This is a genomic window from Acetobacterium paludosum, assembly GCF_008086595.1.
Classification (GTDB): Bacteria; Bacillota; Clostridia; order Eubacteriales; family Eubacteriaceae; genus Acetobacterium; species Acetobacterium paludosum.
In genome coordinates, this window is sequence record NZ_RXYA01000011.1 from 1 (window position 1) to 57,671 (window position 57,671).

Here is a 57,671-nt window from a genome sequence, read left to right on the forward strand (position 1 = left end):
TTTTAATCAAAAACACACTGGATGTTTCAATTTCATCCTATAAATATTACACCATTTCTAATTCGTGATTTCCAATTTTTTCAACGATCTGTACAAACTAATATTTTCGACTTTTTCACTGGTCCCGGACGTTTCGCTTGTCGCACTTTCTTAAGTCAATGTGAGGTTTTCCTGGCACTTAACTTATTGAGTTAAGAGGGTATCGTGTAAAACAAAAAAAGAACAGAAGCTTTGCAGATGGAGTTAAATCAGGCTCCACTGCAGAGCTTTTTCTTTCAAATCTTTCTTAAAAATTCTGTATATTTAGCACAAAAACATTGTCAATATATAACAAATATGTCACTAGCCCCGGTGCCAGGTTCCTCGGAGCTAGATACACTTAATTTAAAATTTTAAACTAAAAACATATGGCGCTTTTTTAGTTCCGGCTTCATCTGCTCAGCCCTTTTTCGATAATTGCACCGCAGTATCACGAGAATAAATAGTTTTGTCACACGGATTGTCACAGGTTGTATTATGATTTTAGGTTTGATACAATAAAACGATATTGAAAAATGAGAGGAAACTTACGCATGGAAAGAATGACTTCAAAAAAAAGTACCATTGGACTGCTGTTTGTAATGATGCTTTTTTCATTAATTTTTTCGACCGGCGTTTTTGCTGCCGATGTGCAGGTCGGTGACGATACCACGATTGGAAATATTGTTGAAACGGATGCGGCAATAGCAACCCCAACAACGACAACAGCCGTCGGCGTTGAATACCGGGGTCATGTTCAGGATTATGGTGATTATCCCACCAATGGAACCTGGGTTCAGGGCGATGGTCAGCTCGGAACAACCGGCGAAAGCAAGCGAATTGAAGGTTTTAATATTGAACTGACCGGTGGCACGGCGATTCCCGCCGGCGCCAGCATTCGTTACAATGTGCATATCGAGAATGAAGGCTGGCAGAATGATCCGGACAATTTAACGGATACCGCCAACTGGAAAGCCAACGGCGAATTTGCCGGCTCAAGGGCAAAAAGTCAGCGTGTTGAAGCGATTGAAATCGTTTTGGTCGGCGCTGATGGCAAACCCCTGCCGGGTTATTCGGTACAATATCTGGTCCATGGCGAAAACTACGGCTGGACCCAGGGCTGGAAAGCTGACGGCGCCATTGCCGGAACAACTCACCTGTGCTTGCGGCTCGAAGCGATCCAGATTAAAATTGTCAAAGACGCCGCAACCGCTTATAATACCGCCGGAACCTACGGCCCCCAAACAGGTACCGAAGACGTCAAGAATGACGTAACGGTTGGCGCCGACGGTGTGACCCTTCAGAACTTTCACATCAAAGGCGATCTGATTATTGCTAAAGAAGTCGGAGCGGGAACGGTTAACTTGAACAATGTTACTGTGGATGGCAACACCTATGTTCGCGGCGGCGGCCCCAACAGTATCCACATCAACGGTGGTAGCTACAACAACATTGTCGTGGAAAAAACGGCTTCCGGTAATGTGCGGATTGTGGCAACCGATGCAACGGGCTTAGCCGTCGTCATTTCGGAAGATACCCAAGGACAGGACATTATTCTGGAGGGCGCCTTTAACAGTGTTGATATCAAAGCACCGGATGTCAATGTTTCGACGCAGGGTGACACTGCGATTAAAGAAATGAACGTGGCAGCCGGGGCAACGGGAAGTGAAATAACGCTGGATTCTAAAACAACAGTGGCTCACATGGTGTTTGATGAAGCAACGAATGTCAAAGGACAGGGAACCATTGAAAATGCGGATGTCAATGTTAACAATGTGACCTATGATAAAGCACCGGTACAACAGAAAATCGCACCGACGGTGACGGTTCCGCCGGCAACAAAAAACACGGCAACAATTACAGTCGTCCCGGTCACTGGTGTTACGGTCAACAGCGAGAATAACGCAACCACCGTCGCCGTTGACAATAGTCCATTGCAGATGAGTACGGTGATTACACCATCCGATGCAACAAATAAAAGAATTGTCTGGTCCGTTACAAATGAGACCGGGGAAGCAACGATTAGCGCCAACGGGTTGTTAACGGGAACAAAGGCTGGCAACGTGACTGTTACTGCTACCAATCCCTCTTCCGGGATTGCGGCATCAAAAGAAATAGCCGTCATTTCTCAGGAGTATGTGTCGGCAGATGACATTACGATCCCAGATCCGGCAAAGACCGAAATTTCGGGGGTAACCATAACAAAAGCGGATGGAAAAGTGAATTTTATTAATCAGCTTACGGTGGATTCAAATGGAAACGTAACCGGTGCTGCGAAAACGCAATTAGACAGCCAGACGGCTGGAATCGGTGGAGATGCCACTAAAGGTTATGTGGGATATACTGTTAACGCACCGGCTAAGGGTGAGTTAACTAAAATCGTTGCTTACACGCGAAATGATGGAGAAGCGGTTTACAGCGTCACAGATGTTCAAAACAATCATGGCTCTTCCGACGCGAAAGGCGATGCCATTCTTTATCAGTCGATCGCTGAAAAGAATGGCTCGGACTGGAAACCTTGCCTCTTAACGGGAAAGACTCAAAAAATATTATGGTATTATGCGGATGGCACAATTAGAGCGACATATTGGAATGTATCCTCGGTAGTGTCTGGAAATATTGCACGGGATAGCGCCAATACCGGTGGAGAGCTAATATCAACGGTTGCAGATAATACGGTGAACTTTACTGCGGGCGAAATCAAATGGTATTCCGCCAATTCAGGATTGGGAACCGTTGCTGGAAACCGCGTAGGGGTGAAAATTACAGCACCGGAAGGATTCAATCCTGAATTCTCGGATGTGGCGATTGATAATCACGGATATCATTGGTCTGATTTGGCAGGAGACCAGAATTATTTCTACTGGTATCCATTGGTAACGGCTGAAAACAAAACATTTTCAGCAACTGTCGATTGGAGTGCAAGTGCAATTCAGGTATTCACAGTCAATACAACGGGGACAACCCTGGAAACAGTGCCAACGGTGCCAATCCTGTCCACGGCAACGGTTGGAGAAACTACTCTGCCGGATAACGATACCCATAAATGGGCGGAAAAATATGACCATTCGATTTGGCAGGCTACAGCAAATAACTCAAACAGCTTGGATTTAACCGGGACCTTGGATACTGTGTCTGATGATACAAAGGCAGTTGGCACCGAGGAATCGCACTTGCTGATATTTTCCATCAGACCTCCGGCTGGAGTGACCCCGGATGGGAAGACAACCCTTAAAATCACAGGAATGATAAACGATGCGGCAGTTGAAGAAACCAGCTGCACGGGGAGTGATTTTTCAATGGGTTTAGGTAAATTAGTGGTCTGGGGTATTAAAGCAGGTGAAACCAAACTTATTATTAATGTGGACTGGGATGGTACAGGAACAAAATACAGCGAAGGAACATATACCGTAAATCTTGCTGGTTTGACTCTGAATACCGGCTCTTATAGCGGACCTTATTTGGATCAGGCTAGTAATTCTTTCTATGCCAACGGCATGCCGGTTAGGATTTCAGCGGTGCAGGAAGATAAATACGCCACCGTCATCACCTGGAAGGGTGGTTCTGTGACGCTTCCAGATGTCTATCGTTTAGCTGTAACTGATGGAGCAGCTAATACTGATGGGAAAAAGTACAGCATTTTTGGCGGCGCAAAGGATGGTGCTGTCGATACCAGTTCGATCAGCATGAACGGCGGGACGGTGGATACAATCTATGGAGGCGGCTACGGAACATCACTTGATAAGTCGGCAGATGTTACTTCTTTTGCGGCCATGGATATTAATGGTGGGACAGTTACGAATTGCGTTTATGGTGGGGCAAAATTATATGGGGTGACCAATGCAGCCACGGTAATAATCGGTAATGGCGTGGTTAATTCAATCTGCGGTGGGGGTGAAGCATCTTTGTCAAATACGGATCCGACACAGTCCACCGGAACACTTTCAGGTGTTTTAGATTACTATAAAGGAACGACTACGTCTGCGGCTGATGTCACCGGAAACTACACCAAATCAGCGGGAATTATAGTAACCGGGGGAACCCTTGAGACGGCGATTTATGGCGGCGGTCAGGGCTACGGCATTGTCGATCAGACATCTATCGAAATCGATGGCGGGTCGGTCAACAATGTGTGTGCCGGGGGCATTCACGGCTTGACCAAAATGGCGACTGTTCTGTTCAACGGCGGTACTGTCGAGGGACAGGTTTACGGGGTCAACAGCGGCTACGTCGGAGAACTTTCCTTCAATTTTAATAACGCCGCGATTCAAAATTTTAGGGTCGGAAATCTTTACGCAACCGGAAGCGAGGTTGATGCCGCAGAGGTTTTAGGGACAACGACCATTGGTGGTCAGCTGCCAGCTAATTCCTATGTTGGGGGAAATATCCTGGGAGACTTGAATCTCAGCGATGCAACAGGCACGCTTGTTGGAACCAATCCACAAGACACTAACGGTACGTTGACTATTCCGCTGGTGAAGATCTGGACCATTGGCAGCGGAGCCACCCTGTCGATACCGGCGGGGAGCACGTTAATAAATAATGGAACCTTAAAAAACGATGGAACACTGACAAACAATGGAACACTGACTGGCGAAGTGATATGATTATCTGGAGCTAGGTACCCATAACTTATTGTGAGGCACTCAAACAAAAAAAGACGATTCGAGTTTTACGGAACTTGGATCGTCTTTTCTCTTTAGTAAGCGGAAGGGGCCTATTATATTGAGCTTGAGTATCACGAGAATAAATAGTTTTGTCACACGGACTGCCACAGGTTGTTTAATGATTTTAGGTTTGATACAATAAAACAATATTGAAAAATGAGAGGAAACTTAGGCATGAAAAGAATTACTGGAAAGAGAGTATCCCCCGTCGGACTGTTGTTTGCGATCCTTTTGGTTTCAATGTTTTTTTCAGCAGGTGTTTTTGCCGCTGACGTACAGGTTAATGGCGATGCAACGGTTGGAAATGTAATTGAAACGGATGCCGCAACATCGGGCACAACAACAACGACCAGTGTTATGGGAGTTGATTACCGGGGCCATATCCAGGACATCGGCAATTATCCCGATAATGACGTAGTCTGGGTTCAGGGACCGGATCAGCTGGGAACAACCGGCGAATGCAAACGACTCGAAGGATTCTGGATCAAGCTGACCGGCGGCACGGCGATTCCCGCCGGCGCCAGCATTCGTTACAATGTTCATATTGAGAATGAAGGCTGGCTGAATGATCCGGATAATCTGACGGATACCTCCAAATGGACAGCTAACGGCGAATTTGCCGGATCAACGGCTAAAAGCCAGCGTGTTGAAGCGATTGAAATCGTTTTGGTCGGCGCTGATGGCAAAACCCTGCCCGGCTATTCCGTCCAATATCTGGTTCATGGCGAAGACTATGGCTGGTCCCAGGGCTGGAAAGCTGACGGCGCCATTGCCGGAACGACCGGACACAGCCTGCGTCTGGAAGCCATCCAGATCAAAATCGTTCAGGTGGCCGCAACGGCTTATGACAAAGCCGGCACCTACGGACCGGAAACCGGAACGGAAGTGGTCAACAATAACGTCACCGTTGATGCCGATGGCGTGACCCTTCAGAATCTCCATATTAAAGGCGATCTGACGATCAGCGAAAAGGTTGGCGATGGAACCGTAAATCTGAACAACGTGACGGTCGACGGTCAAACCCATGTCCGCGGTGGTGGTGAACATAGTATTCACATCAATGGCGGCAGCTATAATAATATAACCGTGGAAAAAACTGCTTCTGGAAATGTTCGGATTGTGGCAACCGATGCGGCCGGTGCGGATGTTGTCATCTCCGATAATGCCGAAGGTCAGGACATCATTCTGGAAGGCAGCTTCGACAGTGTGACAATTCAAGCACCGGATGTCAGTGTGAAGACCCAGGGGGATACCACTGTCAAGGATATGTCAGTTGGAACGGAAGCAACTGGTTGCGAGATTAATCTGGACACCAAAACAAAGGTTGGAAACATGGTCCTTGACAGCGGGGCGGATATTAAAGGAAAAGGCACGATTGCCAATGCCAATGTCAATGCCGACGGGGTAAAATTTGAACAGGCGCCGGACAAACAAACTGTGGATCCGAAGGTAGTGACACAACCGGTAGTGACGCCAGTCAACCCACCAAGTAGTGGCGGAAGCAGTGACAGCGGATATTATTCGATACCATTGACTTCAATCGGTGCGATATCAGGGACACCCTGTGCCGGAAATCTATTAACCGCAGGTACCCTATTGCCAGCCGGTGCGACAGTCACGTATCAGTGGAAACAATCGGCAGACGGGGTCACTTATATGGATATCCCTGGCGCAACGTCCAGTACCTATGCAGTGGATTACGCATATGCGGATAAATACATAAAAGTTGCGGCAACCGGAACTGGCTATTATTATGGGACGGTGACAAGTGATGCCACGGAGAAAGTTGTCAGAATCGAGGCGGGGTTAATCAATTACGATGATAGTTCGGCCCTAGGCAGCGTTTCGCAGACAGTCACGCTGACGGGTTCGACGTTTGCGGATGCAGCCGCGAGTGAGAATTTAAAAAACTGGTCGATTAATACCGGCACCACTAATCTTCAGGTGTCAAAAATCACACGAACAGGCGACCAGATGGTTACAATCGATTATACGATGAAGGTACCGGGTCAAGGAACTGGTGCTGGGACGCTCTCGGTTCAGGCAAAGGCAGCTGCTGTTATGAGTGGTGTTGAAAGTAATACATCAGGTTTTAGTATAGCCCAACCATTACCACTGATCGGGATCGGTGCGATCACCGGGACGCCTCAGGTTGGTGAAGTCTTAAGTGCGGGTCCACCAGATCCACTGAGTGCAAGATTTTCTTTACAATGGCAAATTTGCAATACGACAGATGGCACGTATACCAATATTAATCAGGCGCAGGGCGGTCAATATACGCCGGTTGCAGCGGATGTGGGCAAATTTATCAGAGTGACAGCGGCCGATGCGAATGACACCGTTGCAAGTCAACCCGTCGGACCGATCATCGCCAGGGAAGAGCCCAAAGCCATAAAGAGTGTGGCAGACAAAAACATAACCGTCCTGAATCAAACCGATCTAAATGGGGCCAAAGCGGCTCTTGGCACGGGAATAACGGTCATCCTTGCAGATGACAGCACGGCCGTTGTGCCGATCAGCTGGAACGAACCAACAACGACTGCTTATGACGGGACAAAACCAGGGACTTATGAATTTACAAGCACCTTTGGCACGTTGCCGATTGGGGTGACGAACGATAATAATGTTGCTGCACCAAAAGCAACGGTCAGGGTCAATACCGTCCAGACGATCAAAAGCGCAGGCAATGTGACTGGTCAGGTTTCATACGGAACCGATCTGAGTGGGGCAACGGTTGCGCTTGGCAGTCAAGTACAGGTAACCCTTGCAGATGATACCACCACCATGCTGCCGGTTACCTGGAGCGACACCACGACTCCGTCCTATGTCGGGACAAAACCGGGGACTTATGAATTTACCGGGACCTTCGGTACGTTGCCGGCTGGGGTGACGTATGATGACAAGCAGGTTGCCGCACCAAAAGGGATCATAACAGTCAGCGGGACAAAGAATATTAAGAGTGTCGCAAGCATCACCAAAACGATAGGAAATGGAGGAGATCTTTCATTTGCTCAGTTTATGCTTGGTTCAACCTTTAATGTCACGCTGGATGATGACAGCGTCGTCAATATCACCAATATGGCTGTCACATGGGAATGCGCAACAACATACAATGGTTTAATCCCGGGGCCATACACCTTCACAGGAACCTTTACCAGCTTGCCGGTAGGGATCACCAACAGCCAAGTGATTAAAGCGATAGCAACCGTGACGGTTGCAGACCCGCTGATCGCCGCCAATCCCGGTGACTATGTCAGATTCATCGACACGCACAGCGGAAATATCTTCTGCAGTCAGGTAACCTCAATCAATCTGGTTGGTTTACCGCCGGCAGCCAGCGAGTATCTATTTAAAGTATTCCATCCCGCCGATTTAATGGTTGCATCAGAAGCGACATTAACGGTACCCGTGACAGCATCCGACAGTATTATTAGAATAACAGATGTTGCAACAGGCGAGATCGGCTATGCGCCGACAGCAGCTGGGGAACTCAGTTCCGTACCGGTTCTGACCACCGCGGCCGGAAATGTTACAGTGACTATGCCTGCCAGTAATGGCACTTATATTATCGAAGAATTTTCGAAAGACAATATAAAAACGGCTTCAGGCACAAGCTTACTGGTCCATGCGAGCGGAGCCGGCAGTATGGTACGAATAACGGATATCACAACCGGAGCAACTGGGTATGCACCGGTAGCCGGTGGGAATTTAAGACCAACTGTTAATGCTGAAAATGCATTGGAGGAGACTTTTATCGAGGCAGCAACAGTTAATTTGACCGTTCCGATCAGTGGCGGGAAGTATATGGTGGAAGAAATAGCACCACAGAATGCCATCATTATTAACTGACGGTGTCTGTGCTCTCCGGAGCTAGGTCGTATCATATAGCGGGTGCGAATCCCGTCGGGTAAGGTAGACCATACCTACCCGTAGTTAGCCTTGGAGCTTATAGTTGAGGCATTCAGACAAAAAGAGAGACGATTCGGGTTCTGCGGAACACGGATCGTCTCTCTTTTCTTCAAACCTCTTGTGGTTAGAGACGGAAATTAAGGGTAAACAAATTCTAAACCTGATTTTTTGCGAAGCTGAAGATTGTGCCAGGCAATTGCTGGAAAGGAAATAAAAACAATGAAAAAACAAATTAAGAACAATGTGAGCTGGGTCGGAAAAGTTGATTGGGAGCTGAAGCAGTTTCACGGAAATGAATTTTCAACCAATCATGGCTCCACCTACAACGCCTATTTGATTCAGGAAGAGAAGACTGTTTTGATCGACACGGTTTGGAGGCCCTATGATAAAGAATTTGTGGCGAATCTAGCAAAAGAGATTGATTTGAGTACCATCGATTTTGTTGTGGCCAATCATGGGGAAGTGGACCACAGCGGCTCATTGCCGGAATTGCTGGAGCGAATTCCCGAGGTGCCGATTTATTGTACCCAAAATGCCGTCAAATCGTTAACGGGCCAATATCACAAGGACTGGAATTTTAAAGTGGTCAAGACCGGTGATAAGCTGGCTGTAGGCAATGGCAAGGAATTGATCTTTGTTGAAATGCGCATGCTCCATTGGCCGGACAGCATGGCGACATATTTAACCGGCGATAATATTTTATTCAGCAATGATGCTTTTGGTCAGCATTATGCAACCGAGATGCTGTTCAACAATTTGGTGGATCAATGTGATTTGTATAAAGAGGCGATAAAATACTATGCCAATATTCTGACCCCGTTCAGTCATATTCTGCAAAAAAAACTGGATGAAATTATCGCTCTTAATTTGCCAATTGACATCATTGCCACCAGCCACGGCGTTATCTGGCAGGATAATCCCATGCAGATTGTTGAAAAATATGCCCAGTGGGCCGGGGATTATCAGGAAAATCAGATTACCGTTATTTATGATACCATGTGGAACGGAACGAAAACGTTGGCTGAAAAAATTGCCCAAGGGATCCATGCTGAAGATCCCGCGGTTGAAGTGAAAGTATTCAACCTCTCCAAGAGTGATGAGAATGATCTGATCACGGAGGTTTTTAAATCGAAGACGGTGCTGATCGGGTCGCCAACCATCGGCGGCAGTATTCTGCACTCCATCGCCGGCTTTGTTCATCTAATGAAGGAACTGAAGTTTAAAAATAAGAAAGCAGCCAGCTTTGGTTGCTATGGGTGGAGCGGTGAGTCAACCAAGGTCCTGAATGAATGGCTGACTGAAGCCGGTTTCGAGATCATCGGTGAAGGACTGAGAAATCAGTGGAATCCCAATCTCGATCAACAGGAAGCCGCCGCGGCATTTGGCAAAATGATTGCCAAAGCCTAGCGCCGGGGGTTGGGTACAATTGAATGAACATCATCGCCCGCAACGTTGGTGCAAAAACAGACGCAAACGGGCGATCATGGATCGCCCCTACGGGTTAGAATATCGGGGCATGGTAGAATTAACGAGTAAAAATCGGTTGACCGTTTAGGTCTGCTGTGTAAATTTTACGGCTTCAATCATGTCGTTGAGTTGGGTGATGGTCTCGGCTTGCGAAAGGACGTAATCACTTTTCGGCAGATACTTGAAAAAATCGTCAAACAGCTCGATGATGCTTTTTTCTTTGAGTTCGATGGCTTTGAAAATAACCTCTTCGGCATCGTCGTAATGCAGAACCAGGCGAATGGCATCATCGGTCTGCAAAATTTCGAAAAATCCATAATTTGCTTTCAACTTATCGGACATGGCGTAGGCCGTGATCACACCGTTTACGAGATCATCCCTGGTTTTTTCCAGAAACATCAAGCCTTCTTCCCGGGTAAACGGATGACACATATCAGGGGGAAAGAAAATACATTGGCCAAAGACAAAGCCGCGGAGATAATCCAATGAAAAATAGGTGGTGATAGCAGACTTGTCTTTTTGATACTGGGCATAAGTGGATATGATGGCCTCCAGCAAAAATTCATAGTGCGGCAGCTGTTTATTGGCCTTGGATTCAATCAGCTCTTTGGTAAAATAGACACCGATGGCCGGCAGAGCATTCATAAATTGTTTCGGCACTCGGACCTGGTCCAGCCCGAAAATTTCGTATAAATTCCGGCTCTCAATAATAAATGAATCGGTCGTTTCCAGCAGACTGGAAAAATCATCGCCATAGAGTTCATGAATGTCAGGATTGTCATACACAATCAGCCGTTTAAAATCGGATGAAAGGGTCAGGGTCCGGTCTGAGGTTAGAATATAGTAAGGAAACAGGGCACTATGTTCAAGCTCCCCACTTTCAGAATAATAGAGATAGTTGGACTGGTAGGCCACGTTTTTTAAAACCGAAATTGAAATGACGGATTTCAGTGTCGTCAGGTAGTGCGCGGTCGTCGAACCTTCGCTGGCTTTGGGCAGGTGAATGACATCTTCTAAAACAAGGTGTTTTTTATTGCCGATCATTCGCTGAAAAATATGGTTGTAAACGGGCTCTTTTTCACCGCGGATAAACATCTGGAGATGGGGATGATCGTTAGTGAACAGCTCCCGGTCGATGGCATTGCAGATGGTTCTCAGGACGGCGGCTTCGTTGGTTATAATGGTGTGGGTGACAGCATCGTTATTGTCGCTGTGGGGCGTTTCATTTTTGGACATTTCTTTGGAAAACTGGATGCCCTGTTCGGTCAGTTCCGTGATCGTTTCAATCAGGGCGATGATTTTTTTTCGGTTATCAACGCATTGGGCGCCCCATTTTTCAATTTCATACAGCTCAAGCAGTATTTCTTTTTCAGCCGATGACAACCGCAGCGCGACACACAATTTTCCGAAGAATTCTTTTGTAGGCAAACGTTCCCCGGATTTGATCCGCTGGAGGGTGGTGCGGTCTAAATTTCCGATTTTGGCTAAAGACTGTATCGTTTCACCGCTTTCATCAATCAGGCTTTTAATTTCTTCACTGAATTTTGTCATAGCATGCTCCTCTATCCGTTTTGACCAGTTTTTCAAATCAATTACGCAATGTTCTGGCATTATCTTTTTCTGATTATAACACATTTTATTTTTTTAGGATAATGATACTCGAAATAAAAAGACCGAAGCGACGGTTGTCGCTTCGGTCTTTTTTTCTGGGTTGAAATGCTTTGCTAAATGTTTCGGTGCTTAGTAACGGTCGGCTGGTTTTATCTCAGCTGAAACTGGTTAATCTGCTCTTTTAACATAATGGCTTGACCGGACAGTTCTTCACTGGCGGCAGCGCTTTGTTCAGCTGTGGCGGAGTTCTGCTGAACCACTTGAGCAACCTGTTCAACCCCCATGTTGATCTGGGCAATTCCGGTGGCCTGTTCATTGGAAGAGGTGGCAATATTGCCAATCAGACTGGCAACTTGGCCAATACCGGTGACGATTTCATCCAGTGCTCCGGCAGTTTGATCGGCAATCTTGGTACCTTCCTGAACTTTACTGATCGAACCTTCGATTAATCCGGTTGTTTCTTTGGCGGCGTCGGCACTGCGGGCGGCCAGCGTTCGGACTTCCTCGGCAACGACAGCAAATCCTTTGCCATGCTGCCCGGCTCGAGCGGCTTCTACCGCGGCATTGAGGGCTAAAATATTGGTTTGGAAGGCAATATCGTCAATCACCTTAATGATTTTGGAAATATCGGCGGAAGACTTATTAATTTCGACCATGGATTGCTGCATTTCCGTCATCTGATGATTGCCATTTTTAGCATTTTCCATGACATCCGTAGCCAATTCTCGGGCTTTGTTCGCATCAACGGCATTGTTTTTGGTTTGATCGGCAATTTCCGCGATGGACGCGGTTAATTCCTGAATCGAACTGGCCTGCTCGGTGGAACCCTGAGCCAGCGACTGACTGCTGTCGGATACCTGATTGGCCCCAACATTAACCTGCTCAGCGGCATTGCTGATATCCCCTAATAGGGAATTCAGTTTTAAAATAATCGCGTTAAGGGCAATGGAAATGGTGTTGAAATCGCCTGGATAAGCCCGGACTTCTTCAATGTTGAGATTGCCATTGCCAATTTCTTCAGTGACTGCCGAAATTTCGGTCACAACGGTTCTAAAACGACTCCCCATCGTATTGACAGAGGATTTCAATTCGTCGAAACTGCCTTGATAAGAACCGTCCACGGAGACGTTCAAGTTTCCTTCGGACACGGCATTCATGACTGATACGACTTCGGCTAAAGGCTTGGAAATTTTTTCGAGAATGCCATTCATACCTTTAATCAGCTTCTGCCAGGAGCCATCAAACTTTGTTTCATCGGCCCGGGTATTCAATTCGCCTTTAATGGCTGCTCGTGTAAGCAGGGTGGCATCTTCGATGAGCTCGCCAATTGAATCTTTTACGCCGACCAGATTTGTTTCAATAGTCATAAACTGCTCGTGGGTTTCATTGGTGTATTCATTGGGGTCCTGAATATCAGTATTAAAATTCAGGTCCCCAGCTGATAGTTTTCCTAAATTTTCTTCTAAACGAATAACTTCTTTTTTCGTGTAATGGGCAACACTTTCGAAAGGTGTCGTATCATGAGATGTTTCAAGGAAACCGATGGTTTCGCCGCTTTTATTGATAACCGGCGTTGTGTCCATGCGATAGTAGCGGTCTCTGAATTCAAAGGGATACTCAATTCTGCCGCTTTTTTTTGAGGCGGTTACGCCGCAATTTTCAGTGTTGCACATCTGTAAATTACAGTCGGAACAGCTTCGGCCATACATATCTTCCCGGTGTTCAGCCGTTCCGGTTTTCTTCATCAAATCGCCCAGGGCTTTATTGAGAAAGGTAATCTTTGAATCATTATTCACGACGGTGACACGGTAAGGCATCGCATCAAGGATGGCCTGAAAGAAATCTCTTTTATTGGAGATTGTTTCGATGGCCCGATTGACCTGGGCAATGGCGATTTTGTAATCGCCGTTGAAATCATTTTCCCGGCTCTTGTTAAGATAATCTTCTTGCTCAGCAAGTTCTGGCATCATCACCAGATAATCGCGAACGTTTACCATTGATTGCTGTAAGCTCAGCAGGCTGTTTCCCATCAGATCGGCTTTCGATATTGGACTGATGACCTGGGATAGATCGCCTTCCGCGATCTTTTTGGCAATGTCGGCCTGGACTCTCATGGTCGCTGCAATTTCAGACAAAGCAAAACCTAATTCTCCCAACTGATCTTGCGATTTTTCAACGTCGAACGCCGCTTCAATTTCACCATCGGCAAGATAATGGGCAACTTTTGTAAGTCTGGATATTTTGTTGGAGGCATCCTTCATTCCCAGGACAATTACGCCAATGATCAGAACTAATCCGATGGCATAGCTGAGGACCTGATTGTTCGGGCCCACAAACACCATTGAAAAGCCGACGGTTACTAAAAAAATCAAAGCAACAGGCAGAACAACCGTGATCAGGATCTTCGACAACAAACTTTTTTCATGCTTCATTCGTTTCTCCTCTTTAATTTTCTATATAAATACGATTAAATCATATTGTTGTTTCTTCCTCACCACTTTTCCCTGAAAGATTATACCGCTGATCTACCTTTACATAGATGCTGTTACTCTTCACAGCAGGGGTATTCAATCAAATCTGTTTATTTATGTACAACATTATATATGATGCGTTTAGTAAACACAATCTTATTTTTTGTTTTGTAAATACAGTCACAAAATAGCATATTTGTGGTATATCTTTATTTCATGGTAGAACCCCACCCTGTCGCAAGTAAAACATTGCCAAAACACCTAAGAAGGTGTAAAATTTACCATAAATAGGTTCTTAATAAAATCCTATGTTGTCAAAATTATCAAAAATTATAAACGGAGGATTTAAATGTGAAAAAAATTACAGTTAGTATTTTATCATCAATGTTGATGTTTTCAATGATCTTTTCAACAAGTGCTTTTGCTGCTGCTGATGAAACTCAAACATCGGCAGTAGCTTCGGGAATACTCACGAATGGGGTAGCAACTGAAGCCACCAGTAATATGGGGGTTCAATATCGTGCCCATATTCAGGATGTTGGGGATTACCCAACAGACGGCACCTGGGTTATCGGACCAACGCAAATAGGTACACCGGGCCTAAGTAGAAGAATTGAAGGGGTAGAACTTCAGTTGACTGGAGATATTCCGGCCGGCGCCAAAATTGTTTATAATCTTCATGTTCAGGATTATGGCTGGCTGGGGAATATCGATGACCCAACTACCTGGCAGGAAGGTCCTAATTTTGCTGGCACAAGAGCTGAAAGAAAGCGTATTGAAGCGATTCAGATTGAATTGCTTTATGCTGATGGCACCAAGCTGGATGGCTATAGTGTGCAATACAGCGGACATGTTGAAAATATTGGAGATGTAGCTGCGGTTGCCGACGGTCAAAAGCTCGGTACGGTAGGTGCTAGCCAACGGTTAGAGTGCTTAAAAGTTCAGATTGTCCAGACAACCAGCTTAGCAGCTTATAATACCGCCTTGGCGGCGGTAAAAGAAGCGGATTATACAACGGCTTCCTGGTCTGCTTATCAGAAAGTGGTAACTGCCAATGTTGTCTCGCTGGCAAATACTCAGGCGAAGGTTGATGTTGCCACGGCGGCAATTACGGCCGCGCAGAAAGATCTGGTTAAATTATCGAACCTGACAGCATACAATAAAGCAACCGCGGCCATAACAGAAGATCAGGTTAAATCGGGTTGGACGGCATATAAAGCGGTTTTAGATGCCAATGTGGTAACCAATCAGAATACTCAAAAAGCAGTGGATGATGCAACGGCAAAAATTGTAGCCGCGCAGAAAAGCCTTGATTTGTATGCCGAAATGACGGAGTTTAATAAGGCCATCAACTTATATGTAACATATGGTGCGGATGCCGCCAATGCTCCTTATACAGAGGCGACATGGAATACCTACACGACGCAGTGCGAATTATACGGAACCCTTAAAGATGACGTATGGGTGTATGATGTTATTTCGAAAAACAGTACCCAGGCAACTGTTGATGCCGCAACAACCTATATCAACAGTGCGGTCGCTAAATTGGTGAAGACCACTGATTTAACGGCATTCAATGCAGCAAAGATGATTAAAATAACCGATGGGCCTTACACTACCGCTTCGTTTGATACTTATTCCAAGGATCCGGTGGTCGTCTATCTTAATGGCCTGACATCGAATGCCCTGAAAAGTTCGACTCAGGCAGTGGTTGATAGTTATACCGATACCATCATCAGCCTGCAAAAGAAAATACTGGTATTGGGTTCAGATATTAGCAAATACAATGAAGCGCTTGCGCTGGTAAAACAGGCTGATTACACGACGGTTTCCTGGTCAACTTACCAGACCGTGGTTTCGACCAATACGGTTACGGCCAACAATGCCCAGGCCGTGGTTGATGCCGCAACGGCCACCGTTTTAACGGCTCAAAATAATCTGATTTATTCAGCCGCCTATGTGGTAGCAAAGGGAAATATCAACAGCGCAAGTTTTGAAGTACAAAGCGTTAATGATAATATTCTAACACGTGCCAAAGAATTGATGACGGCGAATGAACTGGATACCAGCAAGTATCTAATTACCTTTACCCGTGTCGATACAACCGGCACCGCTGTTATTAATCCGACAACAGGTCTGATTACCAATGTCGGAACCGGCACCGCGACGGTAACCTTTACCATCACACCGGTTGATGGTTCGGCAGCAGCAACGACCGCAAATGTGGTATTGGTGCTGAGCTGATTCAAAATGAAAGCTAGTCTCTATGAATATGGGTGCCCGCCCCTACGGTCATTATCAATCATATTTTGTAGGGGCGATTATTAATCGCCGGTGGACGCACGAACAAATAATATAGCAGTACCAAAAAAAGATCAGTGAAAACTGGTCTTTTTTCGTTATTGCCGGCAGCAACGAAAATATACGACAGATAGAGAAAACGGAATATTGGTAAACCGTTGCAAAAAGCTAAAGAAAAGTGTAAAATTGACGATATAAATATTGATCATATAAATTGTTTGGAAATTGCTGATAATGAGAAATCTACAAAAAATAGATGATTCAGAATTAAAGAAAAAGAAAAAGAAGGAGAGGAACTTTATCATGAAAAAATCGGTTACTTCGATTTTAGTGGCGTTTTTTTTGTTTTCGATAGTGTTGCCAACGAGTGCATGGGCACAAATGGAACAAGTAGCCACCGCATCAACAATAGGGGTTGAATATCGAGGGCATGTGCAAGATTATGGCGATAGCCCAACTGATGGCAGTTGGGTTCAAAGTGACAATCAATTAGGAACAACTGGCGAAAGTAAAAGAATTGAAGGATTTTCTATTCGATTGACAGGAACGATTCCGGCAGGTGCGAGCATCCGTTATAATGTTCATATTGAGAATGAAGGATGGCAGAATAATCCAGATAATATAACGAATACATATAATTGGAAAAAAGATGGTGATTTTGCCGGTTCAGAAGGAAAAAGCCAACGGGTTGAAGCAATTGAAATTGTATTAGTAGATGCCTATGGTAATACATTGCCGGACTATTCAGTACAATATATGGTACACGGCGAAAATTATGGCTGGAATCAAGGGTGGAAAGCTGATGGCGAAATAGCCGGAACCGTTGGTCTAAGCTTACGGCTTGAAAGTATTAAAATTAAAGTGGTGGAAACAAACGTGGATTTGGCAGCTTATAAAGCTGCTTTGGCGGTCGTAAATAAAGATAATTATACCGTTGACAGCTGGGCTGTTTATCAGCAGGTGGTGGATGCCAATGTGATGACTGGAGATAATACTAAGGACGAAATAAAAGCTGCTACCGCAAAGATTGTTGCCGCTCAGCGGCAACTGGCAAGAAGCAAAAATTTAGCAGCTTATAATACGGCTTTAACTGCGGCAAAGGAAGCAGATTATACTCCGGACACCTGGGCTGTTTATCAAGTGGTGGTCGATGACAACGTGGTGACACTTAATAATACGCAGACGGAAATTGATGCGGCGACGGCAGAAATTTTGCTGGCGCAGAAGGATTTGCAGAAGAAAGTTAATGTAACGGAGTATTACAGTGTTTTGGCGGCCGTAAGGGAAGCTGATTATACAACGGATTCCTGGGCTGCTTATCAAAAAATAGTGGCTGCCAATGTGGTCTCAGAAGCAAACACCCAGGTGGATGTGGATGCGGCTACGGCAAAAATCATTGCCGGGCAAAAAAACATGGTCAAAAAATTTGATTTTAGAGCCTATAACGCGCTTTTGGACGCGGCTAAGGAAGAAAATTATACGACGGTTAGCTGGGGTATCTACCAGTTAGTGGTGAATGCCAATGTAATGACGGAAAATGACACTCAAACAGCCATTGAAACGGCGATTAAAAACATCAAAGCGGCGCAGATAAAACTGGTTAAAGCTGGGGATGTATCGACTTATGACCTGGTTGTGGCAGCAGCTAATAAAGCGGATTATACAACCGTTTCCTGGGCAATTTATCAAAAGGTGCTTGATGTCAACAAAGTCACAAAAAACAACACTCAGACTGAAATTGATGCCGCCACCACAAAAATATTGGCAGCTCAGCCGAAATTGGTGCCAATCGGTGATATGTCGGATTATACGGCCGCCCTTGCAAAGGCTAAAAAAGCAGAAAATACATCAGCATCCTGGGCCATCTATCAGAAAGTCCTTGATGCCAATATCGTGACAGCGGCCAGCGGCCAGACGGCGATTGATGCGGCGACGGCAAAAATAGTGGCGGCTCAGCCAAAGCTGGTGCCGCTGGGAAATACAGCGGTTTATCTAGCCACCCTGGCGGCGTATAGCGCTAAAGAAACTAGTTATACCTCAGCATCATGGACTGCTTATCAGAATGTACTAAAAGTCAATGTGGTGACGGCCGATAGCGGACAAATCCTTATCGATGCGGCCGTGGCAAAAATAAAAATCGCTCAAAATTTGCTGGTACCGACAGGAATTTTAACCGATTATATTGCGGCCCTGAATAACGTGAAGGAAGCGGATTATACATCGGCATCCTGGGCTGTTTATCAAAAAGTAGTGGCTGCCAATGTGATGACCAACGATAATAGCCAGGATCAAATTAAAACGGCTGTGAAAAATATCTTGGCGGCTCAGGCTCCGACTAAATTGGTGAAGAGAGGGACGAATTTTGACGCTTATACTGCGATCCTAGCTAAAGCTCCTGAACAGGATTATACGGTGGCAACATGGACACCGTACAAAAAGGTGCTTCTGGCCAACCTGATGAATAAAGATAACTCCCAGGTTCAAATTGATGCAGCTGTGCTTAAAATACAGGCGGCTCAGTTTAATCTGGTAAAAAAAGGTGTGACAACAGCATATGATACCGCTTTGGCGGATCCACTTTATAAATTGGCTGATGATTGGACGACAAAATCCTGGGCGACTTATCAAGCCGCGTTGATTGCCAATGCTGTGACGACAGAAGATACCCAGTCCAAAATTGATGGTGCGACAAAAAATATAAAGGCTGCTCAACTACAGCTGGTTAAGGGCGCTGATTTGGAGGCATATATCTATGTTCGCGATAAATATAAAGGAAGAGAAGCTGAATTTACAGCTAAATCCTGGGCAGATTATGTAGCCGTCCTTTACGCTAATCAGGTGACAAAAGATAATACACAAATTGATGTAAATACGGCGAAAAATAATATTGCTCTGGCCCAGGGGAAACTGGTGTCTTCAACCGATTTAGCTAATTTCAAAGCAGCTATTTCGACCTATCAGGATAATCTTAAAACGAAAACAGCAGACTATGTTGGGGATATTGCCAAACTGGCCACTCCCGATTCCTGGGCGGCATACGCAACCTGGGTCGAACTTTACGCAAGCTTTAATGTTGCCGGGGATTGGACGCCCACCAGCACGGATGTTACCGTGTTAACACCTCAGAGTGAAGTTGATGAAAAGACGAACAGGATTTTGGCTGCACGGGAGGCCTTAGTGCCGTCAGCAGCAGCAAATCTTGATTATACAGGGTATAAAAAAGCTCGTGAATTCTATTCTGAAGGATATCGACCGATATATACGGTAACTTCATTTAACGATTATTGGTCAGTGTGTAATGAATTTACAATTGATGTACCGATTCTGGCAAATCAGGTTACCATAAACGAGTATACAAAAGCGATTAATGGCGTTAAAACTGGCCTTATTCTGCGAGCAAAAACGGCCACAATAAACGCATTTAACAATGAAGTGGTGAAATATTCTTCGCTTAATACAAATCAAAAAAATAATGTTTATAATTTAACAAATTGGAGTAATTACAAAGATTCTTATGATAAGCTATCGTTAAACAAGACTTGGGATCCTTTAAACAATGGCGAATTGGAATATGTGACAGCAACCAGGACACTGCAGGACGCGAGACTGGCTTTAGTTTATGCATCAGATTATACAACCGCGCCGGATGAGAATATTTATATCAACACTACCAATGTTGGCGTACAAACTGGAACTACCAATATTGTTACGGCGATTACGAATTATTTGACTGGGCAAGGGTTTGATATGACACAATATACGGTCACCTTCACCAGAAAAATGGGTGATACCGGTCTTGCTGCTATTAGTCCAACTGGGGATGTGACAACTATCGGCAAAGCAACAGTCACTTTTACCATTACACCTAGTGGTGCGGATGCTACACCGATTGTCACTAAAGAAGTAACATTGACAATTAGTTAAGAATGATGAAATCGGGAACAGGAGGGAACTACCCTCCTGTTTCGTTTCAACCCAATGAAAAAGGCTGATTTCCAAATCTGGAAATCAGCCTTTTTTGCGGGCGGGTAATACCCGCCCCTACGGTATGATGATTAAACTGCTCTTGATGCGATTTTGCTTGCATCCAATGATTTTACTTCCAACGTTGTAGGGGCGATCCATGATCGCCCGTGGGGTAGGTGCATCAACTGCTGACAAATGGCGTCTCGGTTGAACCGGGTGCGGCGCTGCCCTTAGGGACAATCTGAATGCGGATGGCCTCTAATCGATAAGACAGTCCTTGTGTGCCGGCGCTTTCACCATTTTTGGTCCAGCCCAGCCAACCGAAGTTTTCGGCGTGAACCTGGTAGTAGACATCAAATAAATCAGCATCGGAACCGGTCAGTTTAATTTTAATCGCTTCCAGTCGAAGGCTTTTTCCTGAGGTGCCGCTGAGGGTTCCGTTGGCTACCCAGTCCTGCCAGCCGATATCCTGGATTTGGGTTTGGTATGTTACCCCCAAATCGTAGCCCTCGTTTTGGGGATTGATTTCAATCCCTTCCAGACGGAGCGATTGGCCCGAGGTGCCGCTGATTGCTCCGTCGGCTTTCCAGTCTTGCCAGCCCACATCTTGAATATGAGTCCGGTAGGTGATGGAACTGGTATCGGGTAGGGCCGCCAGGGCTTTGTCGAGTTGGATCAGGCCGTAGCCGTAATGATCATCTTTTCCGGCGGTGCCGAAATCCAGCGCGGTACTCTCCAGAACGGTTTCCACTTTGGCACTGGTCAAGCTGGAATCGGCAGCCATTAAGACGGCACAGGCTCCGGCCACAACCGGGCTGGAAAAGGAAGTGCCGGATACTGATTTGTAATCTCCGGTAAAGCTGGTGGTGTAAACCGCATCGCCGGGGGCACATAAATCGACTTGGTCATTGTGCTGGGAATAACTGGCAATGGTGTCGGTGCTGGTGGTTGCGCCGACTGAGATGACATGAGCGTAAGAAGCGGGATAGGCATCTTTTCCGGCATCGATATTTCCGATTTTCCCCTGATTTCCGGAAGCGGCGACTAAAACCTTGCCGGCGCTGGCCGCGTCAGCCACGGCCATTTCCAAAGCACTGGAGGGATCATAAGTGCAAAAACTCATGTTGATGACCTTGACGTCGGAGCGGTTAGCCGCATCGTACAAAGCGGCACAAATACTGGCGATACTTAAATTGGTATCCCCTTCATAAGTTCCTCCGGCCCGGTAAGGAGCAATTTTTATATTGGCATTTCCAGCAATGCCGGCAATGCCGATGCCGTTATTGGCGGTGGCGGCAATGCAGCCGCTGACCGCGGTGCCATGACCGGCTACGTCTTTCATGGTGGTGGTTTTATCAACATAGTCGTATCCTGCCACAGTATTCCCGACAATATCCGGGTGTGCGGTGTTGAGGCCGGTGTCGATAACGGCAACGACTACGGGGTCTGCGTTGTTGATCTGATCCCAGGTTGCGCCGGCGCCGATGCGCTCAAACTGCCAGGCGGTGGAGAGCTCCGGATCGTTGGGAAGCTCGGCGGTCTGGATATATCGGTTTTTTTCAGCCACCAGGACATTGGGGTTCGCTTCTAATGAAGTAACCATGGCATCCACATTGACGGCATCATTGACTTCAATGACGTCGACGCGCGGGGATAAGGTTTCTCCGCCTTTAATTTCCTGGGTTGTCAGACCAAGATTTTGGACACTGGCATCATTGTTTTTATAGATGACAGTGATTTCCTGATCGATGTTTGAACTTTTGTCAATATTCGCCACTTCGTCCAGGCTTTGGACAAGCATGGTGCTGTTGACTGCCTGAGCTGCAGTCGCGCTTTCCGCTAGTACCCCTAGGGGGCAGGATGTTCCAATCAAAACAATCATTAACAAAAACACGATTGAATTTTTGAATTTCACGGGTGGTTCCTTTCTGGTTTGTGTGTATGCGTTTATTATAATACATCAGGCGGTTAAAAACATTAAAAATTTTGAATAAATTTGGACCGGAAGATGATTTGTTCGCTTTTTTAAAACGAATGTCTAAAATTGCTGCTTTGCAAATCTGAATGTTGCAATATTACCCCATATAGACTTGTATATGCACATGCGATAACAGTTATATTGTAATTATATTGAAATAAATGCACGTTTGACTTATAATAACGACTAAATAGTGTAGCATCTATAAATTCAGCTAATATAAAGAAGATTGATGCCGATAAAGTATAAAAGAATATAAATTAAAATAGGATAGACGGAATGTTAGCATTTTAGAAAGAGAGAGGCAGAATGAAAAAAAAATTGAAAAAAGGGATTTGTTTGCTTGTCAGTATTCTGATGGTGATTACCAGTATGCCAATGGGGGTACTGGCGCAAGAGGTGACTACTTCATCCTCCCCGCTTGTGAACAGTGCAAGCCCTGGTGCGGATAGTGCTAAAACGGCTGAGGTGAGTGCTCCGGCAAATACGGTAGCGAGTCCAAAGAATGCCGTCACCACTGAGGAAGAAACTCAGAGTTTAGAACCGACGGCGGAGACAACGGTGACGCCGCCAGCAGCTGAAACGGTTCAAACAGCTGATGTTATTACAACAATGGCAACGGAAACTGACGGCGATTATGATTTTAACGTTGTTGACGGCAATGCGGTTATTACCAAATATAATGGTACCGCAGCGATCTTGACGGTGCCGGAAACATTGACAACGGCAGATGGTTTTAAGAAGATGGTCACAACGATCGGCGCCAGTGCCTTTAACGGCTGTTCCACTTTGATAAAAGTGGTCCTGCCGTCCTCACTGACCACCATTGAGTCGGTTTTAAATACCGGTACTTTTTCAGGTTGTAGCAACCTGACAGAAGTTACGATTCCTGCGAATGTTGCAAAGATGGGGCCGGATATCTTTTATAATCTGCCGGGCCCGGTAAAAATTGACGGCGTCGCTAAATCTTTTGTGGAAGGCTATGTTTCAGAATACAATAATCTTACCTTTTCAGAAGATAAAACCCTTTTTTATATCAATAATTTTACGACTACGGCGGCGTCCGGAGGGAATATTGGAACCGTCATTCCGCTGACGGCTTCAGCAGCAGGCGGCACCGGAACGGTAACATACAAGTTTTATTGTGATTTAGTTGATAATAATAGCATTAAAACAACCATTCCAATTCTGGATTGGTCAGCCGCAACAATGGCTTCTTATATACCCACAACAGCCGGTACTTACACCTTTTACGTTGAAGCGAAAGATGGGGCTGGAAAGACCTGTATAAAAACAATTAATGATTATAAGGTGATCAATACGCCGACCGCGGAACTTTCAGTTAGTAAAGCGTCACCGCAATATATCGATAGCTCAATTACGCTGACGGCCGGGGTAAAAACTGGCACCGGCACCGGTGCGATCACTTACGAGTTTTCTTCCCAACTGGGATCGACCAAGAAAGTGATTCAGGCCTTTTCAGCGGTGAATACTTGTGCGGTTCTGACTGGAACGCCGGGTGTTTATACATATTATGTAACGGCAAAAGACAGCCAGGGCCTGACAAATACGGCAACCATTACCAATTATAGTATTATCGACCATTTGAACATTACGAGTTTTACGGCCGATAAGGTCGCTCCCCAGGAGCTGGGGACGGCACTTAAACTGACGGCCGTGGCTACCGGTGGCAAAACCACCTGTCAGTATCATTTTTACTACACCTTTAATGCTAATACAACACCAATCGATATTCAGAATTATTCAGAAAATGCCAGCGCTGTGTTTACGCCTAAAGAGGCGGGAGACTACAAACTTTATGTGGATGCCATGAATGCCAGCGGAATACCAACGGATCCCCAAAGTATTGATTTTAAAATCGTGGATACCCCGGAAATCGGCAGCTTTACAGCTACAACAGCAGATGACAAGCCGTTTTACAAGGGTGATACAAGTCACCCAATAATGCTTGCTGCCGATGGAATAACCGGCGGAACCGAACCATATACCTACGCATTTTCTTATACCTTGGGAACGGGAACCGTAAAAAAACCGATTACTTCTACTGTCGGACAAAAGACCACGACTTTTGAACCTTCTGAAGCGGGGACCTATACTTTTTATGTGGATGTGAAGGATCATACAAATACGGTCACCGCTACTAAAACCGTTAGTAATTATGTGGTTTGTGAACCCTTGGGGGGAGCACTAACCACGGATAAGGGTTCGCCACAGAATAAAGAAACCACGGTCAAACTGACAGCAGCGGGAAGCGGTGGGAAAGCGCCATATACCTACGAGTTTTCTTATATAGCACCAGACAATACAGAAATACCTATCGGAACAGATTCAGCCAGTAAAACGACCAGTGTGCTCTTGAATGATGCTGGTGATTATAGTTTACACGTGACCATCACCGATGCGAATAAAGTTGCGAAAGACGTAACGATTCCCTATGTTATTCAGGACAATCCGGTGATAACCGATTTAAAAACAGATCGGGATGCGGAGATCGGGCATTATGCTAACGATCCGATTGTAATAACACCGACAATAGAAGGCGGAACAGGGCCGTATACCTATGTATTCACTTACAAGATAGGAACAAAAATAATGGCAACGTCGACCCAAAAAGCCACTTCGGCTGCTACTGTCATTACCGATACCTACACTCCAAACACGGCCGGAGCCTATACCTTCGAGGTGAAAGTAACGGATAAAGACGGGCTGTCTTCAACGAAGTCAATTACATCGTACAAAGTGTTGACGGTGCTGACGGCAAAAACCCTGAAATTGGATAAAGCCTCGGGCCAGAATATTGGAACTGCCATCAAACTCACTGCCACGGCCAGCGGCGGGAAAGGGCCGTACACCTATTGTTTCTATTATACATTGGATGGTGGTGTTGTTAAAAAAGATCTTTCCGGTGGTACATTTACGGGGGTATTCGGCACATCGAGTACGGCCGCTTTTACTCCGACCGTAGCCGGGATTTATACCCTTTATGTAGATATCAAAGATGCCAATGGGGTAAAGGTTGTGACCGGAAGCGTTGCGAACTATAAGGTTGTCAATGCACCGGTGATCAAGGAGTTTTCGGGAGCTAAAAAACAGGGCGAAACAGCAACGGCTGCGCTTTACAGTGGCGATATGATTGAATTGACAGCTAAAACTGAGGATAACAGCGGAGAAAAACCACTGACCTATCGATTTTATTATAAGCTGGGATCATGTGAATTCCCGATCAAGACAGTAACGAATACCACTCGGGTAGCCAACGAAGAAGTGGCTGTCGATTTTGTCTTGCCGGCCGCCGGAACCTATACTTTATTTGTGGAGGTATCGGATGGGACATCAAAAGATGTTGCAAATCTTGTCAGTTATAAGGTATTGCCAGGGGTGAGTGCCAAAGCGGTTAAATTGAGTAAAACAACCGGGTTGATTGCCGGCGATACGGTCAAACTCACAGCAACAGCAGCTGGTGGAAAAGCACCTTATACCTACCAGTTTTACGTCAAGGAATCTGCTGCTTCAAGTTATACACCGATTGGAACAGCTACAACAGCAAATACAATCAGCTATACATTGCCGACCGCCGGAACCAATACTTATTATGTAAAAATTACGGATGCGAATAAGGTTGAAAGCGGGAACACGGATGCGAAGCTTTCACAGTTGCTATTATCCGCCAGTACGATGATAAGTGTTGCAAATCCGCCGGTAATCAGTGATAAGGGATATACAAAAACGGCTGGAGCAACAGGAACGACTCTTTATGCTGGCGATATCCTCAAATTGACCGCCAAAACAACCGATAATACCGGAGAGGGAAACCTGACCTACCGTTTTTATTATAAGGTGGGGTCGGTAGAAACGACAATTTTTACCGATCCTAAAATCGCCAGAGGAACCGGTGAAGAATCAACAACTGCTTTCACACTACCGGGAGCCGGAACCTATACTGTTTTTGTGGAGGTAAAAGATGCAAAAGGCTCAAAAGATACCGAGCAAATTGCCAGTTGCAAGGTATTGGGAGCAGTGACCGCCAAAGCGGTTGCCGTGAGTAAAACGACTGGGGTCAATGCAAGTGATACGGTTAAACTCACAGCGACTGCAGCGGGCGGAAAAGCGGCTTATAGCTACCAGTTTTATTACAAACAGGATACTGGTGTATTAACGCCGATTGAAACAGCTCCAGTCACAACAAAGACAGTTGATTTTAAACTGCCAGCCACCGCTGGAACCTATACTTTTTATGTAAGGATTGTAGATGCCAATAAGGTTGAAAGCGGGAACACGGATGCGAAGCTTTCACAGTTGCTATTATCCGCCAGTCCGACGATAAGTGTTGCCAATCCGCCGGTGATAGAAAGCTTAATTGCCAGTCCGGTAAAAGGTGGCGCGGTTTACGAGGGCGGTCAAGTTGTATTAACAGCCAAGATGAAAACAGGCAGCGGAGTAGGACCCCTGACTTATACTTTTTCATATATCTCGGGTTCTGCAACAACAATCATTGATGCATCAAAAGTTTCTGAAAACGTCGCAACATTTAACATTGGAGCGGCAGGTACGTATACGCTTCGGGTTACTGTATCCGACGGTACCTCGGAGGCTATGCAAACAATCATCGGCTATAAGGTGTTGAGCGGGGTTGCTGTTAAGAGTTTAAAAGCGGACAAACCATCCGGACAGAATATCGGAACTGCCATTAAACTGACAGCAACCGGAGCTGGAGGAAAAACACCCTATACTTATGATTTCTATTATATTTATGAAACTGGCCCGACAGAAATACCAATTAAGACCAATTCAACATTGAATACCGTGACTTTTAACCCAACTAAAGGGGGAACCTACAACCTTTATGTAAGAGTCAAAGATGCCAATGGAATAGTATGCACCAATGATAAAGATATTGGCATTTCGGATTACGAAGTGACGGATAATCCCATCATCAAGGACTTTTCAACGAGTCGGCCAGCTGGTCAAACTTCCACGTATGTGGATACTGAAATCGGCTTGACCGCGACGGTAACCGGAGGTGCGACACCCTATCATTATGTGTTTTCCTATAAACTGGGTACCGGGGCCCCGGTAATTCTTGATAACACCGATGGAGATAACAAGGCAACCTTTAAACCGATCGCACCGGGAAGCTATATCCTTTCGGTAGCGGTGACGGATAAGGATAATAACCCCAACCCTGCGACAACGAAGGAAATTAAGTCTTTCACCGTTATCGCTAAGCCCACGGTGAAAAGTTTTACCGTCAGCAAAACGTCAGTTGTAAAAGGCAGTAAAGTTACGTTAAGCAGTGCCGTAACCGGAGGGCAATCGCCATATACTTATGAATTCTCTTACAAAAATTCTGGTGATGCCGACAAGACGATTATCCGAGCGTATTCGGCCACAAGTTCCTATACATGGACTCCGGATACAGCTGGTACATACACCTTGACGGTAGGGATTAAGGATAAATACGGAACGGAGACGACTAAAGATACGACATTAACCGTAACTGATAAATAGCACACAGCATGTCGTAAAAAAACGCCAGAAAGGACAAGGGATATTTCCCTTGTCCTTTCTGGCGTTAAGGTATTGTTGTTTTACTAATTGTACTTGGATAAAACCCTCCCGGCAATGCGAACGGCATCGTACTCGTTTGGCAGAATCGGCGGGTATTTGGGATTGAAGGAAATAAACTGCTGATCCCGAAACTGTTTGATATAGCCTTCGCTGTTGATGACAATGATGCCCACATCCCCTTCTTCCAGATGGGCAGCCGGTTCAACAAAGACGATGTCGCCATTGTAAAAAGCCGGCTCCATGCTGTCCCCGGAAACCCGGACGGCGTATTTGGCGGCCACCGGCGTGGTGCCGGAGGAAAAGGACCGAAATTCATACTGATCGGAATCCAGATAGCTGCCGATTCCCGCGGAGGCGGGGAGCAGATAAAGGGGCAGTTCCCGCAGTGGTTCGGCGGCCTTTTTCAGATTGCGATCCTTTTCATAATGGAGCAGCTGAGCAAGATTTTCATATAAAAGGGCTTGACCGTCGGTTGATAATTGCCGGTATAAGGTCATCATTCGGATTTCCGCTTCGGAATACCGGGCTTGTTCTCGGTTTTGCTGGGGTGCTAATTCGAGCTGATAATCCAGGGCGGTCACCACAGCTTTCAGGGTTTCATATTTGGGGTTTCTGGTTTCACCGGATAATAATTTATGGATCGTCGGCAGTGGAATGCCGGACTTTTCGGATAATTCATGGGCAGTCATTTTTGACTGTTTTTTTAGTGTCTTGATTTTTTCAGTAATCATTGTCTTCACCTCGGTTTTATTATAAAGGATGATGGTTGAAATTTCAATAAAAATAATCATAAACGGTTAAATTTTCAGTTTTAGATTGACAATTTATCATAAAAGGGTATATCATTAAAGAAAATATCACAAATGATGATAAGGTGAGAGACAGGAAGATAAACGTTATGTATTTTATACAATGCGTGTCATGCCGTAGGGGCGGACCTTGCCCGCCCGGAAATGTAGGTATTAAAAAGAAACGTTGGCGGGCGATCATGGATCGCCCCTACGATGGTGAAAAGGCAGTGTCACCATGAGTATGAAAAACCGTTGAATGTGATGGCTCATTATAGTTCTGCAGCGGAGAAGGTGAAAAAAATGGAGCGTGTTATTTTACATTGCGATATGAACAGTTTTTATGCCAGTGTGGAATGCCTGTATCATCCGGAGCTGGCCGGGCTTCCGGTGGCGGTTGGCGGAAATCCGGAAAAACGGCATGGGATTATTCTGGCCAAGAATCAGCTGGCCAAAGAAACCGGAATCAAAACCGGCGAAACCATCGGAGTGGCCCGGGGAAAATGTCCCAATCTGGTGGTGCTGCTTCCTAATTATGCTCATTATCTGCGGTTTTCGCGATTGGCCAGAAAAATCTATTACAGCTATTCGGATCTGGTGGAACCCTTCGGTTTGGATGAGGCCTGGATCGATGTGACCAGCAGTGTCGGTTTGTATGGCAGCGGGGAAGAAATCGCCCGGGAAATAAGCCGGCGAATTCAGGATGAACTGGGGATAACGGTATCCATCGGGGTATCCTGGAATAAAATATTTGCCAAATTCGGTTCGGATTATAAAAAGCCCAACGCCATTACGGTGATTGATCGGGATAATTATCAGCGGATCGTCTGGGAACAGGAAGCGGGCGATTTGCTCTACGTGGGACGGTCAACCCGGAAAAAACTGATCAAATACGGCATCTATACCATCGGTCAGCTGGCCGGGACCTCGATTGATTTTCTGGTGCTGCAATTCGGTAAAATGGGCGCGGTTTTATGGCGGTTTGCCAATGGCCTGGATGACAGCCCGGTGAAATGTTTTGATGAAAATTACAACGGCAATGAACGGGTTATCAAGAGCATCGGCAACAGCATCACCACGCCTCGGGACCTGAAGAACCTGGCGGATGTGAAGCTGATTATATATATGCTGACCGAGAGCGTCGCCATGCGCCTGCGGGAAACCGGCTGTTTCTGTCAGACTGTGGCCATCCATGTCCGCAACAAGGAGTTGGAAAGTTTCACCCGGCAGATCAAAATGGACAAGCCGACGGACTTGACTAACGAGATTGCGGAGGCGGCGATCCAGTTATTTGTTCAAAGTTATAATTTCAGCTCGGATATCCGTTCACTGGGGGTCCGGGCGGCGGACTTAGTGCCGGATACGGTTCCGATACAGCTTGATGTGTTTGGCCGGGAAGAGGAAAGAATCCGCCTGGCCCGTTTGGATACAACCATTGATGGTCTGCGGAAGCGATTCGGCAACCTATCGGTGCGAAGAGCCGTTACATTGGGGGACAACATGAGCGGTCTCGACCCGAAAAAGGATCATATCATTCATCCGGTGGGCTATTTTTAAAGGAGAATAAAGTTAATGCTGACAAAAAAATACGTTCAGGTGATTGCAAAATTTGAAGAAAACGGAGCGCTGATTCCTTTGCAGGTGCTGTGGGAGGACGGCCGGGTATTTGAAATTGACCGGGTTTTGGACCGCCGGCCCGGGGTTTCGCTAAAAGTGGGCGGTCAGGGCATCCGTTATGTCTGCCGGATTTTAAACAAAGAGGTCTTTCTCTATTACGAGGAGCCTCGCTGGTTTGTAGAAAGCAAAGTGTGAGTCCCGGGCTGATTAATTCCGCTTCATAAGGGCGAGCCTCAGGGACCTGATTCTGCTTCGTAGGGGCGATCATCAGGGTATTTATTTTGTTTTGTAGGGGCGATCCATGATCGCCCGTGGACGTATGGATGAAGAATTGACGTTGGCGGGCGATTGGGAATCGTCCCTACGGGATGAAGAATGAGGCTATCTGGGAAATTACCAGGGTATTGATTTTGCTTCGTAGGGGCGATCCATGATCGCTCGTGGGCGTATGGATGAAGAATTGACGTTGGCGGGCGATTGGGAATCGCCCCTACGGGATGAAGAATGAGGATATCTGCGCGATCATCAGGGTATTTATTTTGTTTTGTAGGGGCGATCCATGATCGCCCGTGGACGTATGGATGAAAGATTGACGTTGGCGGGCGATTGGGAATCGCCCCTACGGGATGAAGAATGAGGCTATCTGGGAAATTACCAGGGTATTGATTTTGCTTCGTAGGGGCGATCCATGATCGCTCGTGGGCGTATGGATGAAGAATTGACGTTGGCGGGCGATTGGGAATCGCCCCTACGGGATGAAGAATGAGGCTATCGCCCCTATGATGGGTTAGGTTGGCGGCAACTAAAAAAGAGACCGAGGCCTCTTTTTTAGTTCGTTTGTTTTCTTATGAAACAGCATCGACAAGGTTCTGCATGGCGGTTGAATCAAAGCCGGTTTCACAGAACACCGAATAGATAAAAGCTCCGGATGTCCAGAGGGCCAGGCCTTCGGCACCGTCGTTATATTTGTATGAGACGTCAATTCCGGTGCTGTTGGCAATGGTTTGGCTACCTGAAAATTCGGTATAAACCCCGGCGATGTTGTCAACAGTGGCGGCGGCTTTGCGGACGGTATACGCCACTCCGTTTGAAGTGAAGTCGGCTTGAGCGATGGTGTCATCAATGGTGAAATATTTTATGTTGCTGATGTCAGTTGGCAAAGAATCAAAGGTAAAATCAAGGGCGTCTTTAATTTCAGCTGTTGAAGCTTTTTCCACCATCGGATTGGGAATCTGGGTGGTGTTTTGGGTGGTGCTTCCAGTTGTGCTTTTGTCTGTTTTTGCACAACCGGAAAAACTGATGGCCATGAGGGCAGAAAGAATCAAGACAATGACAATGATTTTTTTCGATTTCATAGTGACCCCTCTTTCTAAATTCCAATTCGTAGGGGCGATCCATGATCGCCCGTGGGCGTTTGTGTGAAAGATTGACGTTGGTGGGCGATTGATAATCGCCCCTACAGTGAGGCTATCTGGGAAATTACCAGGTTATTGATTCCGATTCGTAGGGGCGATCATTGATCGCCCGTGGGCGTTTATGTGAAAGATCGGCGTTTGGCGGGCGATTGATAATCGCCCCTACAGGATGATGAATCGCCCGCTACCTTTAAATAGGGCAGTTGGTTTCCTGAGGAAGGTGGGTAAAGCGGCTTTTTCCGCTGGCATAATCGGCTACGCATTGGCCATGTCCCAACAGCTTGTATTTGTAGCTGAGGAGGCCGTCCAGGCCAACCGGCCCGCGGGCATGAAGCTTTGAGGTGCTGATACCGACTTCCGCGCCAAATCCGAATCGGAAGCCATCACTGAATCGGGTTGAGCAATTCCAGAAGACACCGGCAGAATCAACAAAGGTCAGAAATGCTCTGGCGGTGGGCTCATTCGCGGTTAAAATAACATCGGTATGTCCGGAACCGTAGGTATTGATGTGTGAAATAGCCGCCTCCAGCGTGGGAACAATGCGAATGGCGAGGATGTAATCCAGGTATTCGGTTTTCCAGTCCGCTTCGGTGGCTTCTTCGGCATCAATAATGTTTCGCGTGGCAGCATCGCCTTTCAAGCGGACTCCCTTTTTTGCTAAAGCTTCTTTTAGCGGAGGCAACAGCGTCGGCGCGATGTTCTCATTGACCAAAAGGGTTTCCAGGGTATTGCAGGCGGCGACGTATTGGGTTTTTGAATCGACAATAATATCGATGGCCTGTTCAATATCCGCGTCTTCATGAGCGTATACGTGGCAAATGCCATCGGCATGACCCATTACCGGGATGTTGGAATTTTTCATGATGTATTGAACAAAGCTATTGGAACCTCTGGGGATAATCAGATCGATGTATTGATCCAGCGCCAGCATGGCCGTGACGTCATCTCGGGTTTCCAGGTTCTGAACCCAGCCGTCGGGAATGCCGGCGGTTTTTGTGGCTTCGCCAATCACTTTGGAAAGAATCCGATTGGTTGCCAGAGCTTCATGTCCCCCTTTTAGGAGAACCGCGTTGCCGCTTTTCAGGCAGAGGGTTGAAATTTGAACAAAAGCATCCGGTCGGGATTCGAAAATAACGCCGATAACGCCAATCGGACAGGTTACTTTGTAAAGGTCTAGCCCTTCGTCCAGTTGGGTGGATAGCTTAGTGGCGCCTAAGGGATCTTTCAGTTCCACTAAACTCTGAATTCCCTGGATGACGTCGTTGATCTTGTCGGCGTCAAAGGTGAGGCGTTTTAACAAGGGCGCCCCGAGACTTTCTTCCTGACTCCGTTTCATGTCTTCCTGATTGGCGGCGATGATGGCGGTTTCGTTTTCTTTAAGGGCTTTGGCAATGGCCAGTAGACCGGCGTTTCGGGTGTAGCCGTCAGTGGCGGCTAAAAGAATGCCGGCGTCTTCGGCGATTTTTCCGCGTTCTTCCATTTGCATTGGACTTCCTCCTTTGAATTTGTAAAATATTTGGACGCCTTTGGCATCCTCTGTTTATTGATGTTTTCGGGCGATCATGGATCGCCCCTACAGGTTTTTAATAAAAGTATTATTAAGCTAGTTTGTATTTTTCGGATTTGGATACAGACAATTTAGTCCCTACGGTTTTTTAGTAAAGGTATTATTAAACGAGTAGATTCTCGCGTATTTTTTTAAAGTCTTTTTCGCGCAGATCGGTTTCTTCGAGCAAATAATTCTCGACATTTCCGAATTTTGTATTGACGTAATTCATGGAGCTTTTCAGCCAGGCCGGTTTCACTCCGTAAAATTCCCACAGGTTATAATTATCGATGGACAGTTCTTCAGACATGATGGTTCCCAAAAGCTGAAAACTTTCATCGAAGGTTAAATTAGTCAGGGTATAATCCGATAAGATGGTGTCATCTTTGACCCCAAGAAGACCGAGAATCAGATAAGTCATAAAACCGGTGCGGTCTTTGCCGTTGGTGCAATGGTAAAGAATGGGGTATTCGGACGGTTCAGTTAAATATTTTAAAACTTCGGCAAAGCATTGAGCCCGTTCTTCGGTTTGGACTTTGTAAATTCCCCGCATGAAGTGATCTACGGTACCGGGCTGGGTAAAGTCGATGCCGTCGGTATCTTTATCGAGGCTGTTAAAAATAGGAAGCAGGTGATATTCGGTAGCTTCCGGCAAACGGTCAACCGTTTTTTGGGCTTTGGATTCATTTCTAAAGTCAAACACGTGTTTCAGCTTTAAATCGGAGAAATATGCCACATCTTTATCAGATAGGTGGGCCAGCTCTTCACTGCGGATGACTTTGCGCCATTTGACTTTGCGCCCCTCAAGTCCGGTATAGCCGCCGATATCGCGGATGTTGATGGAATTTTCCAGCTGGATCAGGCGCTTGCCCAATTGCGTTTCATCACAGAAAATCAGGTTGTCTTCATCTTTAAAGTTGTACAGGGGCAGGCCGCTGGGTGAAACCAGCCCGGAATAGGTTTTGACAGGCGCTTCATTTTGAACTTCGTTGATGAGGTCGTTTATTTTGGGGGATGCTTCTGATGGTGATTCGGTTTTGGTCGAGGGGTGATTTTTTTGCATCATCTTGCGGATGAGAAAGTAGGCCGGGACGGTAGCTGCGGCTCCGGCGATAAGGGCAATTAAGATTGGTTTTTTCATTGATTGTTTCCTTTCTGTGACTTCTGTTATGGGCGTTTGCGGGCGGGTACTACCCGCCCCTACGGTATAATGCATTGCATTTTTTGTACCACGACGTATGTGATGGGCTGCCCCAGTAGGGGCGATTATCAATCGCCCATTAACGTATTCAAGCGTATTTCCTGCAGTTTATGCTATAATTATAGCATATTATAAGCAAAAATAGTCTTTAAAAATCTTAGAGGTGAAATAATGAATGCCAAAAAAAAAGATCCGATAAAGTCGCTGGGAATCTATTGTCATGTTCCATTCTGTGTTAAAAAATGTGCCTACTGTGATTTCTGTTCTTTTTCCGGTCAGAATAGCCAAACCATTGCTGATTATTTTAAAGCCCTGCAGCAGGAAATCAGGAGTTTTGCGCTGGCGCGATTTAATTCGGATGTGGGAGATTTGGCTTTTCCGGTGGTGGATACTATCTATTTTGGCGGCGGAACCCCGTCATCCGTTTCACCGGAATACATCCAAAAGACGATGGCAGTGATCAATGAAGTTTTTACCGTTTCCGAAGCGGCTGAAAAAACCATCGAAATTAATCCGGGGACTTTGAGCGCCTCAAAAGCTGAAAGTTACAAAGCCGCCGGATTTAACCGGGTGAGTGTGGGGCTTCAGGTTTGGCAGGATGAGCTGTTGAAAATGTTGGGACGGGTTCATCAACAATCGGATTTTATCCAATGCATGGAAATTTTAAGGTCGGTGGGTTTTAATAACATCAGTGTCGATGTAATGTATGGGCTGCCGGGTCAGAAACTGGAAGATTTAACAGCGACGCTGGCGGAACTGATGGCCTTTTCGCCGACCCATCTGTCCTGCTACAGCTTAATATTGGAAGCAGGAACCCCGATGACAAATTTGGTAAAAGCGGGTCGCCTCGTTTTGCCCAGTGAAGATTTAGAACGGGAGATGCATTGGACGATTGACCGCTTTTTAAAAGCCCATGGTTACAGCCACTATGAGATTTCAAGCTACTGCCGACCGGGCTATGAAAGCCGCCATAATCTCAAATACTGGGAGATGGTGCCTTATCTAGGTTTTGGCTTGGGCGCCAGCGGCTTTTATAACGGGGTGCGATCTGTCAATACCAGTGATCTGAAGGAGTACGGCCGTTTGATTGCAGCGGGAAAATCCCCGGCAAAATATGAACCGCCGATGAGTGAAGGGGAATTGATGAGTGAGTGGATGTTTTTAGGGCTGCGCAAGCTCAACGGCATTGATGATGCTGATTTTAAAAAGCAATTTAACCGTAGCTTTTTTGCTATCTATCAGGAAGCAATAGATTCCCTGCTTAAGGCGGAGCTGCTAGTTCAGGACGGCTCGGTGCTGCGGCTGACACCTAAAGGCCAGGACTTTGAAAATCAGGTATCGCTGGCGTTCTTTTAAATGAAAGGTAAAGATCACCTTTTCCAGGTCAATTGTTTTATCGCTTGGTTGCATTAAGGCGAACAGGCATAGCCGGTACGATCTTGCAGCAACCAATGATAAATAATTGGCCTTGTAATGATAGAATGCGATTGTTATTTTGCCGCAAATAAAAGCGAAATAAATACCTTAAGAAATGTTTAAAAGGTGAACAGGGTATTATAGAAATTTGTTGACAAAGTAGGGGCACGGTGTTATATTTAATTCAGATGTTAGCACTCAGTTATTGCGAGTGCTAATAACGAGGTGAATCATGGAACTAAACGAACGTAAAAAGAAAATATTGGAAGTAATCATCCGTGATTATATTAACACCGCCGAACCAGTTGGCTCACGAACCCTTTCAAAGCGATGCAACCTGGGCATCAGCCCGGCAACCATTCGTAACGAAATGGCGGATCTTGAAGATTTAGGATATCTGGTTCAACCTCATACCTCTTCAGGTCGGATTCCAACCCAGAAGGCGTATCGTTATTATGTGGATGAAATTATGGAGATTCGAAAGCTGGAAAAAATGATCCGAACGGACATTCATCGGGGCTTTCTGAATACCACTACCGAGCTGGGATCCACGATGGATCATACGGCCCGGGTTTTATCCCAATTAACGAATTATACAGCGGTTGTTCTGGCACCTCGAGTTACAAATTTTAATTGTCGAAATGTTCAAATTGTTTCGCTGATTAAAAATAGGGTATTAATGGTTGTAGTAACCAATGAAGGTATGGCTAAAAACATTGAAGTAGCTTTATCACAAGATGTGGACAATGCTCTGGCGCTGAAACTTTCCAATGTGATCAATGGATTTCTTAAGAATACTAATTTAAGCGATCTGAGTTCAGAACTGGTTGATCGGATTCAGGAGATGACGCCGGAAGAAAGCAAGCTTATTCATGAAATCATTCCTCATTTGAAAAAAGTTTTGTTGGATGAGGATTCAGAAGTGCACTCCACCGGACTGACTAATCTTTTTAATTATCCGGAATTTAGTGATGTGAATAAGATTAAGCAGTTGATTAATCTTGTCCAGGAAAAACAGGTTCTTTCAGAAATGATGACCAACAATAATGGGAATCAGGTGATTCGCATTAAAATCGGGAGCGAAAATGACAATGAAAATCTGAAGGATTTTAGTATCATTACCTCCACCTATGAATTGGATGGGGAAATGATGGGAGCTTTTGGGGTCATCGGGCCCACCCGAATGAACTACGACAATGTGTCGTCGGTTCTAAATTACATACGCAATGAGTTGAATTTACATATCTCAAATTTATTAATGAAATAGGTGGTTAGATGATAAAAGAAGAGGAAAATAAGTCAGAAATAATGGATGAAGATAGTTTAAAAGAAACGTCGGAGAATGCAACCGCAGATGCCGATGAATCATCCGATGAACCGGTTGTAGCAGAAGCTCCAGCCGAGGAATCTCCGGATCAGGAATTAAAGGAGATTGTGAAGGAAGATGAGGCAGTTTTAGATCGTCTGCTTCGATTGCAGGCTGATTTTGAAAATTACAAAAAGCGCAGTCAAAAAGAGAAAACCGAGATTTATCAGTTTGCGGCGGAAAATTTCGCAACCAAACTTCTTCCGGTTGTGGATAATCTGGAACGGGCAGAGGCTTCTCTGGCCGACCTCAGCGAGGAAGCAAAGGGGTGTGCGGATGGTCTTGAAATGGTCTTTAAGCAATTAAAAGAAGTGCTTAAGGAAGAAGGTCTGGAAGAAGTTTCCTGTGAGGGTTCCTTCGATCCGAAGTTACACCATGGTGTTGCAGTTGGGGAGGATGAAGAAAAAGAAGATCAGGCGATTCTGGAAGTTTTCCAAAAGGGCTACAGCTTTAAAGGCAAGGTGATCCGGCCGGCCATGGTTAAAGTTTGTAATAAGTAAAACAATAAAACAATAAAACAATAAAACAATAAAACAAGTTAACAGGCATTAAACCGGAATACTTGTAAATGGCGATTAAATCGTTGTGAGCCGGGATTTCCGTTTTAAATAAAAATATGAAATAATTTCAGGAGGAAATAGATATGGGCAAAGAAAAAATTATCGGGATTGACTTAGGAACAACAAATTCTTGTGTAGCCGTTTTAGAAGGCGGAGAAGCAGTTGTTATCCCAAACGCAGAAGGAAATAGAACGACCCCATCGGTTGTAGCTTTTACAAAAGATGGCGAACGATTGGTTGGACAGGTCGCTAAACGACAGGCTGTTACCAATCCGGATCGTACCATTGCTTCAATCAAACGTGAAATGGGAACCGATTATAAGGTGAAAATAGATGATTCAAGCTATACGCCGCAAGAAATTTCGGCAATGATTCTGCAGAAATTAAGAGCAGATGCCGAAGCTTATTTGGGAGAAACAGTTACTAAAGCCGTTATTACCGTACCGGCATACTTTAGTGATGCGCAAAGACAGGCAACCAAGGATGCCGGCCGGATTGCCGGTCTGGAAGTTTTGCGAATTATCAACGAACCAACAGCGGCAGCCCTTGCTTATGGCCTGGACAAAGATACCAGTCATAAAATTATGGTTTATGACCTTGGCGGCGGAACCTTTGATGTATCCATTCTTGAATTAGGGGATGGTGTGTTTGAAGTTAAGGCAACGAACGGAAACAATCACCTTGGCGGTGATGATTTTGACCAGAAAATTATTGACTGGATGGCAGCCGAGTTTAAGAAATCTCACGGGATTGATCTTAAAAACGACAAAATGGCCCTTCAAAGACTTAAAGAAGCCGCTGAAAAAGCTAAAATTGAATTGTCAACCGTGATGAAATCAGATATCAACCTGCCATTTATCACCGCGACAGCAGAAGGTCCGCAGCATTTAGAATTGTCCTTAACCCGAGCTAAATTCGATGAATTAACATCGGATCTTGTAAAAAGCACCACTGGTCCGGTTGAAAAGGCGATGAAGGATGCCGGTCTTGCTAAAAATGAATTAGATAAAGTTATCCTGGTTGGTGGTTCAACAAGAACACCGTCAGTACAGGATGCCGTTAAGAATATTACCGGCGAAGAAGCTTACAAGGGTATTAACCCGGATGAATGTGTTGCGATTGGGGCAGCTATTCAGGGTGGTGTTTTAGCCGGTGAAGTGAATGACGTCTTACTACTTGATGTCACTCCATTATCATTGGGTATTGAAACATTAGGTGGTGTGTTCACTCGCTTAATCGATCGTAATACCACCATTCCTACTAAAAAAAGCCAGACTTTCTCAACTGCTGCAGATAATCAAACGGCGGTCGACATCCATGTTTTACAGGGTGAACGCGAAATGTCTAAAGATAATAAAACATTAGGTCGGTTCCAATTAACCGGTATTCCTTCAGCACGTCGCGGGATTCCTCAAATCGAAGTAACCTTTGATATTGATGCCAATGGTATCGTTAGTGTATCGGCTAAAGATATCGGAACAGGCAAAACTCAAAATGTAGTGATTAAATCCACAACCAACATGAGCGATGATGAAATTGACAAAGCTGTAAAAGAAGCGGAACAACATGCTGATGAAGATAAAAAAGCCAAGGCTTTGATTGAAGCTAAGAATGTTGCCGATTCCACCATTTATCAAACTGAACAATCCTTAAAGGAAATGGAAGGTAAAGTTTCAGACGACGACAAGAAAAAAGTTGAAGCGGCACTGGCTGAACTTAGAACAGCCAGTGAAGGGGAAGACGTCGAAACGATTACCAAAGCAACGGAAGCAGTGAACGAAGCATTCTACCCATTGGCTCAAAAAATGTATGAAGAAGCTGCGGCCCAACAACAACCTGAAGGACAGGATGCTGCTGCTCAGGGTGACGATGATGATGTTGTAGAAGCTGAATACGAAGAAGTAAAAGAAGACGAAAAAAAATAAAAGGCTGTTGACAAACAACGCGTTCCTTGTGACAATAATAAATCGTTGTCGGCTGCATGATCAAACAGGCTATCGCCTGTTCGCCATGATGCCGACAACTGATGTTACGATTATTGCAAGAAACTTGCTTGATAGTTTGTCTACAGTTTGAGTGGCAGCGATCGCTGCCACTATTTTTGTTTTTAGTGCTTGAGCAAAAAAACACTTTTACTCTTTCGCTTTAATAGGGTATAATTAATAGTTGTTTAGTTGTTGAGAAGGATTCAAAAGAGGTGAGATAAATTTATGAGCGAAAAAAGAGATTACTATGAGGTACTGGGTGTTGGCAAAACAGCTAGTGCAGATGAGATAAAAAAAGCCTATCGGAAAAAGGCAATGGAGTTCCATCCTGATAAAAATCCGGGTGATAAAGCGGCTGAAGAAAAATTCAAAGAAGCCAATGAAGCTTATGAAGTATTAAGCGATGCTGATAAAAAATCTCGTTATGACCAGTATGGTCATGCCGGAGTTGACCCCAGTGCCGGTGGCTATGGCGGCGGTGGTTTTAGCGGTGGCGGTGGTTTTGGCGGCTTTGAGGATATCTTTGGGGATATTTTCAGTGCCTTTGGCGGCGGCGGTGGTTTTAGCGGCGGAAGTTCTCGTGGCCGCAGTCGATCGAACCGTGGCAGCGATATGAAAATCAGCATTAATTTGACTTTCCGTGAGGCGGTATTTGGTGTTGAGAAAAAGATTAAGATCAAACGTAATGAAAGCTGTTCAACTTGCGGCGGTACCGGTGCTGAAAAAGGATCAACTGCTAAAACCTGTGATCAATGCGGTGGTTCCGGACAAGTTTATGTCAGACAGCAAACACCATTTGGGACGGTTCAACAGGTTCAGACCTGTGATAAGTGTCATGGCGAAGGAAAAATCATTGATAAACCGTGTGCGACTTGCCATGGCAAAGGTGTTGAATTAAAAGAACGTACCATTAATATAAAGATTCCTGCCGGTGTGGATGATGGACAAATGCTGCCGCTGCGAGGTGAGGGCAACGCTGGGCCGAACAATGGCAGTAAAGGCGATCTTTACGTTTATATGAACGTGAAAGAAGATTTGCTCTTCAAACGAAATGGGGACGATGTTTATTATGAAGTGCCCATTACCTATGCTCAGGCAGCCATGGGAGACGGCTTGGTCGTACCAACGATTGATGGCAGGATTAAGCTTAAGATTCCTGAGGGAACGCAAAACGGGAAGGTCTTCCGCCTGAAAGGCAAAGGCATACCCAATGTGAATGGCCGTGGCCGCGGGGATTTATTTATAACCATTAAGGTGGAAGTACCCCGTAAACTAAACCGTGAGCAACGCCACGCGCTGGAAGAATTTGCGAAGGTTACCGGTGCCGATGCCCATCCTGAAGGAAAGCGTTTCTGGTCTCGGGTTGAGACCGAAGAAAAAGAAAATAGTCCCAAAAAAGACGCATGATAAAAAGTTGATTGAATCGTGTCGGGGCGGGAGTATGTCCGTCTTTACTATTTTGTGTTGACTGATAGACAAATTTAACAGTGTAGGGGCGATTATTAATCGCCCGTCAACATTTGTTTTACACAGACCATCTGCAGGCGGGTACTACCCGCCCCGACAGATTAATGATAAAAAAATAGGCTTGAAAAGAATACCGGAGAAATCCGGTATTCTTTTGATTCTATAATATTTGGTGTTGGTGGAATAGCCAGCACCAATTTTTGCGCAAAATTTCATACAAAAAAATAATTGCGATACCCAACCTGTTAAACATTGATTTGCATTCACTTTTCTGATAGAATGTGAAGAAAATGTGAAAAATAAGTGATGAAACGGTGAAGAAAGATAGCGAGTTGGAGTTATGAAAATAATTTATCAATAGATTAAGGGTGGTAAATATGGGCCGAGAACTAGGTAATGCTGTCAAAGCGATCATTCAGGAGAAAAAAATTTCGGTTTTCCAATTGGCAAAAGAAGTGGATGTCGATCGAACAACCCTGCAACACTTTTTTACCGGAAAAAGAAAAATTCATTTAAAAAAATTTCAGGAAATGATGACGGTTCTTAATCTGACAAAAGAAAGAAAGAAAGCACTTTATACCTTGTATGAAAAAGAATGCGATGAGAAAGAGCTGATAAAGAATGTTCAGGATGTTTTTTCATTATACACGATATTAAGTGAGCATGTTGACTTGAATATAAACAGTGTTGGACAGGATGAGTATCGGATAAAAAATGATCTTTTTCATGAGGAAACTCAGATTATCAAAGGTCAGGTTGAAATTGAAGCATTGATTAGAAGCGCTTTCATTGAAGAAATGGATCAAAATGAAAAAGCACATATCATCATGTCAATTAATTTCAAACACTTGTTTTTATATGAATCGATTATAAAGATGGCCAATGGTCAGCATAAATGCGGAAAAATTCAAAATATTATTCCCCTCGTCAACAAGAAGAAGCTGGGAAATAATCTGGATATTCTTAACCGGGTTCTCCCATTAAAATGTCTTGAAAACGTTAACTATGAACCTTACTATTTTTATACCGGCACAAAGATTTATGATGATATCAGCATCATCGTTCCTAATTATTTTATTACATCCAAACATGTGATTATCATTGATCGTGATTTTGAGAGTGCGATTATTTCTGATAATCCGCAAATAATTACGTATTATCGAGAAAAGGCTCAGTCCATATTAAATCGTTGTGAACAACTGGTGGAAAAGAAAGCTGTTGAGAATCCCCGGCAATCCATCCCAGCCTTGGAAAAAATTGGCGCCGATAATGATTCAACAAAATATTATACCTTGGACCAAATACATCAAACGATGATCGATTCTTTTGAGCAACCAATAATAAGCAGAGAAAAACAATTACTGACTTTCCCTGATAAAAACAGCGCAGACAAATCTCGTGAATTTATTTTAAGAGATAGCTTTATCAGTGATTCAGGAGCATTGGGAATTCAATACTTAGTAGATGATGAACAATTGGTATTTTATATTTTCGATAAAAACAACAAAAAAATAATCGCTTTGTGTGTCAGTGAGATTGGGATTGTGACCGTTTTTAAAGAATTATTTGATTATCTGCCCTACAGTTTTTATGTTTATTCACCGGATGAAATAGATGAATATTCTAGAAAAGTTGAAAATACTGCAAATTAGACATCAACCTTAAATACCGGAGAAATCCGGTATTTTTATATTGACAAAAAAAAGATGGCGGCATATAATAAACATATCAAGTAAATCATATAGACTTAATATGAATTAAAAAAAATAAAAGAAATGAGGTAATATAATGTCAAAAAAAATCGCAACAAAATTAACTGATTTAATCGGGAATACGCCTTTATTGGAATTATCAAATTATGAAAAAACACTGGCACTTGATGCTAAGATTGTGGCAAAGTTAGAGTATTTTAACCCTTTGTCATCGGTTAAGGATCGGATTGGATTGGCGATGATTGAAGATGGCGAAAAAGCAGGCCTTATTAAAGAGGGGACTGTCATTATTGAACCGACAAGCGGAAATACGGGGATTGGACTTTCCTTTGTGGCAGCGGCTAAGGGCTATCGCATGATTTTAACCATGCCTGAAACCATGAGTGTTGAACGTCGAAACTTACTTGCCGCTTTGGGTGCTGAACTGGTATTAACACCTGGCGCTGACGGCATGAAAGGAGCTATCGCCAAAGCGAATGAATTGGCGGAGACCATTCCGAATGCTTATGTTCCACAGCAGTTCGAAAATCCCTCAAACCCGGAAGTCCACAGAAAGACCACGGCGGTTGAGATATGGAATGATACAGATGGTGAAGTGGATATTTTTGTAGCCGGAATTGGCACCGGGGGAACGATTACCGGTGTTGGTGAGGTCTTGAAAGAGAGAAAACCAGGAGTACAAGTGGTTGCGGTAGAACCTGAATCATCACCGGTACTTTCAGGCGGAAAGCCGGGTCCTCACAAAATCCAGGGGATTGGAGCAGGTTTTGTTCCCGCGGTTTTAAATACGAAGGTATATGACGAAGTAATTGGCGTCAGCAATGAAGATGCTTTCCAAACCGCAAAAACAGTAGCAAAGAAAGAAGGCCTTTTGGTCGGAATTTCTTCTGGTGCGGCGCTTTACGCAGCAACGTTGTTGGCGAAACGACCTGAGAATAAAGGCAAGACTATTGTTGTCCTTATGCCGGATACCGGTGAACGCTACTTATCCGTGGGGTTATACGCATAATGAAAATATCCACAAAAGGCAGATATGCGCTGCGTTTAATGTTGGACTTGGCAATCAACAATACCGGGGAGTATATTCCCATTAAACGGATTGCTGAACGCCAGGAAATTTCAGAAAAATATCTGGAGCAGATTATTACTCAGATTTCCCGGGCGGGGTATGTCAAAAGCGTCCGGGGATCTCAGGGTGGCTATCAGTTGACAAAACCCCCCGAAGAATACACAGTTGGGATGATTTTAAGATTAATGGAAGGGGAACTTTCCCCGGTTGCCTGTCTGGATGAACCAGGCAACTGCGAACGAGCAGATCGCTGCGTGACGGTGGAGGTCTGGCAGGAGATTAAAGAGGCCATCGAAAATGTGGTGAACAACATCACACTGGCTGATTTGGTCAGGCGCTATCATGAAAAAGGTACTTGCGAGTATTATATTTAAGATTAGTAAGGGCGATTAAGGTTTGCAGGGCGATTAAGGTTTGTAGGGGCGATCCATGATCGCCTGCAGACGATGGTTTTGGAGATAAGCGTTGGTGGGCGATCATGGATCGCCCCTACGCTTTTTTTTGAGAGTTAAAAGCCGGAATGAATGGCAGGGATCGCCCCTATGCTTGTTTATTTAGTGAGCGTTTTTAGAAATCGTGTATATTCTTCGATTGCGGTATAATTCTCGTGATTGAGAAGCAGTTCTTCGGCAACCGTCATGCCCAGAATGGATGGGAGGGTCCGGTTTTCTTTAGGGAGTCTTGAAATATCGTAACAGATGCCGCGATTTGCCAGTCGTGAAGTGATGTTGGCGCCGGCATAGGAAAGTGCATCTTGAAGCTGTTTGATCAGGTAGAAATCGACATCAAGAATTTTAAGACTGTAACTTTCTTCCTGATAGGTGGCCACCAGATTTCTGAATTCCTGTTGAAAAACATGGTAGAGGCTTTCGATGGTCTCACATAAATAAACCTGATAGTCGGCTTTTTCCGGCGCGGATTTTTCATCATCTCCAAACCAGGAAATATAATTGAGACTCAGACTGGCGGTTAGCCGTCCGAAATCCTGAGCTAATGGACCAAATCCGCCAAATTCGCCATCGATAATGCGTACATCTTCCTGGTTGATCATGATGTTGGAACTGTGCAGGTCGGTATGGATCAGACATTCTTTGTTTTCCATAAAATTCTCTCGCAAGCGTTTGACTTCCGCACTGATTTTAGGATTATCCACAAGCTCTTTTCTTTTGGCTTCGGTACCGGACGCCATTTCCCGCTTCATCGAGACGGCAATATTATCTTCAAATATAGATGAGCAGAGGGCGTTGTATTCGGGATTGACAAAAAAGCGTTCTACTTCGGATTTCTTATATCGGGTCAGATGGAGATTGGATGAAAAGAAAAGATTGCGGGCAAAAAAAGTGCCGATTCTTTCGGGAAACATTGGGTGTTTAACCATTCGGCATAAATCAAATCGCAACAGACTCAGTGCCATCAAATCTTCCATGACGATGATCCGGTTCGCTTCATCGAAAAGATACATTTCCGGACAAATACCGGGGCAAACGGTATTCCAGAAAATCAGGACAGCAATTTCTGAACGCATCCGTCCTAAATCCAAGGTCCAACCGCCGTCTTCGCCAGCATCCTCGGCTTCGACCGTATCATTTTTTTCATCTTCGATGCGGTATCGCGGAAATTCAAGCATTTGTTTAAGAATAACGGATTTTCCGTTATCGTCATAAACATGAAAAATTAAATTAACAAAACCTTCAATGCTTTCCTTTACAGCGTGGAGATCCTCAACGGTTAAGTGAGCATCGGCAGGAAAGATTTCTTTTTCTTTGAGGTAGGCGGCAACGCCTTCCGATGTCAAATTGCCATAGCTATCAGTGGTCATAATCATCTTCCTTTACTTTTTATTTCGATGGGGATCCATATAATGGTGGATCACTTTTTGTAATTCTTCAATGCCTTCTCCGGTATAAGCACTCACTTCATAAATATGTTTTGGATGAATGCCGGCATAAACGAGAAGATTTCGACTGCGCTTAATATTGCCATCTTCACGGTCAATTTTTGTCACCACGCCAATGGAGGGAATGTTATAGGTGTGGACAAAATTGGGAGAGACTGAATTTTGCGGGTCGATACAGGAATTCACAAGGATCACCAGGCCTGCATCCATGGTGACATTAATGGCTTGACGGGCAAAAAAAGGCAACTCAATAAACTCTCCCGGGGTATCAATAAAATGGTCGGTATAACTAATCATTTGTGTTTTTGCGTAGATCAGTTCCTCTTGGGAGAGCCGTTGCATGAGGGTGGTTTTTCCGCTGCCGATTTTTCCGATAAGGGCCACCCGTTTTCGATTACTTGCCATATTTTATGAGTAGGTAATTTTAGGAATGTCGAAGCCTAAAATCTGATTTAAAGTGTTGAGAATCTCGGTGACGGCGGCTTTGACATCACTGACCCGGCCGGTGATGACGAGTGATCCGCTGAAACGGTCCAGAAATCCGATTTCTACCGGGGCTGCCTTGGTTGCGGCATCGGCGGCAATAATGGCGGCTTCACTTGGCGTGATGGTTAAGATGCCGATGGCATCACTGGCTTCATCGTCCAGGCCGAGTTTGACGTAAATATCGTTTTTGGGTTTGGCAATAATATGTGCGAGTGTAACCTGTTTACCGGGAACGTATTCTTGGATCGAACGGTTCTTTTTTTCAGTTTCCATGTTGGTCACCTTTTCTTTTTATTTAATTGAAACTAAATTTATTATAGCATTAAATTGGAATCCGTTACATCGATTAACCATTTTTTACAGAAAGCCGGCAAAATATTTCTGTTAACATCTGATGGCAAAATTTTTAACAAGATGGTTGTCGGGGCGGGCATTGCCCGCCCGCAAACGTTGGTTTCATAAAAACGTTCGCGGGCGATTGAGAATCGCCCCTACAAAGCAGAAAGAAACAAAGAAACAGAGCAACAGAGCAACAGAGCAGAAACCAACAAACCAATAAAACAGTAAATGACAAATTAACAAAGAAACAAAAAACATGTTTAATTTGTCGGTGAGATAAGTTATAATGAAAAATTGTCAAAGAGAATGAGATAATGATATAATAAAATATAAATTAAATTGGAGGTACGGGAATGCTTTGGAAAGAAGTTCAAATCACAACTACATTGGAAGCTGAGGAAGCCGTCGTTAATGCTTTTTATGAAGCCGGGGCTCAGGGCGTGGCGATACAAACGCTTCAAGATGTGCTTTTAATTCAACAAGATCCAAAGGTTAATTTTGTGGATGAATCTCTTTTGGAAATGGATCCGAATGTTTCCATTATACGGGGATATTTCAGCGAAGTCGAAGATACGGAGAAGGCTTTGGATCAATTGATTGCTGCGGTTAAAACATTGCCTGCCTGTGGACTTGATCCTGGTGACTGCGAATTGATGATTACTGAAATTGAAGAGGACGATTGGGCTAATTCCTGGAAAAAGTTTTATAAACCGACAAAAGTGGGAAAAAGTATCGTCATCAAACCCACCTGGGAAGAATACGAACCTGGAAAGGACGAAATTGTCATCAATATCGATCCGGGAATGGCGTTTGGCACCGGCACGCATGAAACGACTCAGCTTTGTGCCATTAAACTTGAGGAATACATCAAGCCTGGGGATGTGGTGCTTGACATTGGCTGCGGGACCGGGGTGCTGTCTTTAATTGCCGGGAAGCTTAAAGCGAAAAAAGTGATTGCCGTCGATTTTGATACGCTGGCGGTCCGAATTGCCAGGGAAAATGCTGAACTTAATGATTTAGGCGATATGGTTGAAATTCGGGAAGGAAATCTTCTGGATGTGATCGATGGGGAAGCGGATGTGATCGTGGCCAATATTTTAGCGGCCGCCATTGTGGAGCTGTCCGGCATTATTCGCCCTTATTTAAAGGAAAATGGCATTTTTATTTCTTCCGGAATTATCATTGACCGGCTAGTCGATGTGCTGGTGGCTTTAGAAGAAGAAAATTTTAAAATACTCTTTGTCCAGCAGATGGGTGAATGGGTTGGTGTCGTCGCCCAAAAGAGAGATTAGAATGCATCGCTTTTTTGTCAAATCCGACCAAATTTCAGATCAGCAGATTCTCATTGCCGGTGAGGATTTTAAACATATTACAAAGGTATTGCGATTGGCAAAGGATGATCTCATCGAGATTTGTGATGGTCAGGGAACGGACTATCAGGTCGCTTTAGAATCACCGGGGAGTCAGTCCATTTCAGGCGTTATCAAGAAAATTTGGGCTTCGCAGGGGGAAACCGCTGATCTGCAGGTCACTTTGTTTCAGGGGTTGCCCAAGGGAACAAAAATGGAAGTGATCATTCAAAAGAGTGTGGAGTTGGGGGTCAGAGAAATCGTTCCCTTTTTTTCCATGCGCTCAATTTCTCAGATTAAAGATAAAAAGGATAAAAAAATCGAACGGTGGCAACGCATCGCTTATGAAGCGGCCAAACAATCCAAACGGGGGATTGTTCCAGCGGTAAAAGAACTCCATACCTTAAAGGCAATCCTTAACAAAGTTTCCGATTTTGATTTGCTGCTGTTGGCTTATGAGGATGAAAATAAACAGACGCTAAAAAAAGTGCTGATGCAGTTTGAAGAAAATAATGAATCGCGAAAACGGCTGAAGATCGGCGTCATCATCGGACCGGAAGGCGGATTTGATCCTCAGGAGGTTCTACACTGCCGGGAGGCCGGGGCTGTGAGTGTTTCGCTGGGAAAACGCATTTTAAGAACGGAAACGGCGGGAATGGTGGTGCTGAGTCAATTGAATTTTTGGAAAGAAGGTGTACAGAGTTAAGATGAATAGTTCTCAAAAAAAAGTAGCCTTTATGACATTGGGATGCAAGGTAAATACCTATGACAGTGAAGCCATGATGGAAATCTTCGAAAGGGCTGACTATGAAATTGTTGATTTTACTGAAATAGCGGACGTGTATGTCATTAATACCTGCACCGTCACCCATTTAGGCGATCAAAAGTCTCGAAAAATGATGCGCCGGGCTAAACGGCTGAATCCAGATGCCGTCATTTGTGCAGTGGGTTGTTATGTTCAGGTTGCTCCGGAAGAAGTTGAAAAGATTGAAGAAGTGGATTTGATGATCGGGACGAAAAACAGGATTGAGATTCTGTCTTTCATTGATGCCCATCGGCAGGATCAAAATCAGCGTGATTTTGTTTCGGATATCATGAGGGAAAAAGTTTTTGAACCGTTGACGATTTCTGAGGTAAAGGGGAAGACTCGGGCGGTCATAAAAATACAGGAGGGCTGCAATCAGTTTTGCACGTACTGTATTGTGCCTTTCGCCCGGGGACCGGTGCGAAGCCGAATAAAAGAGGATGTCGTCGCTGAAGCGAAACGCGTGGTTGAAATGGGATATCGAGAAGTGGTGCTTTCGGGTATCCATATTGCGTCTTACGGGGTGGATCAGGGAAACACGGACCTGATTGATTTAATCGAGGAGCTTGATAAGATTGATGGTTTAAAACGCATTCGCTTAGGATCCATGGAACCTAAGTTTGTTAACGCATCCCGTTTAAAACGTTTGGCGGTACTTGACAGCTTTTGTCCGCATTTTCATTTATCTCTTCAAAGTGGCAGTGATACGGTGCTTAAACGCATGGGCCGTCACTACACAACTGCGGAGTATCTTGACATTGTCAATCAGATTCGGGAAGTCTTTCCGCTGGCGGCGCTTACAACCGATGTTATGGTCGGTTTTCCAGGGGAAACCCCGGCGGAATTTGAAGAGACCTTGGATTTTGCCAGGGCGGTGGGCTTTTATAAAATCCACGTGTTTAAGTATTCCCGACGTTTGGGAACAAAGGCGGAAAAATTTGAAGATCAGGTGGATGAAACGGTGAAAACCGCCAGGAGCCACATCTTGAGCGAATTGACCAATGAGCTGGAAGAGAAGTTCTTAATAAAAAATGACGGGCAAATCGCGGAGGTTCTTTTTGAGGCGACTCATGATGATAATGGCTATGAAGGACACACCAAAAATTACATTCCCGTGGTGCTTAATACCGATGAAAAAATAAATGGTAAAATTATCGAACTTAGGGTATTATATATAAATACGCATTCTAATAAATTAACAGGAAATTTTATATAGAAGGAGGAAAATAAATGTCTCAGGATTGTATTTTTTGTAAGATTGTCAATAAAGAATTGCCATCTGAAATTGTCTATGAGGATGATTTAATATTGGCTTTTAATGACGTAAATCCTCAAGCTCCGGTTCATGTGATCATTGTTCCCAAAGAACATTTTGATTCGCTTTTATCGGTTCCTGCCGGAAACGATATTATTTCTCATATCCATACTGTTGTCAATCGAATCGTATTGAAATTAGGAATAGCAGATTCAGGATTTCGTCTGGTCATTAATTGTGGTAGGGACGGAAACCAGACGGTTCCCCATCTTCATTATCATTTATTAGGTGGCAGACCATTATTATGGCCGCCCGGTTGAAAAATGATTGACAGAGACCTGAATATTGCATATAATATAGTTTGACTCATACCATGTTAATAGATAGTTCCGGAAATTAGCAACGGATTAGAGGGGGGGGTTGAAAATGTCTGAAGTAAAAATCAAAGAAAACGAAACACTCGAAAGTGCATTGCGACGTTTTAAAAGAAAAACAGCAATGGCTGGGGTAATGTCTGAAATTCGAAAAAGAGAGCATTATGAAAAGCCAAGCGTAAAGCGAAAACGAAAATCAGAAGCAGCTAGAAAAAGAAAGATGAAAAAAAGATAGGATGTGACTATTTGGCATTAAAGGATCAATTACAAGCTGATTTAAAAACAGCAATGAAAGAAAAAGACAAGGTAAGAAAGTCCACGATTACGATGATTCGCGCTGCTATTTTGCAGGTGGAGAAAGATGAAAAAGTGGAGCTTACGGATGAACAAATCTTGGAAATTATTGCAAAACAACTTAAGCAACGTCGGGATAGCCTGACTGAGTTTGAGAAAGCTAAAAGAGACGATTTAATCCAGCAGGCTCATGAAGAAATTAAAGTAATCACGAGCTACCTTCCTACACAATTAACGATTGATGAAATCAGAGTTATTGTGAATGAAACAATTCAAGAAACCGGAGCAATTGACGCAAAAGACATGGGTAAAATTATGGGTGCTCTGATGCCGAAGATAAAAGGTCGTGCGGACGGGAAACTTGTTAATCAAGTTGTCAGAGAAAGTCTGATATAATAAAACAAACACAAAGAGGGTTGTCCGTTGGACAGGCCTCTTTTTTGTTATATGATTCTTTAAGATTACGATGATATAATCCTCCCCAGAGAATAAACAACTGGAGGATTTAATGGAAAACAACATCAACCCTGAAATTGGTCTTACCCAAGCCCAGGTGGACGAAAGGTTAACTGCGGGAATGGTTAATATTCAACCCAAAACAAAAACGAAAACCATCAGCAGAATCATTAGAGACAACACATTGACGTTATTTAATCTGCTTAATGTTGTGTTAGCTTTAATGATTATTTTTGTTGGGTCTTTTCAAAATCTTCTTTTCATTAATATCGTCATTATTAATACAATCATCGGAATTGTTCAGGAAATTAGAGCAAAAAGAACCATCGATAAATTATCGATTATATCTCAGCCTCATGTGATCGTTATCCGCGATGGCAATCATCAGGAGATTGTCTTTGAAAGCATTGTATTGGATGATGTGCTGGTATTAAAAGCCGGAAAGCAGATACCTTCGGATTCCCGGGTGATCGATGGCGCGTTGGAGGTCAATGAATCTTTATTAACCGGTGAATCGGAATCGGTCATAAAACACCCCGGGGATGAGCTTTTATCCGGCAGCTTTGTTGTTTCAGGAGAAGCAACCGTTCAGGTGAAGCGGACTGGTTTGGATAATTATGCGACAAAACTGGTTGAGGCCGTCAAGGTAACCAAAAAGCCAAATTCGGAAATCATGAAAGCTCTGGGTTTTATTATGAAGGCGGTGGGAATCCTAATTGTGCCGCTTGGGCTTTTGCTTTTATATGTGCAGATTATTGGCAGAGAGATGACAATTGAAGCAGGTGTTGTGGCAACCGTGGCGGCCTTAATTGGAATGATCCCGGAAGGGTTGGTATTACTGACCAGCGTCGCATTGGCGGCCGGCGTGGTGCGATTAGGACATTATAAGACCTTGGTGCAGGAACTTTATTGCATTGAAACGCTGGCCAGGGTGGACATGCTGTGTCTGGATAAAACCGGGACCATCACAGAAGGCAATATGGAAGTGCTGTCTTTAGAAACCATCGACAATGTAAAGAATCCGGTTCAGGCTCTCCGGGCCTTGGTCGCCAATCTTAAAGATGACAATACTACAAATAAGGCCTTATGTGAGAGTTTCAAAGGAGAAGCGCCAAAGTGGAAGTGCGAAAAAACCATTCCCTTTTCTTCAGAACGTAAATGGAGCGGGGCCTATTTCAGCGATGAGGGTTCATTTGTAATTGGCGCTCCGGAATTTGTTTTAGGCAGTCGATACTCCGAGATACAGGACAAGGTTGAGGGCTATGCCAGCGAAGGAAGCCGCGTCCTGATATTAGCTTATGCAGCGGAACCTTTTGGTGAGGATGGCAGTTTACCTAATAATATTATGACCCTTGCCCTGATTCCGATGGGGGATAAGATTCGCCATGATGCAAAAAAAACGCTGGAGTTTTTTAGAAACCAGGGGGTGACCATAAAGGTTATTTCCGGTGATAATCCGCTGACGGTTTCTCAGGTGGCCCGAAGGGCCGGCCTCTGGGATGCGGATAATTATATTGATGTATCAAAACTTAAAACAGATGAAGCCGTTAAGGCGGCGGCTTTATCCTATTCGGTTTTTGGCCGGGTGACGCCTAAGCAAAAACAGCTTTTGATTCAAGCCCTTAAACAAGCGGATCATACAGTGGCGATGACTGGGGATGGCGTGAATGATGTGCTGGCCTTAAGGGAAGCGGATTGCAGTATTGCCATGGCCGAAGGGAGCGATGCGGTTCGTCAGGTTTCGCAACTGGTATTGCTGGATTCGAACTTTGCAAGCTTTACCCGGGTGTTAATGGAAGGTCGCCGAGTGATCAACAATATCACTAGAGCTGCATCACTTTTTTTAGTTAAAACCATGTTTTCATTAATGTTGGCAATTATTGTTATTATTGCCAACGGCGCTTATCCTTTTGCACCGATTCAGCTGACCTTAATCAGTGCGCTGACCATCGGCGTACCATCAGTTTTTTTGGCATTGGAGCCAAATAAAAATCGGGTAACGGGAAAATTTCTTGATACGGTTTTTAAAAAATCCCTGCCTGGGGCATTGACGGTGGTATTCAATGTGGTGATGATTATGATCATCGGATCTCATATATCGCTTAATTATGAGGAAATATCAACTCTGGCGGTGATAGCAACCGGCATGATCGGCTTTGTCATACTTTTCAGAGTGTGCCAACCTATGGACAATAAACGCTGGGGATTGTTTTTCAGCATGGTGATAGCATTTGTGGCCTGTGTGCTTTTTTTAGGAAACTTTTTTTTCCTGCTGCCCATTCATGGGTTCACACTGAGTATGCTGATTATTTTAGGAAGCGCTATTTTAGATATCTATCCTCTGATTAAATTTTTCAGTTGGGGTGTTGTAAAAATTGAAGACGGTATTGATCGGTGGGAAAACAGCAAAAAAATGACGAAACCAACGGCATTGGAAAAATAGTAACGGGCGATTCCTGCCGGCGCGCAGCCAGACTCTCTAAAAATCTAATTTTAGTCTTGTCGAAACTTCATGTGGACAACCATGTTGTAGGGGCGATCCATGATCGCCCGTTGACGTTTGCATAAAAGATCCACGGTTTCGGGCGATTAAGAATCGCCCCTACAGGCCCAAAATGGCAACGCCGCATTTGAGATTTGTCCGCCTAAAAATAGTTTGATAATTTAAAAAAAAAGCTTGCATTTGCATATTAAACCGTGCTATACTTAGCAAGTCGTCAAAGATAAGAAAAATAATTCGAACAAGGAATCATTTAACTGTCCTTGACAAAACACAAAAAAACATTTATAATAAATAACGTTGTATCGAGGTGTAGCGCAGTTTGGTAGCGCACCTGGTTTGGGACCAGGGGGCCGGAGGTTCGAATCCTCTCACCTCGACCATTTTTTTTTAAAATGCTATTTTGGGGCCTTTAGCTCAGTTGGTTAGAGCAACCGGCTCATAACCGGTAGGTCCGGGGTTCGAGCCCCTGAAGGCCCACCATATTTTTATGCCCAAATAGGATAAATGGTCGGTATAAGTAGAGAACCCAAATCTTTGATTTGGTGTGAATCACTTAGTTAGGCAAAGTTGATCTTTTAACAAACATATGAAGACAAAAATAAATTAGGTCGTATATGCCCAAATAGCTCAGTCGGTAGAGCAGAGGACTGAAAATCCTCGTGTCGGTGGTTCAATTCCGCCTTTGGGCACCACTTTTTAAATAACAGCATAGGCTGTTTTTTTATTTTTTGAAAAAAATAAATTTAATAATATTTTCGGGATTCGTTCACAAAAAAAACACATTACTGTTGTACAATTGTTACAAATAGTCGAAAGGGTGCGAATTGATGAGAAAAAGAGTTAAAAGGAAAAAACGTAAGAGGATTATCATTGGCCTTGTTCTGATAACCTTGGCGACGATGGGGTTTGCCTGTGTTGGGGTTTTTGCAAATTCATCGGGGATAATGAATAGTTCGATTGCGGCTTTAGGTAATAACGTGTCAGATGAGGATACGCGGGTGGTAAAAGTTCGGGACGGCGGAAAGACAATTGATCAGGCGATGTTGACGCCGATTAAAAAGTATTTTGAAACAACCTTTGAGGCAACCGCTGATTTGAAAACAACCGATATTACCGATTTATTTTCTGATCCATCCAGTGAAAATGCCCAAATTAACCAAAGTGCCCTGAATTATATCATTAATTTAAGACTTAATCAGAGTAATGATTTAAAGATGACAAATTATGAGTGCGGGATAACCATCTCAAAAATAAACAACAACGCCGGAGAGATTGAAGTGGTTGTCACCGAAGATCATACTGTAAATTTTGTTTTCATTCCTGACGTTGATTCGTCAAGCAGCGGAATAAAACACACCTTTTATTTGAAAAAAGTTGGAAATAGTTATGTAATTACTGAGCATTATAAAGATGAAGACAGTTTTACAATGATCCAGGAAGCCGTCGAAGCTGGCACGGGCGATCCGGAAGCAGTAGCTGATCAGCTGCTAAGCGAATCTTTAGCTAATGTGGAGGAATTATCATCGGAAAAGAAAGCTTATAATTCTGGCGCAGCGGAATCTCAGGAAGCTGGTGTGGACAATAAGTATGATGCAGCGGCGGCAGTGAAATATGCGATGGCATGGGTCGATCCGGAAAAAGTGATACGTAATGAGAATAAATACAGTGCATATGACGAATATGGCGGGAATTGCAATAATTATATTTCGCAATGCCTGTTTGCCGGGGGGATACCCATGGACTACATCGGTGATGTTGACACCCAATGGAAATGGTACGGGGAAACGGTTGATTTGGATGAAACAGATTCGGGCCGGAGTCCGGCCTGGACAGGTGTTGAAGAATTTTATACCTATGCCAGTGAAAATACCGGATATGGATTAGCAGCCATTGTTGACGATAACGTCTTTAGCGGATCGGCTGGTGATATTTTACAGTATGGTCAGGACGATGAGTGGCTTCATTCAGTTATCATTACAAAGGTCATTACAGATAGTAATGGAAATATGCTGGATTATCTGATTAATTCGAATACCACGGATCGAATAAATTATCCGGCCAGTGCCTATGGTTATTCAGATCTCCGATTAATCAAAATTGAAGGTTGGAATGAAAATTAATAGTTAATTTAGTAAGGCTAAAATATAAAGGCCGATTATTTATCACGGTATGTTTTTTATGAAACATACAATGATAAATAATCGGCCTTTAATTATGTCGTTTTATAAAATTAATTTATACTTGGGAGCTTACACAGCTGTTTCTTTTTGAAACTGCTTTTGTTCAGCATATAAATAATGAACCAGTTGCTCGGCTGTTCGGCCAGAAGTATTGATATGACGTGCTCCCCAGGCGATGGCTCGAGAATCCAGTTCTTCGGGAGTCATGTTTAATCCCATTGATTGAGCTAAATCATGGACAATGGCCAGGTATTCTTTTTGATTGGGAGTGGAATAGGTTAGAATTAAACCAAATCGACTGCTGAGCGATAGTTTTTCTTCCAGAACTTCCCGGGCGTTGACGGCGTCCTGGCGTTCGCTGAAGCGTTCCTCGACTAAATGACGTCGATTGGAGGTGGCATAAATCCGCACATTGTTGGGATTTTGTTCAAGGGAACCTTCCAGAACGCCCTTGAGTATTTTATAATCCTGGTCTCTTGTTTCAAAGGTGAGATCATCAATAAAAAGGATAAAAGGATAAGGACGATGTTCAAGCTGCTTGAAAAGCTGTGGAATCAGACCCAGCTGATCGCGCTTAATTTCAATCATTCTAAGCCGGGTATTTGAAAAAATATGGAGCAACGCTCGAACGGTTGATGATTTTCCGGTCCCCATGCTTCCCTGCAACAAAACATTAAGTCCCTGATTATAATCAATTAAGGCTTTTGTATTTTGGATAATTTCCTGCTTTTGAAAAGTATTACCGACTAAGTCATCCATCGTTTGCGTACTTTCATTAAAAATGGGAAGAATCTGTCCCTGGCTATTTAGTTTGAAAGAGGAATGATTTAAGAATATTCCAAAACCGTGTTTGTAAATATATTCGCTTAATGTTTTAAGAAATTGTTCAGGATCGTTTTTTCGAATGGCAATGTTGAAAGATGGTTCATTTGCTGATGGCGGGAAAATTGATTTTGAAAAAATATTTTCGGTATGAATATCATTTTCCTTGATTAATGCATCCCAGGAAAAATTTAACATTTGTAATAAAACCGCGACATCTTCAAGCATGCTTTCATAAAAGGGATGGTTCTTTGTTAACAACTGCGATTCGCAAAAAAGAGTGAAAGGGTTTTCGTCATCAAAAAAGTGTCTGAGAATCATGTATTGCCAAAGTGACTCACCAACAGGATGAGTGGGTTTGCTAGGCTTCTTTTCCATCGCACCCTTGATAAGGAGTGAATTTAGTTGGTAGTAAGCATCCCAAAACTCTTGCGAAGGGTTGGAATTAAGATTCTTTTCAGATTCAGTTAATACGTTTAAAAAACTTTTTATAATGGGTGTATCATTAATATTTCTAAAAAAAACTAGCCGCAATGGGCTGGTACTGGTAAAAGGTTCATTCATAATATTATTCATTGGTCACCGTCCTGTTTATATTTTTACAAGAATTATACCATAAATTAAAATGTAATACAAAATTCAACAAAGAACTTGTAAAATTTAAGTCGACATGGTATCATTCTTGTAAAGAAATTGTAACAAGGAGAAATGACATGGGGAAAACTCAGAATATTTTTAAAAAAATTAGCAAGCTTTTAAAGAAGTACCGATATAATCAGGCGACGCAAAAAG

At 44.3% G+C, this 57,671-nt stretch carries 37 protein-coding genes and 3 tRNA genes (1 of these 40 running past the window's edge); 29 read left to right on the forward strand and 11 right to left on the reverse strand.

The window, feature by feature from the left end; genetic code table 11:
- Positions 1–572: 572 nt before the first annotated feature.
- From FZC41_RS11545 to FZC41_RS17735, 4 genes are all read left to right on the forward strand, one after another.
- Positions 573–4,625, forward strand: coding sequence for an Ig-like domain-containing protein (locus FZC41_RS11545; RefSeq protein ID WP_170253970.1), 4,053 nt, complete (start codon positions 573–575; stop codon positions 4,623–4,625).
- A gap of 234 nt (positions 4,626–4,859) precedes the next feature.
- The gene (locus FZC41_RS11550; RefSeq protein ID WP_170253971.1) at positions 4,860–8,534 is read left to right on the forward strand and encodes an Ig-like domain-containing protein; all 3,675 of its coding nucleotides are present in this window, start codon (positions 4,860–4,862) and stop codon (positions 8,532–8,534) included.
- A gap of 279 nt (positions 8,535–8,813) precedes the next feature.
- Positions 8,814–10,001: an anaerobic nitric oxide reductase flavorubredoxin gene (locus FZC41_RS11555; protein ID WP_148567572.1), complete on the forward strand. Its 1,188-nt coding sequence runs from the start codon at positions 8,814–8,816 to the stop codon at positions 9,999–10,001.
- Between the two features lie 19 nt (positions 10,002–10,020).
- The gene (locus FZC41_RS17735) at positions 10,021–10,149 is read left to right on the forward strand and encodes a hypothetical protein (protein WP_279235181.1); all 129 of its coding nucleotides are present in this window, start codon (positions 10,021–10,023) and stop codon (positions 10,147–10,149) included.
- Here the strand turns inward: FZC41_RS17735 and FZC41_RS11560 are convergent.
- Together FZC41_RS11560 and FZC41_RS11565 are read right to left on the reverse strand one after the other, a co-directional pair.
- A complete protein-coding gene (locus tag FZC41_RS11560) occupies positions 10,146–11,612 on the reverse strand; it encodes a helix-turn-helix domain-containing protein (RefSeq protein ID WP_148567573.1) in 1,467 nt (488 codons plus the stop codon). The genes FZC41_RS17735 and FZC41_RS11560 overlap by 4 nt on opposite strands.
- Positions 11,613–11,821: 209 nt before the next feature.
- A complete protein-coding gene (locus tag FZC41_RS11565; RefSeq protein WP_148567574.1) occupies positions 11,822–14,104 on the reverse strand; it encodes a methyl-accepting chemotaxis protein in 2,283 nt (760 codons plus the stop codon).
- A gap of 390 nt (positions 14,105–14,494) precedes the next feature.
- On the opposite strand from FZC41_RS11565, the gene FZC41_RS11570 reads away from it, so the two are divergent.
- On the forward strand, positions 14,495–16,387 hold the full coding sequence (locus FZC41_RS11570; protein WP_148567575.1) for a hypothetical protein: 1,893 nt from the start codon (positions 14,495–14,497) through the stop codon (positions 16,385–16,387).
- A 360-nt stretch (positions 16,388–16,747) separates the two neighbouring features.
- On the forward strand, positions 16,748–20,368 hold the full coding sequence (locus tag FZC41_RS11575; RefSeq protein ID WP_170253973.1) for a hypothetical protein: 3,621 nt from the start codon (positions 16,748–16,750) through the stop codon (positions 20,366–20,368).
- A 223-nt stretch (positions 20,369–20,591) separates the two neighbouring features.
- On the opposite strand, the gene FZC41_RS11580 is transcribed toward FZC41_RS11575, so the two are convergent.
- Positions 20,592–22,325 (reverse strand): S8 family serine peptidase, encoded by a 1,734-nt coding sequence (locus FZC41_RS11580; RefSeq protein ID WP_148567577.1) that lies wholly within the window; start codon positions 22,323–22,325, stop codon positions 20,592–20,594.
- 372 nt (positions 22,326–22,697) lie between these two features.
- Between FZC41_RS11580 and FZC41_RS11585 the strand changes: the two genes are divergently transcribed.
- Entirely contained in the window at positions 22,698–27,917 is a 5,220-nt protein-coding gene (locus FZC41_RS11585) for a leucine-rich repeat protein (RefSeq protein WP_148567578.1), read from the forward strand.
- An 83-nt stretch (positions 27,918–28,000) separates the two neighbouring features.
- Here FZC41_RS11585 and FZC41_RS11590 read toward each other — a convergent pair whose 3' ends face one another.
- Positions 28,001–28,708, reverse strand: a complete 708-nt coding sequence (locus FZC41_RS11590) for an XRE family transcriptional regulator (protein ID WP_186855163.1) — start codon at positions 28,706–28,708, stop codon at positions 28,001–28,003.
- A 360-nt stretch (positions 28,709–29,068) separates the two neighbouring features.
- On the opposite strand from FZC41_RS11590, the gene FZC41_RS11595 reads away from it, so the two are divergent.
- Both FZC41_RS11595 and FZC41_RS11600 read left to right on the forward strand, forming a co-directional pair.
- On the forward strand, positions 29,069–30,322 hold the full coding sequence (locus FZC41_RS11595) for a Y-family DNA polymerase (RefSeq protein WP_148567580.1): 1,254 nt from the start codon (positions 29,069–29,071) through the stop codon (positions 30,320–30,322).
- Positions 30,323–30,337: 15 nt separating this feature from the next.
- A complete protein-coding gene (locus tag FZC41_RS11600) occupies positions 30,338–30,577 on the forward strand; it encodes a hypothetical protein (RefSeq protein ID WP_186855162.1) in 240 nt (79 codons plus the stop codon).
- 650 nt (positions 30,578–31,227) lie between these two features.
- Here the strand turns inward: FZC41_RS11600 and FZC41_RS11605 are convergent.
- From FZC41_RS11605 to FZC41_RS11615, 3 genes are all read right to left on the reverse strand, one after another.
- Positions 31,228–31,737 carry a hypothetical protein gene (locus FZC41_RS11605; RefSeq protein WP_148567581.1) on the reverse strand — a complete coding sequence of 170 codons (510 nt, stop codon included), beginning with the start codon at positions 31,735–31,737 and terminating at the stop codon, positions 31,228–31,230.
- A 250-nt stretch (positions 31,738–31,987) separates the two neighbouring features.
- Positions 31,988–33,313 carry a glutamate-5-semialdehyde dehydrogenase gene (locus tag FZC41_RS11610; protein WP_279235183.1) on the reverse strand — a complete coding sequence of 442 codons (1,326 nt, stop codon included), beginning with the start codon at positions 33,311–33,313 and terminating at the stop codon, positions 31,988–31,990.
- 154 nt (positions 33,314–33,467) lie between these two features.
- On the reverse strand, positions 33,468–34,484 hold the full coding sequence (locus FZC41_RS11615; protein WP_148567583.1) for a tyrosine-protein phosphatase: 1,017 nt from the start codon (positions 34,482–34,484) through the stop codon (positions 33,468–33,470).
- 231 nt (positions 34,485–34,715) lie between these two features.
- Here FZC41_RS11615 and hemW point away from each other — a divergent pair, with 231 nt between their 5' ends.
- From hemW to FZC41_RS11655, 8 genes are all read left to right on the forward strand, one after another.
- The gene (gene hemW, locus FZC41_RS11620; protein ID WP_148567584.1) at positions 34,716–35,900 is read left to right on the forward strand and encodes a radical SAM family heme chaperone HemW; all 1,185 of its coding nucleotides are present in this window, start codon (positions 34,716–34,718) and stop codon (positions 35,898–35,900) included.
- Positions 35,901–36,192: 292 nt separating this feature from the next.
- A complete protein-coding gene (gene hrcA / locus FZC41_RS11625) occupies positions 36,193–37,227 on the forward strand; it encodes a heat-inducible transcriptional repressor HrcA (RefSeq protein WP_148567585.1) in 1,035 nt (344 codons plus the stop codon).
- An 8-nt stretch (positions 37,228–37,235) separates the two neighbouring features.
- Positions 37,236–37,826: a nucleotide exchange factor GrpE gene (gene grpE, locus FZC41_RS11630; protein WP_148567586.1), complete on the forward strand. Its 591-nt coding sequence runs from the start codon at positions 37,236–37,238 to the stop codon at positions 37,824–37,826.
- A 143-nt stretch (positions 37,827–37,969) separates the two neighbouring features.
- Positions 37,970–39,811, forward strand: coding sequence for a molecular chaperone DnaK (gene dnaK, locus FZC41_RS11635; protein ID WP_148567587.1), 1,842 nt, complete (start codon positions 37,970–37,972; stop codon positions 39,809–39,811).
- A gap of 285 nt (positions 39,812–40,096) precedes the next feature.
- On the forward strand, positions 40,097–41,278 hold the full coding sequence (gene dnaJ / locus FZC41_RS11640) for a molecular chaperone DnaJ (RefSeq protein ID WP_148567588.1): 1,182 nt from the start codon (positions 40,097–40,099) through the stop codon (positions 41,276–41,278).
- A gap of 437 nt (positions 41,279–41,715) precedes the next feature.
- Complete coding sequence (locus FZC41_RS11645) at positions 41,716–42,990, forward strand: helix-turn-helix transcriptional regulator (protein ID WP_148567589.1); 1,275 nt, start codon at positions 41,716–41,718, stop codon at positions 42,988–42,990.
- A gap of 136 nt (positions 42,991–43,126) precedes the next feature.
- Positions 43,127–44,059, forward strand: coding sequence for a cysteine synthase A (cysK, locus tag FZC41_RS11650; RefSeq protein ID WP_148567590.1), 933 nt, complete (start codon positions 43,127–43,129; stop codon positions 44,057–44,059).
- Positions 44,059–44,493, forward strand: a complete 435-nt coding sequence (locus tag FZC41_RS11655) for an RrF2 family transcriptional regulator (protein ID WP_148567591.1) — start codon at positions 44,059–44,061, stop codon at positions 44,491–44,493. The genes cysK and FZC41_RS11655 overlap by 1 nt, the downstream gene beginning before the upstream one ends.
- A 176-nt stretch (positions 44,494–44,669) precedes the next feature.
- Here FZC41_RS11655 and FZC41_RS11660 read toward each other — a convergent pair whose 3' ends face one another.
- Genes FZC41_RS11660 through FZC41_RS11670 form a run of 3 tightly spaced genes read right to left on the reverse strand, consistent with a single transcriptional unit; the run spans position 44,670 to position 46,775 of the window.
- Positions 44,670–45,938, reverse strand: a complete 1,269-nt coding sequence (locus FZC41_RS11660) for a phosphotransferase (protein ID WP_148567592.1) — start codon at positions 45,936–45,938, stop codon at positions 44,670–44,672.
- Between the two features lie 12 nt (positions 45,939–45,950).
- Positions 45,951–46,421 (reverse strand): EutP/PduV family microcompartment system protein, encoded by a 471-nt coding sequence (locus FZC41_RS11665; protein ID WP_148567593.1) that lies wholly within the window; start codon positions 46,419–46,421, stop codon positions 45,951–45,953.
- 3 nt (positions 46,422–46,424) lie between these two features.
- Positions 46,425–46,775 carry a BMC domain-containing protein gene (locus FZC41_RS11670; RefSeq protein WP_148567691.1) on the reverse strand — a complete coding sequence of 117 codons (351 nt, stop codon included), beginning with the start codon at positions 46,773–46,775 and terminating at the stop codon, positions 46,425–46,427.
- A 419-nt stretch (positions 46,776–47,194) separates the two neighbouring features.
- Here FZC41_RS11670 and prmA point away from each other — a divergent pair, with 419 nt between their 5' ends.
- The 11 genes from prmA to FZC41_RS11725 all read left to right on the forward strand — a co-directional run bounded on the left by prmA (position 47,195) and on the right by FZC41_RS11725 (position 55,997).
- On the forward strand, positions 47,195–48,133 hold the full coding sequence (prmA, locus tag FZC41_RS11675; protein WP_148567594.1) for a 50S ribosomal protein L11 methyltransferase: 939 nt from the start codon (positions 47,195–47,197) through the stop codon (positions 48,131–48,133).
- A gap of 1 nt (position 48,134) precedes the next feature.
- On the forward strand, positions 48,135–48,896 hold the full coding sequence (locus FZC41_RS11680; RefSeq protein WP_148567595.1) for an RsmE family RNA methyltransferase: 762 nt from the start codon (positions 48,135–48,137) through the stop codon (positions 48,894–48,896).
- Between the two features lies 1 nt (position 48,897).
- A complete protein-coding gene (mtaB, locus tag FZC41_RS11685; RefSeq protein WP_148567596.1) occupies positions 48,898–50,211 on the forward strand; it encodes a tRNA (N(6)-L-threonylcarbamoyladenosine(37)-C(2))-methylthiotransferase MtaB in 1,314 nt (437 codons plus the stop codon).
- A gap of 14 nt (positions 50,212–50,225) precedes the next feature.
- Entirely contained in the window at positions 50,226–50,570 is a 345-nt protein-coding gene (locus FZC41_RS11690) for a histidine triad nucleotide-binding protein (RefSeq protein ID WP_148567597.1), read from the forward strand.
- A gap of 106 nt (positions 50,571–50,676) precedes the next feature.
- Positions 50,677–50,859 (forward strand): 30S ribosomal protein S21, encoded by a 183-nt coding sequence (gene rpsU, locus FZC41_RS11695; protein WP_013379247.1) that lies wholly within the window; start codon positions 50,677–50,679, stop codon positions 50,857–50,859.
- A gap of 11 nt (positions 50,860–50,870) precedes the next feature.
- Positions 50,871–51,314, forward strand: coding sequence for a GatB/YqeY domain-containing protein (locus tag FZC41_RS11700; RefSeq protein ID WP_148567598.1), 444 nt, complete (start codon positions 50,871–50,873; stop codon positions 51,312–51,314).
- Between the two features lie 112 nt (positions 51,315–51,426).
- Positions 51,427–53,817, forward strand: coding sequence for an HAD-IC family P-type ATPase (locus FZC41_RS11705; protein ID WP_148567599.1), 2,391 nt, complete (start codon positions 51,427–51,429; stop codon positions 53,815–53,817).
- Positions 53,818–54,180: 363 nt separating this feature from the next.
- Positions 54,181–54,257: transfer RNA gene (locus FZC41_RS11710), tRNA-Pro, on the forward strand.
- Between the two features lie 23 nt (positions 54,258–54,280).
- Positions 54,281–54,357: transfer RNA gene (locus FZC41_RS11715), tRNA-Ile, on the forward strand.
- Positions 54,358–54,493: 136 nt separating this feature from the next.
- A tRNA-Phe gene (locus FZC41_RS11720) sits at positions 54,494–54,569 on the forward strand.
- 135 nt (positions 54,570–54,704) lie between these two features.
- Positions 54,705–55,997: an amidase domain-containing protein gene (locus tag FZC41_RS11725; protein ID WP_148567600.1), complete on the forward strand. Its 1,293-nt coding sequence runs from the start codon at positions 54,705–54,707 to the stop codon at positions 55,995–55,997.
- Positions 55,998–56,126: 129 nt separating this feature from the next.
- On the opposite strand, the gene FZC41_RS11730 is transcribed toward FZC41_RS11725, so the two are convergent.
- On the reverse strand, positions 56,127–57,455 hold the full coding sequence (locus FZC41_RS11730; RefSeq protein ID WP_148567601.1) for an ATP-binding protein: 1,329 nt from the start codon (positions 57,453–57,455) through the stop codon (positions 56,127–56,129).
- Positions 57,456–57,592: 137 nt separating this feature from the next.
- Between FZC41_RS11730 and FZC41_RS11735 the strand changes: the two genes are divergently transcribed.
- Positions 57,593–57,671, forward strand: partial view of a M23 family metallopeptidase gene (locus tag FZC41_RS11735; protein WP_148567602.1) — the start only. 1,274 nt of this gene lie beyond the right edge of the window; 79 of the gene's 1,353 nt are visible here — the first part of the coding sequence; it begins with the start codon at positions 57,593–57,595; the stop codon falls past the right edge of the window.

Bases quoted from the DNA above. Each gene is read 5' to 3' on its own strand.
- prmA (WP_148567594.1), top strand. From the start codon at position 47,195: ATGCTTTGGAAAGAAGTTCAAATCACAACTACATTGGAAGCTGAGGAA.
- FZC41_RS11615 (WP_148567583.1), bottom strand. From the start codon at position 34,484: ATGAAAAAACCAATCTTAATTGCCCTTATCGCCGGAGCCGCAGCTACC.
- hrcA (WP_148567585.1), top strand. From the start codon at position 36,193: ATGGAACTAAACGAACGTAAAAAGAAAATATTGGAAGTAATCATCCGT.
- grpE (WP_148567586.1), top strand. From the start codon at position 37,236: ATGATAAAAGAAGAGGAAAATAAGTCAGAAATAATGGATGAAGATAGT.
- rpsU (WP_013379247.1), top strand. From the start codon at position 50,677: ATGTCTGAAGTAAAAATCAAAGAAAACGAAACACTCGAAAGTGCATTG.
- FZC41_RS11655 (WP_148567591.1), top strand. From the start codon at position 44,059: ATGAAAATATCCACAAAAGGCAGATATGCGCTGCGTTTAATGTTGGAC.
- FZC41_RS11665 (WP_148567593.1), bottom strand. From the start codon at position 46,421: ATGGCAAGTAATCGAAAACGGGTGGCCCTTATCGGAAAAATCGGCAGC.
- FZC41_RS11560 (WP_148567573.1), bottom strand. From the start codon at position 11,612: ATGACAAAATTCAGTGAAGAAATTAAAAGCCTGATTGATGAAAGCGGT.
- hemW (WP_148567584.1), top strand. From the start codon at position 34,716: ATGAATGCCAAAAAAAAAGATCCGATAAAGTCGCTGGGAATCTATTGT.
- FZC41_RS11670 (WP_148567691.1), bottom strand. From the start codon at position 46,775: ATGGAAACTGAAAAAAAGAACCGTTCGATCCAAGAATACGTTCCCGGT.
- FZC41_RS11545 (WP_170253970.1), top strand. From the start codon at position 573: ATGGAAAGAATGACTTCAAAAAAAAGTACCATTGGACTGCTGTTTGTA.
- dnaJ (WP_148567588.1), top strand. From the start codon at position 40,097: ATGAGCGAAAAAAGAGATTACTATGAGGTACTGGGTGTTGGCAAAACA.
- FZC41_RS11600 (WP_186855162.1), top strand. From the start codon at position 30,338: ATGCTGACAAAAAAATACGTTCAGGTGATTGCAAAATTTGAAGAAAAC.
- FZC41_RS11595 (WP_148567580.1), top strand. From the start codon at position 29,069: ATGGAGCGTGTTATTTTACATTGCGATATGAACAGTTTTTATGCCAGT.
- FZC41_RS11690 (WP_148567597.1), top strand. From the start codon at position 50,226: ATGTCTCAGGATTGTATTTTTTGTAAGATTGTCAATAAAGAATTGCCA.
- FZC41_RS11575 (WP_170253973.1), top strand. From the start codon at position 16,748: ATGAAAAAATCGGTTACTTCGATTTTAGTGGCGTTTTTTTTGTTTTCG.
- FZC41_RS11730 (WP_148567601.1), bottom strand. From the start codon at position 57,455: ATGAATAATATTATGAATGAACCTTTTACCAGTACCAGCCCATTGCGG.
- FZC41_RS11605 (WP_148567581.1), bottom strand. From the start codon at position 31,737: ATGAAATCGAAAAAAATCATTGTCATTGTCTTGATTCTTTCTGCCCTC.
- FZC41_RS11660 (WP_148567592.1), bottom strand. From the start codon at position 45,938: ATGACCACTGATAGCTATGGCAATTTGACATCGGAAGGCGTTGCCGCC.
- FZC41_RS11645 (WP_148567589.1), top strand. From the start codon at position 41,716: ATGGGCCGAGAACTAGGTAATGCTGTCAAAGCGATCATTCAGGAGAAA.
- dnaK (WP_148567587.1), top strand. From the start codon at position 37,970: ATGGGCAAAGAAAAAATTATCGGGATTGACTTAGGAACAACAAATTCT.
- mtaB (WP_148567596.1), top strand. From the start codon at position 48,898: ATGAATAGTTCTCAAAAAAAAGTAGCCTTTATGACATTGGGATGCAAG.
- FZC41_RS11550 (WP_170253971.1), top strand. From the start codon at position 4,860: ATGAAAAGAATTACTGGAAAGAGAGTATCCCCCGTCGGACTGTTGTTT.
- FZC41_RS11555 (WP_148567572.1), top strand. From the start codon at position 8,814: ATGAAAAAACAAATTAAGAACAATGTGAGCTGGGTCGGAAAAGTTGAT.
- FZC41_RS11680 (WP_148567595.1), top strand. From the start codon at position 48,135: ATGCATCGCTTTTTTGTCAAATCCGACCAAATTTCAGATCAGCAGATT.
- FZC41_RS11585 (WP_148567578.1), top strand. From the start codon at position 22,698: ATGAAAAAAAAATTGAAAAAAGGGATTTGTTTGCTTGTCAGTATTCTG.
- FZC41_RS11725 (WP_148567600.1), top strand. From the start codon at position 54,705: ATGAGAAAAAGAGTTAAAAGGAAAAAACGTAAGAGGATTATCATTGGC.
- FZC41_RS11590 (WP_186855163.1), bottom strand. From the start codon at position 28,708: ATGATTACTGAAAAAATCAAGACACTAAAAAAACAGTCAAAAATGACT.
- cysK (WP_148567590.1), top strand. From the start codon at position 43,127: ATGTCAAAAAAAATCGCAACAAAATTAACTGATTTAATCGGGAATACG.
- FZC41_RS11565 (WP_148567574.1), bottom strand. From the start codon at position 14,104: ATGAAGCATGAAAAAAGTTTGTTGTCGAAGATCCTGATCACGGTTGTT.
- FZC41_RS11705 (WP_148567599.1), top strand. From the start codon at position 51,427: ATGGAAAACAACATCAACCCTGAAATTGGTCTTACCCAAGCCCAGGTG.